The following is a 57671-nucleotide window of genomic DNA, read 5'->3' as shown; positions in this document are numbered from 1 at the left end:
CTCAGCAAAACGGTAGGTTTTCATCCACCCTAATCGTTGCCACCGTTTTTTTTTCTCACCAGTTACAAATGCTCGTTGGTCTTGCCATTCGCTAAATGCTGCGATAAACAGTAAGATTGCCACGAAAATTAACAGAATACTCGAAAATTTTTGCAAGAACTTTCTCATTTTTATACGCTCTTCTTTCCAACCGTTGCTCTTCTCTCAAAAAAAATTGACTTCAGCTCATCCTCTCAATCAGTAGTAACCAATAGAACCCTACCTTAATATGCCAAGTATACCACCAAGTCACTTCTGTGCGCTTTTATAATATGTGTCTTCGACTGAAAAAGAAAGGCAAATGGTTTTAGAAAAATTTTTAAAGGTAGCAAAGTATTTATTGGTTGAGAAGAGTATTTTTGAAATAAAACACTCGCGCAACCAATAGTAGCACGTATATGTTTGGTTAAAGTGGTATAAATATAACAATAGAAAGCGTGGTGAATATAATGAAGTTGGGTAGTAGGTTACGAGCTTTAAGGAATGAAAAAGGATGGACTCAAAAAGAACTTGGAGAAAAGTTACACCTTTCAAGGCAATCAATATCCAAATGGGAAAACAATAATTCATTACCGGATATTTATACCTTAATTTTATTGGCCGATGCCTATGATATGAGTGTAGTTGATATTCTTGATGAAGAGAACCAGACATTACTAACCTCTGAAATTTTGCTTGATGAGTTAGAGAAGGAAAAAGTTCTATCATTCAATGATCAAAGGAGGAAAGAGGAAATGGTGGAAAAACACACTAAGAAATTTTTAGCTTTTTGTCTTTTATTGTCAATCGTAGTAACTGTTCTTATTGGCGGGAAAACTTTCTATGATGATTATCAACGAAAAAAAGAAGATGAATCGTATAAAATAACTTTGTATGGTGTTTCAGATATTGTGTATGATAAAGAAAAAACTATTTTAGGTGTTGATATGGAATATATTAAAGAATTGCAATTAGACGATGGAACCGTTCTTGAATATCCGACATTTGAAAAGATGAATAAACATAACTTACTTAAGAAAAACGGTGAAGGTAAAAAGGTTTATCGAGGAACTATCATCCATTATTATGATGAAAGTAGTGACACTTATTAATTTGGCTAGTTAGGAAAAGGGATGACAGAACGACTTAGCTCCAAGAAGAAGAGGAACTTACGGCATTAATTTCTTAAATTGGTGAGAACTTCGACTTATTTTCTCGGAGTTGTTTTAAGTTTCCACTCTTTTTTAAAAGAAATAGTATTCATATTATTAATTTGGACAGGTTATAACAAAACTTTTCTTTATGCTCATTTTAGTTCACCCCCTAGCAAAAAAGAACGAGGATTTTTCGGTTTCCCCGTTCTTTCTTCTATGTATTGTAACTCCGTATGAATGGATCATTGTTTTTTAACTCATTAACTGAAAAGCATTTACGATGATTGAGACAACACCTAATAGTACAGAAGCCGACCACCAGTTTTTATTTTTTTTCTTGAAATACAGACCAGCAACAATCAATAGAACTGAAAAGATAAGACTTAAAACTGTACCAATCATTTGTAATTCTGGGCTTAATCCTGAAATCATTTGTGTGTTCATTTGTAAATTCCTCCAATAGTTTTATTATTTTATTTGTTTTTTTATAGTATGATATCTTCTGATAACATTTTTTTTATTGTCAATCCTGCACAGCCTGCACCTAAAATACCTAAAGTTACTGAGACAGGAACCATAGTAATAAGACCTGAACCATCTTGTCCACCTGAACTCACCGTTAAAGCAACAATTAGGATGGAGCTGACGACTGTTGCAACCGTTGATTTATTAAACATCCCTACATACATAGGAAGCATGCCTAGAAAAATTGACGTCACTGTAGTTAACAAAATGGCGGCAATTTCTCCCAATGATAAATGATACTCAACGAAAGGAACCAGTTGACTCAAGGTGAAAAATAGACTGTTTTGAATAAGCTGTGAAACAATCATAGAAAGAAACACCACACCTGTGATAACGACAAGCTTACTTAGAATCACCTTTTTTCTCTCCACTGGATACGAAAATAATAATAAAATCGTTTTACTTCTGTACTCTTCAATCACCAAGTTAGCAATTAATACTGCTTCCCAGACTAAAAATGTCGCTTTCACCAATGAATCAATCACCGTTGTTGTTGCAATAGACGGCATCTCACCTACTGTCAGTTGTGACAAAACTGTCGTTAGAAAAACCAACAAAACAATCGCCACATTCGCAATTACTGCATATTTTACATAACTTTTTATGTTCATTTTTTGCATCTCAATTTGAATTAATTTTTTCATTTCCATTTTCTATTCTCCCTACTCTTCTTCATCTATGATAATCATTCCCTTTTAAGAGACTTTTCGTTTATGTAAAATTTCAATAAAATGAGCTTCCAAGTCAAATGAGGTTTGTTGAAATTCTGTCTTGTCTAACTCTTCTAATAGCTCTCCTTCACTGATAATTCCAACTGTATCAGCAATCTTTTCAATTTCATTGATAATATGACTGCTGATAATCATCGTTACATGTAGCTGTTGATTAATTGTCAGTAGTAGATTTCGAATATCTGCAATACCTTCTGGATCAATTCCGTTAATCGGCTCATCCAAAATTAGCAGCTCTGGTTGACACAATAAGGCTCTGCCAATCGCCAGACGTTGTTTCATACCTAAAGATAATTCTTTTATTTGATAGTCTTCAATCTCTTTTAGCCCTACTAATTCTAACGTCTCAGAAATAGCTGCTTTATATTTTTCACCGATATACTCACAGTGAATCTCCAAGTTTTGCTTAACCGTCATGTTAGGATAAAAGACTGGCGTCTCAATCAAACTTCCAACCTTAGCAAGATAACGCATGTCTGTGCCTTGGGTTTCACTTCCTAGTATCGTCAAATTGCCAGTAGTTGGTTTTAGAAGGTTTAACATCATCTTCATTAAAGTAGTTTTGCCAGCACCATTTGCACCGAGCAATCCATAAATCTGACCTTTTTCAATCGTCATATTGATATTTTTTAAAATTACTTTTCCTTTGAACTCTTTACTAATATTCTCTGCTTTTATAACAAATTCCATTTTGGACACCTCTTATTCAAATATTTTTTCTATTAATGTATCTAGGGTGAAATCAAAGACCTCTAAATAATCCCATGGGAGCTGTTGATTGGCATTCATTGGTCGGAAAATTAGAGCCAATGCAGATAAGCCTTTTTGCTCCTCTATCCGATAAGTTAGGCCCGACTCACGAATAATGTCTTGGATATCGTAACTACCGTGCTCTTCAAGTTCTTCTAACTTCTCTGGTGACAACCGGTTAATAAACATCACAAAATCTGGCGACTGCGTTTCTGTTAAAAATGGCACGCTGCTATATTCTCTAAATACTAACTTCAAGGTCTCTGCCAATTCATGTTTTGTAGGTGTTTTGGTCAATGTCCTTTTGGCAATAGCAATCAGTCGCTCTTGTACCTCAATCATCACCTGGCAGAACAAATCTTCTTTTGAATCAAAAAACAAATAAAAAGATCCTTTTGATATTCCTGCTTTCTGACATAACTCATCGACACTTGTTTTCTTATAACCAAAAGTCGACCAGCTTTCTTCACAATTTGCCAACAAACGTTCTCTAATGTTCTTTTTTTCTATTTCTGAAAAAGCCATGTTGCATTCTCCTTTTTATTTTTATGTTTATGACTAGAAATACTCTTTCGGTCAAATTTATAATAACTGATTCTCAAACTTAAGTCAACATGTATTTCAAAAGAAATTAAAAATAAGTAGAACCTGTGCCCCTCGTGGCTAAAATCTCCCATAATAACGCGGACTTCATGAGGAAACTGCTACTTACTCAAAAAGAAAAAAATTGCTCACATTCTGCACTTTCGTACAAAACCTAAGCAATTTCTTTTTGCGTATTTTTTTATCCGTGTTTCAAAACATCTAGAATTGTTCGTAATTCTCCTACAGGAACCTGACCTGGTGCAGAAGCTTGGCCTGCAGCACCGAATGTTGCAGCTGAGCCAAATGTTTCTCCAGAGACACGGCTGACCATTCCTAACGCACCCATAGACATCGTAATCAATGGTCGATCTGCATAGTCACGCTTCATTTCTTCTGTAGCCGCAAGAAGTGTTAACACGTCAGCAGGCGTTTGAGGCATGACGGCAATCTTACAAATATCTGCCCCTTTTTCTTGCATCATTCGTAAACGACTGACAATTTCCGTTTGTTCAGGAGTGGCATGAAAATCGTGATTACACATCACAATTTTAACTCCTTTGTTCTGTGCTTTTTTCATTAATTGAGCGGATTCTTCTGCAGGCATAAATAACTCAACATCAATCAAGTCAGCTTTTCCAGAAGCAACAACCTCTTCATAGATAGCAAAATATTGAGCATCTGGCAATTCCAGCTCTCCGCCTTCTTTTTTCGTACGGAAGGTAATCAATAATGGTTTATTTAAACAAGCACTCAACTTTTTAGAAAGCTCAGCAACTTTTTTTCCATCGGTCACTTCTTCAAAGAAATCAATTCGCCATTCAATAATGTCACAATCTAACTGAGCTAATTTTTCTGCTTCTTTTAAAATAGCCGTTTCTTGTCGTTCTACTAAAGGAACAATGATTTTCGGTAATCCTTCACCAATAACCACATCAGCAACTTTAACTGTTTTCATCTTGTTGTACGCCCTCTTTCTATCTAAAATTCTTCTATTATTGATTCTAACTATAACGATTCTTTAACGCAAATAACTGTTATATCACCGGTGAGACAATTTTTACGATTGACTTGTATCCACTGTTTGACGGTAACGAATGAAGACTACCACCGCTAAAACAAAACCGATTCCTGCGATAATTGTATCAAATAACATGATGTTACGAACACTACTTTTCGCAATTTGAGCTGCTGCTACAGGAATAACGAATGAAGCGATACTTCCAAAGGTATAGAAAATCCCTGTAATCGTCCCTTTACCAGCAGGGAACATTTCGCCCATAACGGTTAACCCTAATTGCATCACGCCACCCGCTGCAAAGAAGCCGACTAACGCTGCTCCAACAGTACAAACAAGAGGGGTTGGGAATAACCACATCACTAAAATAGTTGCAAATGAAACCAAAGTATATACTAACACTAGATAAATTGGACGAATTTTCGCTGCAACAATTGCTGTAAACGCCACGCACAATAATGAACCGATTGAATAATAAGAAACTAAGACGCCTGCATCGGCTGCTGCCATTCCTGCCGCCTTCTCACCGTATGTCCCAATAAATTGGCTAATCAAGTAGAAGGTTGCTTGTGAAATAAATCCATAAATGACAAAGGCGACCCCTTCAATTCCCATTTTCGGTTTTGATTTAAATTGTGTTGTTGGTGCTTGTTCTACACCACTTTCCTCTGATTCTTTTTCATCTTGATCAGGGAATGAACGTTTCCATAAATAAAGGCTGTTTAACACTAAAACAATAGAGGCAATAATAAATGACCAACCAAACCACAAGCCTGAAGAGACCAAGAATTTGATAATCAATGGTAAAGCGAATTGTCCGATTTGAACAAAGGCTTTAATTAAAACATTCGCTGTCCCGGCTGTTTTAGGAAATGACTCCATCAACGCAGGATACGTTCCTGAATCTAAAAATGAATTCGAAATCCCAGCAATTACAGCAAAAACCATCGCTAATCCTACGCTTGGGCTAAACAAAATCCCAAAGAAGTACGCGATATAGGTCACCATTCCTAAATAAATGAATGGTTTTCTACCAAACTTATCAGACAAACGTCCAGAAATCATAATCGCAATCAAACGCCCGATTCCAAGCATTGAGATTACCTTAGCAATCCCCATCAAATCTGTATCCCATTGATCCATCAGAGCATTCTGATTTTGAGAAATAATAATAACACCCATCCCATGAACAATATAATTAATGTACAGCCCTATCGCTGTTGGCATATATTTGTTTTTCATTTTCTATCCCCTTAGTCTTTAAATAGTAACTCTTTAATGTAGTCTACAGGCATATCTTCTCCTGTGAATAAGTTAAACGCTTCGGCTCCTTGATACAGCATCATGCCTAACCCATTAATTGTTTTCTTTGCGCCATTTTCTTTGGCAAATTTTAATAATTTTGTTTCTTTTGGAATATAGACCACATCGAAAACGACTAACTCATCATGAATCACTTCTGGATCATTAATCAAGCTTTCCTTTTCTAAAGGTTTCATACCAACGCCTGTTGCATCAATGTAAATGCTACTTTCAGCAATTGATTTTTTGAAAGCTTCTTGATCATTTAATGAAGTGACTGTCGCTTTACACTCTGTTTTTTCATTGATTTTTTTCATTGTTTCTTTCGCTGTTTCAAAAGCCGCATCTTCAATATTGAAAATTCGTAATTCCTTCACGCCATCTAGTGCAGCTTGAATCGCAATCGCCGTCCCAGCACCACCAGCTCCTGTCATTGTCACGATTTGACCCTTGACCTCTACGCCTTCTTCACGTAAAGAACGCATCGCACCTGTCCCATCTGTGATATGACCAACTAAATGTCCTTTTCCATCCTTATTGACAACTGTATTCACTGCCCCAGCTAATTCAGCTGCCGGAGACAACTCGTCCAAATGAGGAATCACCGCTTGTTTGTTTGGCATAGAAACATTTGAACCACGAATGCCTAACGCGCGAATTCCTTTGACTGCATCCTCTAACTCTTCATTTCCTACTTCAAAAGCTAAATAAGCGTAGTCCATTCCTAGTTTGGCAAATGCTTCGTTGTGCATTGTTGGTGATAAACTATGTCTGATTGGTGTTGCAATCAGCCCAATTAATAATGTATGTCCGTCTAATCTTTCTGTCATGCTCAGTTCCTCACTTTTAGATTTATTTTTATGGGACTGAGAAAATGGAAAAAATCTCTGACACTTATGAAGGATACAACACGTTCCTTCAGGTCTTGCGTATTTTTTAAATCCATCCACTGAGAAAGGGAGATTTCCCCTCTCTCAGGCTTCTCTGCAGTCCCGATTGCCTAACTTATGCTTCTTTTACTGTTGAAAAAGCTATTTTTTGTGTTCGCTCATAATCCACTTTTTCAATCGTTGTTAAAATATCACGTGCTTCTTTGGTTCCTTCGATGATTCGACGGGCTACTTTACTATCGCCAATATTTACTAGTGCCGCATCATTCATTCGTGCATAACTTCTCAATTCATCTAGAAGTGGCGCATCAGCCTTCATTCCAAGACAAACAAATCCTAAATCAAAAGGTAACTCTTTTGTTTCACCACTTGGCAATTCTACTTTGAAATAATCAGAATGAACTTCCATCAGTTTAGTCGACGTATAACTGTGAACGCCATATTCTTTAACGATTTCCATCATACTTAACTTCGTAATTAAGTCCAAATCCTTACCTAGCTCTGGCTGCATTTCGACAATGCTCACGGACTTAGCGCCACGTTCTGCATAATATTCAACCATATCTAAGCCCACTGCGCCACCGCCAATCACGACGACTTCTTTTCCTTCAAACTCATTAAATTTTTCCATATTCAACAAAACATCAAAAATGGAAAAGACTTTACGATCCTTTTCAGCTAACACATCATGTAGGCCACTAATTGGTGGTAATAAAGGCTTCGCACCACTCGCGTTAACGATGATATCTACTTTCTTACCCGCCAAATCAGCCATTGAAAATGAATGATTCAAATGGATCGTTAAATTATCCAGCTCCGCACAACGATTCTCCAAATACGTAATAAAATCATTAATTCTATTTTTATCAGGCAATCGAGAAATCTCTTGTCCCAACCCACCTAAATAGGATTTTTGTTCATATAAATCAACGGTTACGCCAACCTCAGCTGCAGTAGCGGCAGCTTCAAGCCCTGCCGTTCCGCCACCAATAACCACCATTTTTAGTGGTTGTTTGACTGGCGTCTTTTTATACTCTTCCTCATAATAAAGATCTGGATTCACTGTACAACGGATTGGTCGGGATTTGTTAATTCGATGATCCGCACAACCAATATTACAAGAGATACATTTTCTCAGCAAATGCTCTTGATTATTTTCTACCTTGTTTACCCAGTTTGGTTCGGCAATCAAACCACGTCCCATTGCCAATAAATCCGCATGACCATTCTCTAAAATCTCAGCAGCTTTTTTCGGGCTACGAATATTCCCAGAGGTCACAATCACTTTATCTGGATATTTTTCTTTGACTGCTTTTGCCATATAAGAACGCCAGCCATCTTCAAGGTTCATTTTATCAATTTGATATTGCAGGTTATCATTCAATGCTGCAGAAACATTTAAAATATCAACTTCCTCAGCAAAATACTTCAAAATGTCGATGGTATCTTCTAATGTATTCCCACCAGCCAATAATTCATCTGCACTAAATCGTAATGAAATAGGGAAAAATGGGCCGACTGCCTTACGAACAGCCTCTACTACAAGCGTCGTGAAGCGTGCTCGATTTTCTGCAGAACCCCCAAACTGATCAGTTCTGTTATTGTATAAAGGAGATAAAAATTGACACAATAAGTAGGAATGCCCTGCATGAATCTCAACACAGTCAAAACCTGCACGTTGCGCACGAGCAGCTGCTTCTCCATAACGAGCTACGATTCCAAAAATTTCCTCTTCGGTCAAAGGTCTTGGCGCTGGATTCCCCGTTTTACTAGGAATATCTGACGCTGAAACAGCCTGTGCACCGTTTAAACGTAGCCCATAAGCTGAAGCCCCTGCATGGTTAATTTGAACAGAAGTTGCCGCTCCATATGAGTGCATCACTTCGTTAAATTTCCATAAGCCCGGAATATATTGATCATTATCGATTCTAAGCTGAGACGTGCCGTTTGTTCCCATTGGATAATCAAAACAGACATTTTCCAAGGTGATTAGGCCCGTCCCCCCCTTTGCTCTTTGTTCATAATAAGAGAGATGCTCTTTATTGAAGGTGCCATCCATATTGGCAAAATTTGTTCCCATTGGTGGCATAATCACTCTATTTTTTAAGGTCATACGTCTAATCGTCAATGGTTCAAAAATCGCTTGATAATTATTCATGATTCTCCTTCTTTCTTCAAATTAATGATTTCACAATCTATTTACCTATAGTGTAAGCTATCATTTTGATAAAAACTATTACTTTTTTATCGAATAAAACATAAATATAATTTATCAATCAGAATATCCACTCTGAAAATAACTACTCATCCTTTCAAGAAACCTAAATAAAAAAAGAAACGTCCTGTCATTCTAAATGCGCTAAACAAAAAATGGTATACATGATATTTTCTTTTATTTTCTTATATTTTATTGACTTTTCACGAAAATGGTATATATTATAAATATAGAGATAATTATTTATTTCTACTGAAGGAGGAGAGAATCATGAGAAAATTCGTCGTAGCTTTAAGTACAGTTGTTTTAGGAGTTGCCTTAGTCACACCGGTCACCGTGTTTGCAGCAGAACAAGAAACGACACCTGTCGTGCCAACTGAAATGGTTGTTCAAGCCATTCCAGAAGGCGTCAAAAATATCACAGCAATCAGCTTCGAACGTGGCTTCTTCTCTCCTGATGTTTACCTAAGCAATCGGTTAATGAACGCCATCACTTGGGCAGGAGGCGGCGCAGTTGCTGTCTTAGTCGCAGCGATTCCAGGGCTGGGCACACAAATGGCTACCACAGTCATCCAAGCAGTTAAAGAATACACCGGTACGGTCACTGACGGCATTGTGGTTCACATCACCAATGGCTTAGTGGAATACGTAGAAGCACAATAAGGTTCTAGTGAACAGTCGACTAGAATCTATCAAATAAGAGTAAAGAGAGCCTAGAACATAACTTTTTGAAGTTATGTTCTAGGCTCTCTTTATCCGAATAAACGGTGGATACAGAAGCAACTCCTTCGGAAATAAGCTGAAATTCACAAAAATTTGAAGAGCAATTTCCGTGAATTCCTTCTTATTTCTCGGAGTTAAACACTTCTGTCCCAACCTCTTTTTATCCGAATAAACGGTGGGTACAGAGGCGACAACTTCTGTCTCCCCCTTTCTTTTGTCACACGGATGCACTTAGTCCATTAAAAAAGGAACAGAAGCATTTCGCCTTCCTCGGAAAACGCCTCTATCCCTTTTTATCAAAACTCTTTATCAATTAGTTTAAATACAGCTCGTTCTCACAACAAGCTTAGGCTTCATTCTTGATTCCAATGAGGCTTACTCATCCACACGTATCCCGCTTGGCTCCGCAACCATTGCTTTATAACGAACCGCAATCACAAGGGTTGAAAGAAAACCAACAAGCGTCAAGAACACATTATAAACAAAGACCAAACGAATATCCGATTCAGCCATAATTCCAGTTATATAAGGCGTAATCATTACCGACACAGAAGTCGCTAAAGAATACAGACTTGTAATTCGGCCTTTTCTTTGTGGGAAAAATTCTAAAATTAAGGCTAATCCCAATTGCCAGATTCCGCCTGCTGCAAAGATCCCCACACATAATGAAGCAATCACAAGACCTACAAAAGTCGGTTGCAAAATCATATAGATTAACGATAATGCGGTGACTCCTGTACAAACAACCATCAATCCTGTTACGCTGACGCCTTTTTTGACAATCATAGAAGTCAAAAACACAGAGACAAATGAGCCGACACTAAAAACACTAACAAAAATTAGACTATCTTGTTGGCTAACAATGTTCATCTGCTCTCCAAACTTTGGAATCCACAAAATAAAAATATTGAACATAGACACAGAAACAAAAGAAAAGATTAATAACGCAATCCCATCAATCTTAAATTTGACTCCTTTTGGTCCGGCCTCTTCAGTGATTACTTCTTCATGGACGGGAACCGTTGTTAGCGGTGGAAACGCCTGTTTTCGCAAGAAGAGTAAATTAGCAAATAGACAGACAATACATAAGATAAAAGGCCATCCGTAATACAGGTTCTCTGTCATAATAATTCTAGTTAAAAACGGTAAAATAAATTGACCTAATGAGATAAAGGCTTTATTTAAGACACTTAGCGAGCTATTATCCTTCTCGCTTGGATAAGCTTCCACTAAAGTCGGATATGTACTCGTATCTAAAAAGGCATTACTAAACCCACCAAACATCGCCAAAATAGCGGCAATTTGATAATTTGGGCTCAAGAGAATTCCTGCAAAAAAAACAAAATAAGAAGCAATCGCGATCATGACCGTCTTCTTACGACCGAACTTATCAGAAAAGTATCCTGAAAAATACAGGCTGATAATCCGCCCAAACCCAATCGCACTCATAACCAAAGTTACCTGAGTCGTTGATGCTTGCCATTGTTCCTTTAAAGCATCCATATTTTGAGATAAAATAATGGCTGCCATCCCTTGAAAAATAAAATTAAAATACAGACTACTAAGTAAAGGAAAATAACGATTCCTTTGCTCGCTACTTTTTGAACTTGTGATATTTTTCACTTTAATACCTACTTTCAAACAATCTAGCTTTTTTACTAAGGATACCCGATTCGATTCAGAAATTCCAATGCTTTTTTCATTTCAATATGATAAAATTCATTTATCATTTTGAAGGAGACGATAAATATGAATTTTCGACACCTTGAATATTTCTTAAAATTAGCAGAAAATGAGCATATGCGACTCACTGCTGAACAATTAAATACCTCCCAACCAAACTTAAGCCACGCCATCTCAGTTTTAGAAAAAGAACTCGGCGTTGCGCTTTTTGAAAAAAAAGGACGAAACATTTATCTAACAAGATATGGGAAAATCTTTTATGATTATGTATCACCCGGACTCAACCAGCTTTACTCTGGCAAACAAATGCTCCAAGAAATTGCGAGTCCAGAGACGGGGCAAATTCAACTAGGGTTCATTTATACCATGGGTTCTTCGTTAACTCCGAATTTGGCCAAACAATTTTTAGCCGAAAAAAATAATGAAGCCATTCAATTTCGTTTTTCCCAAGGTAACTCTAGCGACATTTTGCAACAGCTGAAGTCCGACAACATCGACATCGCCATCTGCTCAAAAATTGATGACGATGCTGAAATTCATTTTGATGTTTTAACCGAACAAAAAATTGTTGTCATTGTCCCCAACAAACATCCATTAACCAAAAACTCACAAAATACCGTCTCATTGAACGAGTTAGCCGGGTATCCCTTTGTCTATTACAACAACCAAAGTGGCTTGCGACCTTATATCGATGAAATTTTAAACAACCACTCGATTCAACCACAAATTACCTGTGAAGTTGAAGAAGACCACAGCATGCTAGGATTTGTTGGCTACGATTATGGGGTAGCCATCATGCCAGATATCCCATCAATCTCGGCCTATCCTGTCACAAAACTAACAATTACTGATGAGATTCCTTCTCGTTACATCTACCTTGCTACAAAAAAAAATAAACGAAAAACACCCGTCGTTCAAAAATTTTATGACTACTGTCTAGAAAAAAAGATGACGTTGTAAGAAATAAATAAAAAAACGAGCGTGAGGGTGACATGACCTTATAAGTTATGTCCACCCTCAACCTCTTCAGATACAGGTAGGTTCATTCGCATCAATGTCTACGATTTTAATGACTAATTTTTTTCCAGCTTTTGAAGCAATTTCATCCATCAATTCAGCGGAAGGATTCATCTGTCCTTTTTCTATTTTATCTATTGTTGCCCGTGATTTCCCAACAAGGGTAGCGAATTGTGTTTTATTCAATCCTGTACTTTCCCTGAGATTAGTCATTATCACGGACATCTTTAATTTATTGCACTCTTCTTCATACCCTTTTTTCCATTCTGGATCTTCCAAAGATTTATTTTTGATATATTCATCAACTTTACTCATATTAGTCACCCTTCCTATCTTTATATTTATTTCTTATACTTTTCCCTCTGGCTATTTCCTTTTGTGGCGTCTTATTCTTTTTTTTCTTGAAACCATGAGTTATCCAATAATTATTGTTCATTACTTGAAAGTATATGCCACGTAGAAAAACACCCTTATTTTGCACTCGAATTTCATATAAATCATTGGCTAATTTACTCACCCATCTTTTCTTGATGGCTTCTTGAAGTCCATGATATTCAATTGACTTTATTGTAGAAATCATCTTTTCATTTTCTTCTTTATTGAGCGATTCGAGATACTCACTAAATTCATCTCCCCAATCAAATTCCGGTAATTCCATCTTTTCTCCAATCAAATTGTAGCCTATAAGCTACATTTTTTCAATCTTTTGCTTCTTAAGAATGCCTCATCAGACCGAAGTCTTTTGGTCTTTCGTCTACAGTTGATTCCCCTCACTGATTTTGTATTCGACCCCACCTTTCAATAATATATACGCTCTTTATCACCAAAAACGTTGTACTATCCGCCAAACTGGCAGTTAGCACAACGTTTTTAATCAATTTACATTTTATACAGAGAGCCTAGTTCATGTCGTTGCATCTCTGCAAGTGTTCTATTTCTGAATAAGAAAGAAACATTCTTTAGGTTCCTAACCTGAACCTCATACGATTCACCTACTGGCTTAACTGTTACTTCACCTATCGTATCCCCTTTTGTATCAAAGACCGTCACTGTCTTTTCTTCAGTCAGCTCAAATACATGAACCGTTAGTTTGTTACTGTAATCATAGGCCGCCGTATCCTCTTTAGCCCCTTCGACAATCAAACTATTGGGACGAGCAAGTAATGGTAACGAGAAGTAATCATGTTTCTCTTGGTACCATTTGCCGCCCTCGTAAACTGTATTCGTCAGATAATTAGTCCATTTGCCTTTAGGAAGATAGAAGGAAACCTGTCCCTCCTCATTAAAAATTGGAGCAACGAGCAAATCTTCGCCAAACATATATTGTTTATCTAGCGTATGAACTGTATAATCCTCTTCAAACTCAATCACTAATGGACGCATCATTGGAATACCCGTTCTTGCGGTTAGGACTGCCTCTTTATAAATATAAGGCATCAATTTGTTCTTTAATCTAGAGAATTTTTGAGTAACTAATGCAGACTCTTCTCCAAAATTCCATGGCACACGATATTCAATATTTCCATGGTAACGGCTATGTGTAGACAGCAAGCCAAATTGTGTCCAACGTTTATAAAGATCCTCTGTTGTATTTTCTTCAAAGCCACCAATATCATGACTCCAAAAACCAAACCCAGAAAGGACAAAAGATAATCCCCCACGTAATGATTCAGCCATTGACGGGTATTGTGAAAGATTATCTCCCCCCCAATGAACAGGGAACTTTTGAGAACCCACAGAAGCTGAACGAGCAAAGACCACTGCATTGCCTTCCCCTTTAATTTCTTCTAAGAGTTCAAAAACAACTTCATTATATAAATACGCATAGTAATTATGCATTCTCTTTGGATCAGATCCATCGTAATACACCGCATCTGTTGGGATTCGTTCCCCAAAATCTGTTTTGAATGAATCCACACCCATATCTAACAAAATTCGTAATTGATTCTTATACCATTCTCTAGCTTCCGGATTCGTAAAGTCAATAATCCCTTGTCCTGCTTGCCATAAGTCCCATTGCCAAACATGACCATTTTCTCTCTTAATGAAATAACCTTTCTCCTGACATTCTTTAAAGACTTTAGCCTTCTGACCGATGTACGGATTAATCCACATACAAACCTTCAAACCTTTTTCATGAATTCGATCAAGTAACCCTTGTGGATCTGGAAACATTTGCTGGTCCCATTCAAACCCACACCATTCGAATTCCTTCATCCAAAAACAGTCGAAATGAAAAACATCAAATGGAATCTGTCTCGCTTTCATCTCATCAATAAACTGCATGACTGTCTTTTCACTGTAGTCTGTAGTAAAAGAAGTCGACAACCACAAGCCAAATGACCATGCTGGTGGTAAGGCTGGTTTCCCTGTTAAATCTGTATACTTTTGTAGTACTTCTTTCATTGTTGGCCCATAGATAATAAAATACTCTAATATTTCGCCTTCCACACTAAACTGTGTTCTTGAAACATTTTCGGAAGCCACTTCAAATGAAACCTTTTCAGGATGGTTCACAAATACGCCATATCCTTTGTTTGTTATGTAGAAAGGAATATTTTTGTATGATTTTTCACTGCCTGTTCCGCCATCTTCGTTCCAAATATCAACACTTTGACCATTTTTTGTAAATGGAGTAAACCGCTCACCCATTCCATACACTAACTCATAAGGATCTAACGTCAGCTGTTCACGCATATAATGTTTCCCATCATCTGCAGTGACTTCAGCTTGTGCACGTGGCTTAGATGATGTAATTAACTGTTCATTTCCAAAAAATTCTACTGTAAACGGCCCTTCTTTAGGCACTCGTGCTTCCAGAGCGCCTGATTTAAACCGATATTCTTTATCTGTGGAAATCTCAACTTCAGCAGAACTTAACGTAGTTGAGTAATGCGGCATGCCTTGATCAACATCATGGTGAGTCAAACGTACCTTAATGATATCATTTTGCGGCGACTCCAATCTAAGTGTCGTCATGCCCAAATTTAACGTATCCCCACGTCGTTTAATCACTTTGTAAGGTAAAAATAATTCTAAGGCCTTATCCTCAACTCTATAATCACGGCATTCTACAGGATGATTTAAGGTAAATCCATCCTTTGTTAGCCAGTATCCTTCTGTAAATCTCATAAGCTCCTCCTATTTGACTGCCCCATCTGAAATTCCTTTCACAACGTGTTTTTGCAGTATAATAAATAAAATAATGATTGGCAAAATAACTATTACTAAAGCAGCTAACGCCAAATGCCATTGTTTGTTAAATTCACCAAAGAAATAGAACATCTTAAGGGGTATCGTGAACATTCCCTGCTTGTTTACACTCAACGAAGGGAGTAAATAATCATTCCAGAACCATAATGAATTTAAGACAATGATTGTGACCGTCGTAGGTTTTAACAACGGAAAAATAATCTTCCAATAAATTTGAAATGTGTTCGCTCCATCAATAATTGCTGCTTCATCCAGCGACTTAGGAATCCCACGTAACGCGCCATAATACATAAAAGTAGCCATGCTTGTTGCCAGTCCTAAATACATAATCATCAGGCCTGGACGGTTCAGCATGCTAACTTTACCGAAAAGTGAGATTAAAGGAATCATGATTCCTTGAAATGGAATCAGTAAACCAATCGCTATAATAAAATAGATGATCCCACTCAATTTACTTGTGTTTCTCGAAAGTGCATAGGCTGCCATAGACGAAACAAAGATGATTAAGACTAACGAACCAACTGTAATTAATAAAGAATTTGCCGCACTTCGGACAAAGTCTAGCTTATCTAATGCCATCGTATAATTTTCTAAACCAAGACCTTTAGGTAAACTCAATGTATTTTGAAAAATTTCGGCTTTTGTTTTAAATGAGTTAATAACAATTAAGAAAAATGGATAGAACCAAAGAGCTGAAAAAACAACGCCCACTGCGATCAATGCTATTTTCTTATTTTTTCTTTTTGTTTTCATTAAGCACTTATCTCCTTTTTACGAGTGATTGAGATTTGGATAACTGAAATCACCACAATAATGAGTAGAAAAATAATCGCTTTAGATTGCGCAAAGCCCATTTTTCTCATAGCAAATGCTTCGTTGTAAATATTCATTGCTGTCATTTGAGTCGAATTATACGGCCCACCTTGTGTCAAAGCTAAATTTTGATCATAAATTTTAAACGCATTAGAAAGTGTTAAAAACAGTGTTACTGTAAATGCGGGCATCAACATCGGTAATTTTATTTTCAAAAAGGTTTGCATTGGAGAGGCACCATCCATGTCTGCGGCTTCCAATATTTCTTCAGGAATGTTGTTTAAAAATGAAACGTAAATCAACATCATATAACCACTCATCTGCCATACAAACAAGATCACTAGTCCCCAAAAACCCGTTTCTGGTGTGCTCAACCACCCTTTAAAAAATCCTATACCACTTAAATCACCAATTGTTTCAAAAGCCTTATTAAAAATAAATTGCCAGATAAATCCTAGAATAATTCCTCCAATTAAGTTTGGCATAAAAAAGATTGTTCTAAAAAAGGTTGTCCATCGACCCAGTTTTTGAGTAACTAAAGTCGCTAACATTAACGCAATCACATTGATTAATACAACACTAACGACAGAAAATTTAGCTGTAAAAATTAAACTATCCATAAACCCTTGATCTTTAAACGCTCGAATATAATTATCCAGTCCAACAAACTCTCCAATCGTATTTCCATTCCAGTCTGTTAAAGAATAATACGAGCCCATTAATAACGGAATAAATAAAACGAGCGTTAATCCTAACAATGCAGGAAGTAGTAAAAGCCAAAAAGATTTTGATTTGTTTGTTAACATACCTTTCCCCTCCTCAATAAAACATAAGGTTTTGGGACATAGCTTCTTGAGTTATGTCCCAAACTCCTTTTATTCGAATAAACGGTGGCACAGAAGCAACTCATGCGGTAATAAGCTAAAATTCACAAAAAATTGAAGAACAACTTTTGTGAATTCCTTCTCATTTCTCGGAGTTAAACACTTCTTCCCAACCTCTTACAAAACGAATTACTTACGTTCTTCACTCCAAGTAGTTGTTACTGTATCAACAAACTCACTCCAAGGAATTTTCCCTGCTGTATACGCTTGAACTTGAACTCCAATAACATTCTGACCAAACCCATCAGGATAAGAATTGTGCACCCAAGGAACTGTTTTCCCGTCAGCTAAATACGTATAAATTTTATTAGACAATGGATCCGTGATGTCATCACTAGAAAAGTTCGTATAGGCTGGGATAAAGTCAAAATCATTGATAATTGCGTCCATCGCCTCTTTATCTGTATACATCCAGGTTAAGAAATCAATAGAAGCGTCGATTACTTTTTGATCCTTATCTTTATTCACACCCCAATACCATGCAGGCCCCGCGACAATTTTTCCTTCCGTTTCATTGTCTACAAACATAGGTACAATCGCTAATTTTTCTTTAGCAAATGATTCGTCTAAGCTATTTAGTGTCGGAACAATCCAGTTCCCTTGATGAACAATCGCTGTTTTGCCACCCGCAAATAATTCTTCAACAGACGTACTATAATCCATTGACTCAAGTGGCCCTGCGTTATACTTCGCGGCTAAATCTAAATAACTTTGCATTTGTTTGTTATATTTAAACGCCAATTCTTTAGCTCCATAAGTTTTTACCAAACTATCAGAGAACTCTGGTGCAATAAAGTTTGAGCTGAACTGACTTGTTACCCAAGTTTCTCCACCACTAAAAGCAAAGACTCCTTCTAACCCTAACTCGTCTTTTTTAGAATCGATTTTTTTGACCGCGCTTTCAAACTCAGCAAACGACTGAATACTTTCTACATCAATCCCAGATTTCTCAAAAATTTCTTTATTAACTAACCAACCATATCCTTCAATATTCATTGGAACGCCTAGAACTTTATCATTTAATGTCGCTCCTTCTAGCGTGCCTTCGATGGCATTTTTGGCTAAGTCAGTATCTGTTAAATCAAACAGTTTATGCTCCCAAGTCTGTGCATCTGATAGACCGCCTAGCATGAAAATATCTGGCTCATCACCGGAAGAAAATTTTGACTGCATCGCCGCTGTTGCATCCGTCCCGCCACCAACCGTTGTCATATTGATTTTCACGTCCGGATGACTCTTCTCATACTTTTCAACTAACGCATCCATCTGCTCTGCGGTTTCTGTTTTAATATTGAATACTTCTAATGTCGTTTTCCCTTTATCAGATGAATCCTCTGAGCTACCACAAGCGGTTAAACTTAACATTCCCAAGACAGCCGCTGATACTAATAAAAATTTTTTCATCTTTCGTCCTCCTAGTTGTTCTTCTTTGATACAGTTTCATTATAGGGACATCTATGATAGAATGTAATCGCTATCTTAATTTAAATACACGAAAATATTGATATTTTTGAAAAAAAGGAGGAAAAATGGATAAATTTATATTTACACCTAACCCTAGTGAAAACGATATTGATAACTCTTTAAAGGAGATTACGGAACATGGGAATAGTCTCTTTCCTTTTGCCGTTCATTTTACAAACCATGATCAATCTCACCCAATTATGATTCATACCCATTGGCATAGAGAGATGGAAGTTCTTTATATTACAAGTGGCAAAATGGAAGTCATTGTTGAAGGAAATCATTTTGTCGCTACAGAAGGAGATATCTTGTTTATTCCACCTAACTTGTTGCATGGAGCCGTGAACTATCAACAATCTGCTTGTTCATTTTTTGCTATCGTATTTGACTCGTTTTTCATTAGTAGTCATTCATCTGATACCATTCAACAATCCTATTTTGATCCAATACTAAACTACACGACGCAACACATTGTCCATGCTACCAATGAGCTAGAAAATATTGAACAAATTCAACAGCATGCAGCCGAATTAATTGAATCCTTCGCCATAAAAAAACCTTATTTCGAGTTAACTTTAAAAGCACATCTTCTTTTATTTTTTCAACAACTCTATGTAGCAAAAGAAATGCTCTTTCATTTTGAACAAAACATTGAACAAAAAAATGATCTAACTTCCTATAAATGTAAAAAGATCTTAGTCTATCTAGAAGAGAACTATAAAAATCCTATTTCGTTAGATGATATCAGCACGCATATTGGCTTCAGTCGAGAACATTTTTGTCGCTTTTTCAAAAAAAATTTTCGTTTATCCTTTTTTACTTATTTGAACGGCATGCGCATTAAAAAAGCTGAGTATTTGCTTTTAAATACTCAACTAAAAATTATTGATATTGCATTAGAAAGTGGCTTTGAAGACTCTAACTACTTTACGTCCGTCTTCAAAAAAGAAACGGGTCTTACACCCACAGCTTATCGGAAAAATCCAAATAATGTGACACTTTTATAAGTCTGTCCATTCGACACTCTATTACAACCAGAATCAGAAAGTAAGACTTGTACTTAGCTCCCAAAAGAAAACGAGCTATCTTGAAAAATACAGCATTTTCAGACAGCTCAGTTTTTTATTTTTATCGACCTCTACTCGAGTACTTTTATCAACAGGCGTCCACTAAAAAGCACTCATTTGGCAGGTAGTAAATCTCCAATTATTTATTTCTTCAGCAGACCTTTACCCGAAAATCCCTTCGTGCGCTCTTTCAAAGTCATCTAATCGTTCACGGACTTCATTGGTTGATTTTGTATTCATTAAGCTTGCTCGCAGATCACCAGCTCCTGGAAATCCTTTAACATAGATTTTGAAGAAACGATGTAACCCAACAATGGTGCGTGGGACTTCTTTCGCATATTCATCTTGAAGATCAAGCTGTAAACGCAGCAAACCTACCAGTTCCTTAGCTGAATGTTCTTTGGCTTCTTTCTCAAAGGCATAAGGATTTTTAAAAATTCCTCGACCAATCATCAGCCCATCTACCCCATATTTTTCAGCAAGCTCTAAACCCATCCGGCGATCCATGATATCACCATTAATGGTAATCAGTGTTGCTGGGGCAATTTCATCACGCCAAGCCATAATCTGGGGAATAACTTCCCAATGTGCGGAAACTTTACTCATTTCCTTTCGCGTACGCAAGTGGATAGACAGATTCGCGATATCCTGTTTCAACAAATGGCGAATCCACTGCGCCATTTCAGCGATTTCTGTGTAACCAATCCGTGTTTTCACACTCACCGGAAGGCCACCAGCTTTGGCGGCTTCGATTAATTCAGCAGCAACCTCTGGACGTAAAATCAGCCCACTACCTTTTCCACGACCAGCTACATTAGGAACAGGACAGCCCATGTTCAAATCAATTCCTTTAAAGCCCATCTCTGCCAAACTAAAGCTCATTTTTCGAAAATAATCCGGATTATCACCCCAAATATGAGCGACCATTGGCTGTTCATCCTCTGTAAATGTTAGACGACCTCGAACACTTTCAATTCCATCTGGATGACAAAAACTATCTGAATTTGTAAATTCAGTAAAAAAGACATCTGGTGCCCCTGCGGACTTGACCACATGTCGAAAAACAACATCCGTCACGTCTTCCATTGGTGCTAACACAAAAAAGGGCTTAGGTAACTCTGCCCAAAAATTATTCGACATTCTTAACTCTTCCTTCCACACATGCGATTTGCTCGCTCGCAGTCACTTTTCAAAGCATAGTTATTATACTAAGAACGAGAAAAAGAAGCAAAGAGTGCGTCTATAAAGTATAGAGTTCAGATAAGTCATTCATCTACTAGACCAGACTCAACAGATGGACCCCATTATAAATATTGATAAATAATACCACTAAAATGACAATCAAAAAGATACTCGTCACTTTTTTTGCGCTTAAAAGTTGAGATAAAGCAGCACCAATCAAACCACCCAAAATAGCCGCTGGAATAATATAGAGTAAAACTGATAAATCATACCTAGCCAATCCACTACCAAATAGAATGGTCAATAACTTAGCAAGCTGAGAAAAGAAGATCGTTGCAATCGAATAAACCGTCGCCTCTTTAATCGGTAAACTGAACATCAACATCAATAAAGAAACATTGATGGGGCCGCCACCGATTCCTAGTAAACTTGCTAAAAATCCTAAAATCACCCCACAAGAAAGATACCCTGAGTAAGTCATCAATTGAAAACTTCGCCATGGATAACGAGTATATAAGAAGGCAAAAAGAAGAGAACCCACTGTAATAATAATCTGAATGAGTTGAACATCTTTTTCATTATCAAACAAAAGCAAAAGTTGTTCAAACACAGAATTTCCTAGTACACCACCCACTAATGCGCCCAAAGAAATCCACAATACGATTGAAAAATTAATAGACTGTCCCCTTGCTAGCTGACGCAAGGTCGAAGAAATCGACATTGTAAAGACAGCAACGGTCGAATAAAAGGAGATAGCCGCCACTGAATGGTAATCAATCAAATCAAAGATTGGTTTAATAATTACACCTCCGCCCATCCCAGAGATAGCACCAATTGTGTTGGCAATAATAATCACTACAAAATAAAGAATACCTATCATAACTACAGATCCTTTCGTACAAAAAAGGACTGGGACGTGAGTCGAAACGACTGGTGTCCTAGTCTGCCAATTTGAAATGAACGATTCTCAGCAGTAGACTGCCGTAGCGCTCACGCCCTGTCCTCAGTTGTTATTCCTCATATTCCTCTTCGTCGTAAATTTCCTCGGTTAAAGTCAAACTTTCTACAGCACTTTTCCCAATTGTCTCTAAGTAGCTACTTAATTCAGCCGCTGTCGTTAGTGGTGAAAAAATCCCTTCAATCAACATCGCCAAATTAAGTCCTGATACCACTCTCAAATTAGGACGTTCACTCATTTTCATCATGGCTACATTACAAGGCGTTCCACCTTTCAAGTCAGCCAAAATAACGATTTCAGTCTCAGGTGTAAATGACCGTAAAATTTGATCCAGCTTTTCTGTCGTCCCAGATAATCCGTCATCTTCTTTCATTGCAATCGCAAAGACATTCTCCGGTTCACCTACAATCATTTTAGCGGAATTACGTGTTTCTACAGCCATATTACCATGGCTCATTACGATTAAAATTGGTCTCATGCATCATTCTCCTTAAAAAATTCTTGGTACAATTTGAAACGTTCTGTGATAAATTTAGGCGTCTCACGTGTCGGGTGAACTCGATTACTCAATAGAATAAACGCCTTATGTTTCTGGATATCCAGTCCAATCGAAGTCCCCGCAAACCCAGTATGGTAGAGGACATTAGGTCCAAAAGGCTTCTCCCAGCCCCACGTTCGACCCTGCTCACTTTTTAGAAGGATTTGATAAATCTTCGGCTCAAACCAGTCAGCCTCACCTAGTCGATTGTTCATCAATGCTTCTGTAAATATAATAAGATCATTTAAAGTTGAAAACAGCCCTGCACTTCCTATCGGCCGACCAAAACGGTATGCTTTTGAATCATGGACAACGCCGTGGATTAAGCCACGCTCCGAACTTATTTCAGTAGGCATAATTCGTGAAAGATCTTTCGGAAAAAAAGTTGTATCTTTCATTCCTAACGGTTGAAATAGATGTTTTTGAAAAGAAGTCTCCAAATCTGTCCCCTCGATTTCCTCAATGACAAAACCTAAGAGCAAGTAGCCAATATCAGAATAAACGATAGGATAATCTGTCATAGAAGGAGTGAAATTCTTTAGAAAATCAATCGCCAAATCCTCTGAAAAATGTTTTTTATCCGAGAAATCTGCTGGCAAACCACTTCGGTGAAAGAGTAGCTCTTCAATAGTCATCGATAGGTTTGGAAATTGAGGAAGTAAGGTACTCACGACTGTATCATACGACAATTGTTTTTCTTGAATCATCTGAATTATTCGTGTTGTCGTTCCAACTACTTTGGTTAAAGAAGCTAAATCATAGAGCGATTCATCAGAAACTTCTTGATCCGAATAAGGCTGGCTTTTTCCCATCTTACCTATCAAAAACTTTTCTGTTTTTTGATTTAAGACGGCTGCAGAAAGTCCTGAAACTTCTGTTTGCTGTAAAAAATCTGTCAATTGTTGAATCATTTTCATGATCGAGAAATCCGATTATTATTGACTTGTAAATAACTTTCAGCAGCTTCACGATCAATTTTTTGCTCATGCATCACAATTGCTACATTAACTCGCTGTCCAGCTGCCTCAAATAATGCGCTCGCTTTCGTGCGATCCATAGTTAATGCTTGGGCAATAATATTAATCGAACGTTCAACTAACTTTTCATTTGTTGCCTGCACATTCACCATCAAGTTCTGATAAACTTTACCTGTTTTAATCATAATCCCTGTTGAGAGCATGTTTAAAATCATCTTTTGAGCAGTTCCCGCCTTCATTCGTGTCGAGCCCGTGATGACCTCAGCTCCAACCATTGCGGCAATCCCCACGTTTGCTTCCTGTGTCATCCTATTGTTTTTTGTACAAGTGACAGAAATAGTTAACGCGCCCACTTTATTGCCATATTCTAAAGCAGATAAAGCATAGGGGGTTCGGCCACTAGCAGCAATCGCAATCACGATGTCTTTTTCAGTCAAATTAGCGTTCTTCAAATCCGTCACAGCGAGTTCCTTAGAGTCTTCTGCCCCTTCTACAGCCGCAAACATGGCTTCCTTACCACCAGCCAAAATACCAAAAGCTCGTTCTGGTGGCACGCTGTAGGTTGGTGTTAATTCTATCGCATCTAAAGCACCCATTCGTCCAGAAGTGCCGGCACCGATATATATCATGCGGCCCCCTTCATTGAAACGAATCGCAGCTTGGTCAACGGCTTCAGCTACTTGAGGCAACACCTTTTCAACTGCCTGGGCAACTCCTTGATCTTCTTTATTAATTATTTTGATCATCTCCAATGTAGGAAGTCGATCAATATTCATACTATTATTATTGCGTTGCTCTGTCGCTAAATTTGAAATTTCCATATACTACTCTTCTTTCAACGGATTAATCCAGTTTTTTGTAATAATCATATTTTCTGTGATATCCTCTTCAATATTTTCTTGGATAACACCTAAATATAGCGCGGTTCCGACAATCATCGAAGAATACATCGATGAGATTGCCCCTACGCGTAACAAATGTTCATTGCTTGGAACAACCAGAACTTCATTCGCTAAATTTTTAATTTTAGGCCCCTGATTTCGAGTAATGACAATCAAATGAGCGCCTTTCTTTTTCGCATACTCACAGGCCAGTAAAATCTCTTTTGTATGACCACTATAAGTAACAGCAATGACTACATCGTCCGCCGTTGCATAGTTTAGCATCTCTATCCCAATGTGAATATCAAAAATGAAGGATGAGCGAATTCCTGCACGACTGAATTTATGAAACAAGTCGTAGGCAATAAGAGAACTTGCACCAATCCCAAACAAGAAAACATTTTGTGCTTTTTTGATGTGGTTAATCGCTTTTGCCAAGACATCACGATCCACGGTGTTAAACACGTCTGTCGCAGTATCTTTAATCAGCGTCTCCACTTTCCCACATAAAACATCCAAGCTATCATTTTCAGATACGATTGGATCAATTTGGCGCTCGTTGGCTAGAATCGCTTGATCCGTAGAAAGTTGAACCTTCATTTCATCCAAGCCAACATAACCGATTTTTTTCACGAAACGAACCACTGAAGCAGGAGAGACATTAGAAGCTTCCCCAATTTCAGATGCAGTTTGTTTAATCACCTCTTCTGGAAAATGTAACATATAGTCTGCAATTTTTTTATTTGCCTTAGATAGTGATGAGTAAACCTTTCTGATTTGCGGTAATACTTCCATAATGCTCCCCCTTATGTTTACAAGAATGTATTAATCAACTCATTTGATTCTGATGGGATCATTTGCGCAGTAATTTTAACGCCTTGATCTGTCAAACGTTGAATCGTTGTAATATCATCTTGTGTGACTGCTACTGATTTTTTGATTGCTTTACTGCCTTCCTTGACAGAAATATTTCCTACATTAAATTCCTTCAAAGGCACCTCTGCATCAATCAGTCTAGCCATATCCTCAATTGTCTTTGTAATTAAGAATACCTTTTCATCATCATATTTTCCACTACGAATATTTTCAGCCGCTTTTCTAACTGATAGAATTGATAACTTGACGCCTACTGGTTTCGCCATTTTTAAAGCCCCGATTTGAATCTGATCTTTAACAACCTGATCGTTGACGACCATAATCCGTTGCGCTCCTAAAGAATTAGTCCAGACAGTCGCTACTTGCCCATGAATTAATCGTTCATCTACACGTGCATGAATAATGCCCATAATTATTTCCTCCTTGAGTTTCTCTCTTATTTGTATTGCCTTAATTATTACTTACAATGAGATCGGGCTTAAATTCGTCTTTTTCCCTATCTCTAATCACTCATTTGGGTTAGAATAAACCGCCAATCCAAGCTAAGACGGGCTGCAGGTTCCCTAAAATCATTCCTAAAAGAATTAAAACAAAAATCAAACGCGTTGAATTCATTTTTTTCTTACCTAATAACCAATAAGATAAGAAAACAATTGCTAAAGGAACTAACCCTGGTAAAATTTTATCCAACATTTCTTGTGTAGATAATGTGACTTCACCCATCTTATAGGTTAAGTCTAACTTATAGGTAATCACGGAAGGAATCAACCCACCTACAACCGTTAATCCTAAAATCGCTGCTGCTTCAGTAAATAGTTTCATTTTATCGGCAAACTCGGTCGCAATTTTTTTCCCTTGACTGTAACCAATGTGGATAAATTTATAACGAACCCACATAACCACAGCACCCATGATTAAGGGAATCAATAAGCCAACAATTTGACCCGCTTGAGCCATGTATGCTGCAATCGAGAAAACAATCGCGCGATAAATTGCAATAAAGACGGTATCCCCGACTCCTGCAAAGGGTCCCATCAACCCTGTTTTCAAACCTGTGATAGCCTCAGGATCTTCCATGCCAAACTCTTCTTCAAGTCCTGCATCTGCCCCAATAATCAAGCTCGACATAGCTGGTGTCGTATTAAAAAAACCTAAATGTGCTTTCAACGCTTTTTTCATCGCTTCATCATCATCAGAGTAAAGTCTCTTAAGAACTGGCATGATAGAATACGCATAACCTAGACCCTGCATTTTTTCATAGTTCCAACCCCATTGAAAGCCAAATAAATTGCGCACATACATTTTATTGATATCTTGTTTTGTCAATTTTTTAGTCATCAATCTCAATCTCCTCATCATCTTCATAGACTACGTTCCCTGTGTTAGAAGCAGCCGCTGGAGTATTTTGGTTCATTACATACATTGCCGCTAATGCTAAGCCTACTAAAGCGACACCTAATACAGAGAAGAACTCTGCGCCAAAAGCGAGTAAAACAAACCCAATCAAGAAATAAGGCCAATACTTTTTAATCGGTAAGTAGCGCATTAAGATGGCAATTCCCATTGCAGGTAAGATAGCCCCTGATGCTTTTAAACCTGTCATAATCCAAGCAGGAATCATGTCGTTAATAATACTTACCACTTGTTCTCCAAAGAATAAGCCAATAAATACAGGAATAATACGAGAGATTGTCCACGGGAAAATCCCTAAAATGTTACAGCGCTCTACTGCTTTGTAATCACCCAACTCAGCATAGTGATCGGCTTTATGTTGAAAGAATGTATTTGCCATCCGACCTAAAATATCCAACTGTGTCAGTAAAAGCCCGATTGGTACAGCTATCCCAATTCCGTACTCAACTCCTTTTCCTGAAAGGATCGCATAAGCCGTTCCCATGATGGCTCCAGATAAGAAATCTGGTACGGTAGCGCCTCCATAAGTGGCCACCCCTAAAGTCATCAATTGTAATGTTGCTCCAATCATAAGACCCGTTTGAAGATCTCCCATAACAAGACCCGTAAACGTTGCTGCAAATAATGGTGTGTAAGGACCTACTTGAACTGAAATTTGATCCAGAACACCCACAACTGTATACGCACATAATACTAAAATAATACCTAATGATAGATGCATTTTTTCTCCTCCTTAACATATGATTGCGCTATCAATTTCACAACTCAATCATAAACGAAAAGAAATGATATTTCAATACTTTTTACATATTTATTTTTTATGAAACGGAATTTCTTAATTATGCTTGTCCGAAACCTAGAAATTATCTGCTCAGGAATGGATACTGAAGGCGGCATTGTAAATTGACCACCTCTGCGAAGAAATTGACCACCTTCGGCGAAAGAATGAACCACTTTGTGCGCAGTAATTTGCCACTCAAAGAAAATTAAATGAATATCAACAGTTTATACCATATGAAAAATACATAAATACCCCTAAAAGCGTCGTTAGGCTTGTAAAGGTATTTATTAAGGGCTAGTTTAGACTAAAGTGGCCCTTAGTGGTTTAAATGGTCATATTTCTTAATTAATTTAATCCCAAGGGCAACGAGCTCATCGTCTGTAAGGGATTCTTGTGAGTCCCAGATGGCTTGTAGAAGTGATTCATCTACCAAATTTATCAGATCCTCAGGAGCTGTTAAGCGGTAATGGAAGTCCTTAATTCGTATATAAACATTGTCCGGAATCATCATGGCTTTATGACCAAACCATGCCGTTCACGCATAGATACTTTTCCATCAATTAAAATAGGATAGGCATCATGAATAATTCTATCAAGTATGGCATCGGCAATTTGTGGATTACCAAGTTTTTCATGCCAACCTTCAGGGGAAAATTGTGAACAGAAGATCGTTGACGTCACTTGAAGCCTGCTTTCTACCAACTCAAGAATATAAGTGGATTGCTCAAGCGTTAAAGGGGTCAATAACCATTCATCTAAAATAAGTAAGTCCACTTTTTTATAACGATTTAATACTTTCCTGAAGCTTCCATCGGCTTCATTTTTGGCAATTGTTAGTTCATCTAATAGTTCAGGTAGCCGGATATAACGTACTTTATAACCTTGACGGCATGCTTCAATACCAAAGGCATTAGAAAGCCAGGTCTTCCCATTCCCTGAAGCACCCATGAGTATGATATTATGATGCTCTGCTAAATATGTCCCCATTCTAAGTTTTAGAATTAATTCTTTGTCTAATTGACGATCTGGATAATATTCAATGTCTTCAATTGCCGCCTGTCGGTTATGAAAATTTGCACTTTTAATCAAACGATCAAGCCGAGCTGATTTCTGACGAGCATATTCAGCATCGACAATTAAATTGAGCCGGTCATTAAATGGCATATCGTTGTAACTTTTATTATCTAATTGCTGTGATTCTATTGCTTCTACCATGCCGTTGAGGCGCATTTCATGTAGCTTGCGTTTCGTATCTTCATTCATCATTTAGTTTCCCTCCAAAATAACTCGCTCCTCGAGTAAACCCATAGTCTTTCGTTGTTTCCTCTGGTATGTCTCCATTCAATTTCATTTTTGCGTTTTTCTTCTTATTACTTGCTAATAGTGTTTCAACTGTACGAACAGTTGGAGTTGATGCTAACTTAAGAACTGCCTCACAAGCTGTTTCAAGCTCTTCTTTCGAGTATTTCTTTCCTTGATTTTTCAAGCGCATGGTAGCTTTTAACGCTTGTCTTTCAGCTTGCGCATAGTCAAAAATAAACGTGACCACTTTAGTGGTCGCTTCACCAATTGTATTCGCCCAGTCAATGACTGATTCTTTCGTGTGATCTATATAGAGTTTATGATTATCTGGCATATGGTCGCGATTAGTCGAAAATTGTCCGAATTTACCGTATAATCGCTTATGTGTGGCAATACGGCTGTCTTTATAAAAAACTTCTACTAAGTCTTTTGTAAGGCGAATATCAACTTTATTTTGGATGTACTCATAAGGGACTGAGTAAAACATGCTTTCAATCGAAACCATGTAATCTAATTGAACGGTTGCTGTTTTCCATGTTGCTAATCTAAATGGTGTAAGAGGAAGAGGTTTAAGCGCGAACTTTTCTTCTTCCTCAAATGCCGTTGTTCTATTTCCCAACTTATATTTTTTTGTAAAGGGCCGGTCATTGAATTCATCTAACTTCTTTTTTATATCTGCATTTAATTCATCAAGTGTAAAATACACCGAATTTCTTAAACTAGCGATTACCCATGTTGACAGGTTTCCAACATTTCCTTCAACACTCGCTTTATCTTTAGGTGTTCTAATACGAGCCGGAAGAATCACAGTCCCATAATGATCAGCCAATTCGCGATAAACTTCATTCAAAATAGCTGCACCATATTCAGTTTTGCTCACACCCGTTTTAAGATTATCCGGTACTAATAGTTCTGTTACACCGCCAAAATAATTATATGCGCGAATATGAACATTAATCCAATCGTCTTGTTTCATCGATAGTGTTGCTTCACAATAGGTATATTGTGTACACGGAAGTGTGGCAACGAAAAGATACGCTTTAACTTGGTTACCAGTATCTCTATCGACTAATTTAAGTGTTGCACCCGCCCAATCGACTTCCATGATTTCTCCTGGCTTACGTTTTATACGCATAGTGGCTTTGTATTTTCTTGCATACTCAGTGTAATACTGACAATAGGTTCGATAGGCATATGGAATTTTATCACTATTTCTGCACTCAAGCTCATATTCATGGTGAAGCAACGATAATGTAACGTTTGGTTTTGCGAGTTCTTTATAAATATATTCGAAGTCAGGTAACTCCCTTCCTTTAGATTCACGCATTTTTTCAGGAAACAGTAGACCCTCAAACCAGGAATCAGTCATTTCTTCAGTGAACGGTTCTTTAATTCCTTTTTCCATTGCTTTCTTAATGATTTCAGAGACCTTGGGTCGCGAATTACCTGTGTTTGCGGCAATACTACGCATACTAAACCCTTGTTCATTCAATTCCAAAATTTTTCGATATTGAAGCATAAAAAAACCTCCTGTATTTATTCTTCATGCACTTGCATGAAAGACTATTATACAGGAGGTTTTATATGCTAATTTAGATATTGGTCATGTTCTTCGCCGAGAGTGGTTAACTTCTTCGCACTGACTGGTCAATTCTTTCGCAGAGGTGGTCAATTTACAATGCCGCCTTCAGGATACCCTGACTGCTATTATTCCTTCTAAAGACAAGCGTCTATTAAGATCTTTATAGAGAATGCCAAAAGAGTCTGGGACCATAACTTAAAAAGTTATGATCTCAGACTCCTCTTCCTCGAATAGACGGTGGGCACAGAAACAAGTCGCTACTCAACAGACATAGACGGTGCTAAAAGTGCTTTAGTTATTCCTTCCTCGCATGATACCCTGGAAAACAAACGGCTGGCAATTCATAACCGATACTAATACCCAAAGAAATCGCAATGGCGATTTTTAAGGCGGTCATGCCATACTCACTGAATTTCCCCATGTTACTGGTCACAAAACTATAGGCAAAATTATAGATACCTACGCCAGGTACCAAACAGAAAATACCACATATCAGGAAAATTGTTACTGGCGCTCTCAAACGAAAAGAAACTTCTCGCGACAAATAGATTAAAATCAGAGACGCGGTAAATGTAGCGATTGCAGTTGATGGGTACAATGAATAACTCCATAAATAGATAAGCCACCCTGTAGCCCCGATACAGCCGCAATAAATATAGTATTTTTTTGGCGCATCAAATAAAATTGCAAAGGAAATAGTGCCTAGAAAACTGGCTATTAATTGTAAACAAGTCTCTCCCATCACAGCGCTCCTATCATCATATGAAACATTTGCAGCCCCGCACCGACACCTACTGAAAGATACAAAGCTGTCATTAAAGCCGTCATAAGCTGCGCCCAACCTGACGTATAATCTTCATCAAATAAATAACGAATGCCATTTGCCAAAGGAACGCCTGGCACAAGAGAGATGACCCCTCCAATAATCAGGCTATTTACATTCAAATTAGAAAAGACAAGTGTCAGCAAGATAGCCGTCCCCGTCATGAAAAAACTGCTTCCTATTTGGCTGACAATTGTAGATAACTTCAATCGCGGAATCAGCAATAATTGGCAAACCGCTATTAATCCACCCAAAAAAAGAGCTCCGATAGAATCAAGGAATGTGCCACCAAATATATAACAAAAACTAGCGCTACCAAAACAGTAGGCAAAAAACTTTAGCGCTGGACTGGAATTGTTTTCGGTCTTTATCCGTTGTAATTCGTTTTTGGCCGTCTCACTCGTAATTTCCCCTTGACATACCTGACGCGACAGCGTGTTAATTCGGTCAATTCGCCCAAGATTAATCGCTCCGACAGAAATATCTTTAACCTTGGAAGATAACAATCCCTCTTCTGTCTCTGCTGTCAGAAAAAGACCGTTAATCATCACAAAGCTGTTAAAATTTTGTAGCTGAAAATAGTCTCCCAACAAGCTCACCATCAACTCAACTCGTTTAATTTCTCCCCCATTAATCAGTAGCGTCTCCCCAAAATCAAACACCAAATTAAACAATTCTTTTTCATTCAAGTCTGACAACTCCTTTTTGTAAACTATCAAGTCCGCTCTTTAAAAAAGAACAACTCTCACAAGCTGTGATTTTTAACTATCCGTTTAAGCTACACGTACAGACTTCGGGTCTAAAAAATTTCCAACCCAAATTTTCGAAAAACGAGCGTGGAACATAACTCTAATAGTTACATCCCACCCTCGTAGTGAACGCTTCTGTTTCAACCCAGTTCTTAACGGTGAGCCCAAAAGCAGCTCCTTCAACCTGGTTTATAATTCAATCAAATCGTGCGGGATGCTAATCATGTTTTCAATTCCGTCTTTTGTTACTAAGACTTGATCCTCGATTCGAATGCCACCCCATCCTGGAATGTAAATTCCTGGCTCAACCGTAATCACGTTGCCTTCTTCTAGGTTGCCATCATAACGTGTCGTTAATTGCGGGAACTCATGCACAAACATTCCGATACCATGACCGACGTTTGAATAAGTATACTTTTCATACTCCGTTCCTGCCACTGCTTTTAATGACGCTTTGTACACATCGCCACCCGCAACGCCTGCTTTCATCGCTGCCTCTGCATCTTCTAGCATTCGTTTTTCTAGTTCATAAACTTCTCTTTGTTTAGCCGTCGCTTTTCCAACCACCACTGTCCGAGTCATATCAGACAAGTAGCCGTTAAATTGACAACCAAAGTCCATCAACAACAAATCGCCATACTCGATAGGTTTAGATGAAGGAATGCCATGCAACAAGGAAGTTTTGGTTCCTGAGATTAAAATGTTTCCATAAGGTTTGGTGTCCGCCCCTTCTTGAACCATATATAAAGCCAGTTTTGCAGCCAGCTCTTTTTCTGTCACACCCACTTTGATATCTTTGAATAAACGATTCAACGCGCGACAAGAAATTTCACAGGCATTTTGTAAATACTGAATTTCTTGAGCCGTTTTAATCTGACGGAATTCCTCAATAACTCCTGCAGCAGGAACTAATTCTGCGTTGATTGCTTGAGAAAAATCTGCATATTCTGCATAAACCACTTGATCATCTTCAAAAGCCAGACTCTTTAGTCCCTCTTTTTCGACGACGCTCTGAACAGCCAAACCATGTCCTGAAGCACGCCAATCAATAATCGTATAGTCAGGAACCTCAATAGCCGCCTGCTCTGTGTAGCGTGGGTCCGTCAAAATATATTGATTCTTCAAAGTAATTAAAATCGCTGAATCCTCGCCTTCAAAGCCACTAATATAACGAATATTGGGAAGCTTTTGGATAAAATAAGCATCCAAGTTATTTTTTTCTAAATACGCTCTTAACTTATCAATATTTTTCATGTTTTTTTACTCCTCATGTACTTTTTTTCCGCCTAGTAAGACAAACTGAACATCTCTTAGCGCTTCAATATCTTGACTGACATCTCCTTTAACAACAAGGACATCTGCCTGTAAGCCAGCCGTCAATGAACCTGTCACATCAGCCAAATCAAACACCTCAGCCGGATTCGTTGTTGCTGTTTGAATCGCTTCAATCGGTTTTAGCCCGTAACGAACCATCAATTCTAGCTCCTCTACGATTGGAACTGCAGGGGCTTCCAACATAACCATATCCGTTCCAGCTAAAATTTTCACGCCTGAATCATAGATCTTTTTGAAATTTTCTTTATACGAACCCACCGAAGAGGCAAAAAAATCTAAATGATGACTGTAGGTTTCAGTCGATTTATTTGAGTTATCAATCGCTGTTTCTTGAACCTTTTGATTAAAGGCTTCAAGAAAGTGGTAGGCAAACATTGTCGGCGTCCATGCTTGACCATTTTCAGCCATCTGTCTGCCCTGTTCAGCTGTTAAGAAATTGCCATGCTCAATCGTATCAAAGCCCGCATCAATACACATTTGAATTCCTGGTGAAGTGCCCGCATGTACAACACATTTTAAGCCCAACCGATGAGCCTCCAGCACACCTCCCGTCAATTCTTCTTGTGTAAATTCACAAATATCATCACGATTAGTGGTCAACATCTTAATCCAGTCTGCCCCATCACGTTTTTGTCGGCGAATCGTGTGTACGATGTTATCTACACCATCCACTTCCTCAATGCCATCCTCATGTCCATGTCCGCCAGTGATACAAATCCCACGATCAGTATGCAAAATTCGTGGCGCTTTAACATAGCCCTTTTCAGCCGCTAAACGTAATGTTTGAAGTAAAAATTGAGGCCCGCAACAATCACGAATCGTTGTCACACCTTTTTCCAAACAAATTTGCGCCTGTTTTTGTGCATAGTAGGCAATCATAAAGTCATTATAATTGTACAGATCCGGTTGCGTCCAATAGTAGCCCAAATGAATATGCGCATCAATTAAGCCTGGTAAAATCGTCGCCTCACCAAAATCGGTCACGTCTTCATTAGGGTAGCGTTTAGCCATCTCGTCAAAGGTCCCGACTTCTATTATCTTCTCGTCTTCAATCAAAATAGCGCCATGAGTCAGAACGGTTTTGCCATCTCCAATAATCATTGTTTTTGCCGTTAGTAACATGTTCTGCCGCCTTTCTTTTTTTATTTTCCGTGTTGCATTTTAGACGCAATGTTTTTATTCAGAAGCCACACAAGTAACCCAATTCCAGCCGTAATCCCACCAATCACTAAGAAATACGTTGATTCATGCCCTTGTTTATAAAAGTTGACGGCGATTGCACTCAAGCCGGCCCCTGTCGATTGACTCAATTGCCAAACTGTGACCATTTGTGCCGTAAATGCTGCTGGCGCAACCATCGTAGCACTGGCCATACCGATTGGTGACGTTAAGCCTTCGCCCAAAATGATAATCGCATAAAAAACAATTAACCACAGCGGACTAACCTTCACATCACTTGAATACAGCATGAACGGAATTACCATAAAAATTGGTCCCAATCCCCATAAAAAGGTTCCTAAACCAAACTTTTTCGCTGTATTGGGTTGTTTAGCCCCCATTTTTGTCCATAAAGCACCCAAAATCGAACCAAATACCACCGCAAACACGGCCGGAACCGTTTGAAAAGCAGCTGGTGTCCATTCCATCCCTAAAAAGTTCAAATTGACTTGTTCTGCCGCATAAATAGCTAAAATACTCGTTGATTGAGACCAAATCATCATATTGAAACAATTACATACAAAAATAAAGATAAAATAACGAACCTTGACTGCTTCTTCCGGTGACGTCTTTTTGCTCGTGATAATAATCACTAAATACACCAACGGAATAAAGATAGAAATTGTACTAATAATATTACTGAAGCTCTTCGGTGTTAAAACGCCTGTTACAAATAATAGAATCAGCGTAGCAATCACTGCCACCGCTCCTATCAACATATAAGCAATCATCTTTTTACGTCTTGTTGCGGGAAATGGATCATCTGGTTTCATCCCAATATCTCCATACACAGATTTAGCCGTCATAACATACAAGATAAAACCGGCCCCTTGAATCACTGCGGCAAACAAGAAACCCGCATGATAATTCAGCGCTAAAGCAATTGACCCTGTAATTACTGGCGCAATCGCTCCCACATTATTCATGATATACATCACTGAAAATCCGGCATCCCGACGCGAATCTTCCTTCTTGTATAATTTTCCAGCCATCGCATACAAACTAGTTCCCATTGAGGCTGCTGAGAATAATAACACCAATTGGCTAACCAAATATAGAGGCACACCTCCACCAGGAATAGCCAGTAAAGCGTATCCAACTGTTTTCATCAAGTAACCTACAACCATCGCTTTTCTAACACCGATAAAACGGTCCGCAACATATGCGCCAATAATTCCAGCCATAAACATTAACGAATTATACACATTAACTAGCTGCGCAGAAACATCTTGAGTGAATCCTAGCCCACCACTAGCTGTACTTTTATACAAATAATAAATTAAAATTGCTGACATGCCATAGTTCCCAAACGCTTGGGCTAAGGCCATAAATGAGCTCACCGTTAAACCTACTGGGTGACCAAACAATTGTCGTTGCGGCTTACTAACTTTTTCCATACTTTCCTTCTCCATAACAATCTCCTCTTCATTTTTTTACAAAAAAGGCTCTGCAGAAATTTGCAGAGCCTTCAGTTGTTAACTTAATTGCGCATTACGTTTCGCAGCTGCTTGGACCGCATTCATCACGGCCGAACGGAAGCCATGATCCTCCAAGGTTTTTACCGCTTCAATCGTTGTGCCACCAGGAGATGTCACCATATCTTTTAGTGCTCCTGGATGTTGATTGGTTTCTAAAACCATTTTGGCTGAACCAAGAACGGTTTGAGCAGCAAATTCATAAGCTTGCGGGCGTGGCATTCCTTCAAGTACCGCACCATCCGCCAAAGCCTCGATGAACATGTACACATACGCTGGTGCAGAACCACTCACACCAACAACTGCATCTATTAAGTTTTCAGTGACCGCTTGTGCTTTACCGAAGCTTCCAAATATTTCCAGAACCGCTTGTTGTTCTTCTGCTGACACATTCGGATTATAAGCTACGGCCGACATCCCTTCACCCACGAGAGCTGGCGTATTAGGCATGACTCTAACAATCTTATGCTCTGTTGATAACACGTCTTCCATTGTAGCAATATTCACACCTGCTGCAACGGAAATTAAGATTTGTTCTTTCGTTAAATTCGGTGCCAATTCTTTCAATAAATCAGGCAAAACATACGGTTTCACAGCAAAAATAATGGTGTCACTATTTTTAGCCAAAGTATCTGAATCCGCTGTAGGAGTTACCCCGAGTTCTGTCGCTAATTTATCGACAAGCGGTTGGTACACATCATATATCCAGATATCTTTTGGTTCATATAATTTGGACTGTATTAGTCCTTGGATCATTGCCCGACCCATATTTCCGGTTCCATAAAAGCCAATTGTTTTTGCCATTTTTTCTTTCCTCTCTTGTTAAAAAAGTAACATATAAGCGTAGTTAGCCACTAATCCTGCGACAAGTCCCCCGATAAAATGGGTCAGCATCGCATACGTCACAATCGAACGCGTCTTCATCGAATCAGCCATTGACGCATGTGTTGATAAAAATCCTGCCCAGCAATAAGCAATCGCAAAATAAACAGCCATATCATGTCCATTTAATAAGCCTTGGTCAGCCAAAGCTTTTGCTCCTGCAATAGAAGCACCACATGCACCCAATGAAGTCAAAGGTAACCCTAATACTTCAGGATTTGCAAAACCAAATAGCGGCGTTAAAATGAATGAAATTTTTTCACCTAAGAAAGGCAGTAATCCCGTTCCCTCATACGCAACCCCTTGATAAATCGCTTGACCATCAACTATGCTTGGTCCATTCGTCAACATCATTACTAATGTTGTAAAAATTAAGATTCCTGGAATAATACTTAACCCAAGCTCTACACCCGTTTTTCCTCCATCAAATGTAGCATTTAAACCGCGTTGGAACAAGCTTCCTTCGCGAACTTTTCGATAGCCAGCTGGTGTTGCTTCCGTTTTAGCATCTAAATACTCATCAGTCACAATCGCTTCGGTTCCATAAATCTTTTTCGTTTTCATCATCAACAAACGGTTACTAACAATCCCACCAATAATTGCACAAACAATTCCGACGCCGACACTTGTTGCATATTTTCCCGACTGAATACCCAAAATTCCGCCTGTAATGATAATTCCCATACCAAAAGTCGTTCCGAAGTTAATCATCGTTGCCCACTGGTATTTTTTGAAATATTTCGCATAACCAGGATCTTTCGCAATTAAGACAATCGCTGGATTATCAGAAAAATAACAAGTTACCGCACCCAATGCAGACGCACCTGGTAACCCAAATAGAGGTTTCATGATTGGTGAGATGAGTTTATTTAACAACGCTGTCACACCAAACTCTGAAAATACCGAAGAAACGGCACCTGCTAACACAGCCACACCCATTATATAGAGACAAGTATTTAACAATAAATCATGTGCCGTTTTCATGATCACGCTAAACATCACGCCGACACCCATCACACTTCCGAAATACACAGCCACCGCGACAACAAACCCGATACAGATAAACGTACCAATACTTACATCTTTACGCAGCAACGAATCACCCTTACTGGCGCCCATCGCTACATTCTTTTGTTCTAATTCCATCTTTTATCTCCTTATTTAAAAAGATTTTTGTTAGAAAAGCTTTTTGGTCCTTCGTCTTTTTTTAGAGGAGGCAATGACAGAAACCCTATCAGCTCCTGTCATACACCCGTCTAGTAAGATTTAAGCAAATGCTTGTTCTGTTCGGTTGATAATCTCATCTTGCAAAGCACGGTCTAAGTTATTGAAGTAATCAGAGTAGCCTGCCACACGAACAATGAGGTTTTCATAATCTTTCGGATTTTCTTGCGCTTTAATCAAGGTTGCCCGATCAATGACGTTAAACTGCATGTGATGACCATCCATCGCAAAGTATGAACGAATCAAACTTGACATATGCGTAATTCCGTCTTCGCCTGCCACAACAGATGGTGTGAATTTTTGGTTCAACAATGCACCGCCCGTCTTCAATTGATCCAGTTTCGCTGCTGATTTAATCACCGCAGTTGGCCCATTACGATCGGCGCCTTTTTCTGGTGAAATCCCATCTGGTAATGGAATATGTGCATGACGACCATTCGGACTTGCCTCCATAACCTGTCCAAAGTACACGTGACAAGTTGTTGGTAGGAATTCAACCACGGTTGTTGCTCCTTTTGGTGTCGTTCTGCCTGCAATTGTCGCTTGTAATGAATCAGCAACATCAACCATCAAATGATCGGCATAATCATCATCATTTCCGTATTTCGGCGTTTTATTATGAACGAGATCGAAAATTTCATCATATCCTTCAAAGTCCGCTTTACAAGCAGCCAATAACTCATCAATCGTCATTGTTTTGTCTTCAAAAACGTTCTTTTTGATAGCCGCTAATGAGTCGGTAATCGTCGCTACCCCTACGCATTGGATGTAACTTGTGTTGTAACGTGCGCCTCCAGCATTGTAATCCACGCCGGCACTAATACAGTCATCAGTAATCACTGATAAAAGTGGCACAGGCATTGATTCCATATACATACGCTCAATAATGTTATTTCCAGCAACCTTAACATCAACCACATATGTTAATTGTTTAAAGAACGCCTCATACCATTCTTCATAAGAGGTGAAGCTACGTGGATCACCTAAATCCAATCCAACTTGTTCGTTGCTATAGGTATCAAATCCTCTATTTTGCACCAACTCTAAGACTTTAGGAACGTTCAAGTAACCCGTTAACACATAGGCTTCTTTTCCAGCAACCCCTGTCTCAACACATCCGCTGGCAATTCCACTCTCACGAATATCATCCATTTCTTTTCCTAAGAATAATAACTCTTGAACAATCGCTTCTGAGTTGTAAAAAGCAGGCTGGCCCCACCCTTTACGAGAAACTTTTAAGGCCTCTCTTAAGAAGTTTTCCGGACTCTTCTTAGAAATTTGAACATTTGAGCTTGGTTGTAATAATTTCATTTCATCCATCACTTCTAAGATTAAATAACTCACATCACTGACACCCGACGTACCATCTGGACGCAATGCCCCTGTGTTGATGTTACAGAAGTCCGTATAGGTTGCGCTCTCTTTAAGCGTAATTCCCACTTTTGGAGGAGCTGGTTGGTTATTAAACTGAATCCATAAGTTTTCTAAAATTTCACGTGCTTCATCACGCGTCAATTCTCCTGACTCAATCTCGCGGTTATAAAAGGGTTCCAGATGTTGATCCAACTTCCCTGGAGAATAGGCATCCCAGTTATTCATCTCAACGGTTACCCCAATATGTGTAAACCAATACATTTGAACCGCCTGACGGAATGTTTTTGGCGCATGTTTTGGCACAACATCACAAACTTCAGCTAATTCTAGTAACTCTTTTTTCCATTGTGCATCTGTTTCAACAGCTGCTAAGTCGCGCGCTTGTTTGGCATAACGTTCGCCAAAGAGAATCATCGCTTCACAGACAAGCTTCATTCCTTCAAGCTCTTCCTTTTTGTTCAACGCTTCTAAGTCATTGTTGTAGTCAAGGCTTGCAATCATCGCTTCAATATCTTTGATAAAATCACTGTAGCCTTTTTGATAAATCTTTCCGTCAGCAACCGTATGCCCTGGACCCCGTTGCATCAAGAACTCTGTATAAAGACCTGCGTTAAACAGTTTGTGCCATTCATCTGGTAATAGACGTTCCATACGTGTCATCATAGCTCGGTCTTTCCAATAAGGAATAATCACTTCTTCTTGGATTTTACGATCTTCTTCAGATACACGGAAGAAAACTTTTTCACGATTGTTCATGTTATCCATGTCTTCTAATGAATGACAGCAAAGCTCTGGAAAGGTTGGCGCAGCCCACGGTTTATGTCCTTTTTCACCGACAACTAAACCACCTCGCTCAATATAAAGTGTTCTGTTTTCCATGATATGTTTGAACGCTAATCCACGCAAAACAGGTGTTGAAACTTTTCCTTCATATTTTTTATAAGCTTCTGTTAAGAGCACGGCCCGCTCCATTGACACGCAAGGTTCACACTGATTATCACTAATTTCTCGTAAATGTTGAATACGCTCAGTTGAGCCTCTTCTTGTTTTTTCTAATGTTAAATGTGACATTTTGGTTCCTCCTTATTTTTCTTTACATGCTTCATCTTTTTATTTTTCCTTTATTTATCCGCCAATTTTGACGTTATAGCCTTCTTTTTCTAAATACTCTTCCACAATATGTAGTTGTGCATCGTCCGGTTTTTCAAAGTTTTGGGTACACTCTCTTCCTAAGCGGTCATACTTATCTTTACCGAAATCGTGGTAAGGAAGTAAATTGATCTCTGAAACAATTAGTTTATTCTCCTTCAACCAAGAGACCGTTTCTTCAATTGTTTCTAACTGATCATTAATTCCTTTCAATAAAATTAAGCGTAGGTAAATCTTCCCTCCTTTATCAGAAATAAATTTTAAGTTCTCTTTGACTTGCACGTTATCTCTCAGCGTATACCTTTCATGCAATTGTGAATCAATGAACTTTAGATCATATAAAAAACCATCCACGTAGGGCAGAATTTTCTCATAGTTCTCTTGTGGCGCGACTCCACAAGTGTCCACCATTATAGAAATCCCCAGGCGTTTTATTCGCCTTGCTAACTCAACAATATACTCGCTTGAGTGAGTCATCACTTCTCCACCAGAAAAAGTCACACCCCCACCCGATTGATCATAAAAAATCTGATCAGATTGAACTTTTTTCACAATTTTATCTATCGTATACTGTTGTCCGACGACTTCTTCTACTCCATCCTTGTTCAACATGACCTCTTGCGTATATTTTTGACTTTCAGGGTTATGACACCACAGACAACGAATCGGACATCCCTTAAAAAAAATAGTCGTTCGAATCCCAGGACCATCATGTACTGAAAACTTTTGGATATTAAAAATATAGGGCGTTTTCAATTTCATTCACCTCACTTTGTGTCTTCCCTCACATTATATTCACTTTCATGAAATAAATCAACAATTATTTAAATTTAATTTCACACAAATGAACAAACAGAAAGGGTGAAAAGCGCTAAAAAACCGCTTACATCAAGCTTTTGCGCCTTTATTATTTATTTGATGCGCGTATAAGGTATAATGAATACGCAATAATTTTTTTTAGGAGGCCCTCATGGAATTAGGCGAAAAAGTAAAACAATTACGAAACAAGAAAAAAATGACCATCAAAGAAATGTCGAAATTGACTGGTCTCTCAACTGGCTTTATTTCTCAGTTTGAACGCGGAATTACCACAATAGACGTAAAACACTTAGATACCATCGCAGAAATTTTAGATACGGATATTACAACCTTTTTCTCTAAAGAGACACAAAAGAATACATCACTCGAACAAGACATCATCGTTAGACGTTATAATCGTCCTTATGTACAGCAAGTCAACAGGGTCGTTCATTTTGACCTGGGCCATTTCAGTGATCAGTTAACAATGTCCCCTGAGTACATCGAGATCATGCCCAATGAAACCAAAGAAATTCCCGCTTCCTATACACATGAAGGCGAAGAGTTCATCTTTGTGCTAGAAGGTGTGCTGACTTTCTCTTGGGATGATGAAGATATCCGACTTTATCCAGGCGATTCAGCTCACTTTCCTTCTGACCATCCACATAACTGGGATAATATGTCTGATACCATCGCAAAAGTCATTATTGTTCACGCACCTAGAATCAACTAGTTCACTTTTTCTCAAATAATTATCCATCCTCTTGCAAAAATTCACGAGAATGAATATAATGAAGCTACTAATTTTGAAAAGAGGAATATTATGTCTAAAAAATTTAAAAATGCGACTATTATTGAAAAAGCCAATGTCTACTTTGATGGTAAAGTAAATAGCCGTACTGTCCAAACCACAGAAGGCAAGATGATTACTCTCGGTTTTATGCAACCAGGCGAGTACACCTTTACTACAGATGCCGCTGAATTGATGGAAGTCATTAATGGCAGCATGAAAATTAAACAAGCCAGCTCAGATATCTGGGAAGACTTCCCTTCCGGCACAGCCTTCAACGTTCCCAAAAATAGCAGTTTCCAAGTTCAAGTAAACACTTTTGCAGACTACTGCTGTTCTTATTTAGAAGACTAATCAATAAAAGGGTTCGCTTTGAGAAATAAATCACATGATTTTTTATGTACCGTAACTTTCTTCAGATAGATGATGACTCTTCATTCTGTTGAATAAATAACAATAGACCTAGACGAAAAGCCGGCTTTTCGTTTAGGTCTATTTGTTATTTTATAAACATATTGCATAAAAGAGAGACCATTGAAGACTATTACAACACCTTCTTAACTCCTAACTACATGACTCACGCGCCCTCAGTTACAGTGCTAAATTGATTTTCATTATTTAAATACTGATGAGGCTAGACGAGTTGCATAAATTTTTCCTTTTCCTCTAAGTGTGGAAAATGCGCTGAATTAGAAAAAATAACTAATTCCTTCTTCGGTGAGGTGATTCGATTAAAAAAATCAATGACCACCTCTTTTGATACTTGCAAATCCTTCTCTCCATGAACAAAATAGAGATGAAGTTGCTATAGGTGGTTTTGGTAATCTAATCGCTCTACCTTTACAAGGGGAACGAGTAAAAAAAGGCTATCGTCGTTTTATCGATAGGCACTTTAAACTAATTGAAGATATATGGGGCATATTGGAACAGACCCCTAAAATATCATACACTACAGTGGATAACATTATTAATAAAATTGGTCAGAAACTTCCGGTCCAGTACTTTAAACCTCAAGCAAATAAACAAAATGAGATTTTATTATTAGATGACTCCGAAGTTACATCTCAAAGTTTTGACAATTCAATAGAAGTCATTTCAAAGAATGAGCTTGTTATCAAACGTTCTGAAATTTCCAAGAAAGCATTAATCCAGTTAAAATTTTTAGCAACATTCCATAATCAAAATTTTTATATTGCGCAAAGAAAACGATTATCCACATATGGTATCCCTAGACTAATTAGTTTAGCTGAAATAAATGATCATGAAATTTGCTTGCCACGTGGGTTAAAAAATAAGGTTACCGAGCTATTTCCTAATGCATATTTTAGCGACAAACTCAGCCAAGGAACTACTCTAAAAGCTGATTTCAATGGTAGATTGTCCGGAGAACAGAATCTAGCTCTAGAGGCGTTAGCAGCTCAAGATATGGGAATCCTTTCTGCTGGTACTGGATTTGGAAAGACCGTTATAGCAGCTAAACTAATTGCTGATAAAAAAGTAAACGCTTTAGTTTTGGTAAACAATAAAAACTTAGCACTTCAGTGGAAAGCACAACTGGAAAAATTCCTAACAATTGAAGGAGAACCGATTGAAGAACGTACAAAGACTGGACGTAAAAAGAAAAAAGCTCAGATTGGAAAAATTTATGGTGGTAAGATGGACAGAAGTGGGTTAGTCGACATTGCTTTGTTTCAAAGTTTAACTAAACTTGATAATCTAAAGGATATAATAAATCAATATGGAATGATTATAGTTGATGAAGCACATCATGTGGCCGCAAAAACCTTCGAAGATGTAATTAAAACAGCAAATTGTCGCTATTTATACGGTCTAACAGCAACCCCAAAGAGAGAAGATCACCTAGAGAATATTCTATATATGCGGTTGGGAAATATTGCCTATACTGCAACAAAAGAAATACCCATCTATATCGACCAAAAACTATTTATGCGTTTCACCTCATTAGGCGAACACGAGATAAATAATACCTTACTTACCATCCACGAAAATTACGAACTAATGTTAGAATCAGACGAACGAAATAGCCAAATTGTTTTTGATATATGTGAAAATCTAAAAGAAAAACGTCACGTGATAGTCTTAAGTAGATATGTTAAGCATCTAGATATTCTGAATCAACTATTAGAAGAAAAAGATTTAGATGCGCCAATCTATATATTGAATAGTAAATTGAAAAATAAAGTACTTCGAAAAGAATTGATGAACCTAAAACAAGAAGGACGTTCCTTTGTCTTATTAACAACAGGCAGTTATGCAGGAGAAGGCTTTGACTTGCCTGCATTGGATACCTTGTTGCTAACAATGCCCATCTCTGGTAAAAGTAATTTACAACAATATTTAGGACGATTGTTACGGAACCTAGATGAAAAAAGTGAACTGAGAGTTTATGATTATGTCGATTATGCAATCCCAATGATTTACAGAATGTATCAAAAAAGACTACGGACATATAAACAATTAGGCTATCACTTATATGAGGATGAGCACACAGAATCCTCTAAAAGTAGTATTATGCTTGAGCATTACCATAAAATTTTAGATAAAGACTTACTCCTTGCCCAAAAAGGCCTATTAGTTTTACCTTATCTAAACAAAAAAAATATTTCAACAGTTACTCTCAATAAATCAATCTCAAAGTTTCACTATACTGCTACCGCATATTTCTTCAAGTTCAGAAAAAAATAAAGTCCTCTATCAACAACAAATAGATCAACTTATAGATTCAGGTTATAAAATTGATTTTAAAAAGAAAATAATACAATACTTTATAATTTTAGATAGCAAAGTTGTGTGGATGCTTCCAAATAGTTCAAACGATGCGATTGCTTTACGCATTATATCTAAGGATATCGCTAAACGATTGCTAACTTATTTCAATGAATGAAGGGCAACTGTATAGAATTGAGAATATAAAGCTAGTAGACATCTCCTAAATGCTCTACTAGCTCTATGCTCTAAAAAAGACACTCTCTAGTTTGGAAAGTGTCTTAAAACTATTGATAAAGAGAAGAGGTCTATTTTGGGGGAATTATGAAGCTTCCAGTTTTTTTAGACCTTGTTCGATTGATTGAATTTTAATCATTTGAAATCACTAATAGCAACTTTTGGATAAGCGCAAATTATAAAAACAAGCTTGCGTTAAAGAGATAACTAGCAGAGTAATTACTTTTAATACAGAATATCCATGATCTCATTCTCTTCAAATGATTTTTGACAGGCAATGGCTACCTTTGTTGATTGCAGTCCATCATTTGCATTCACTTCAGGCTGTTCTCCCGCGAGAATACAACGAATAAACTCTTTCTCTTCGTTGATAAAAGCTTGCTTAAAACGTTCTGGAAAATTCTGAGAACAAGGACGGACAATCCCTTGTTCATTCATAATCGTCACTAAATTTTTCTCAGGGATTTGCGCAATCCGTAACATCCCCTTAGTCCCAATCAATTCAGTTTCTACATGATAACCATGATAACAATTGCGACCCGCTACTAAAATCCCTATTGTTTTATCGGTTAATTGCAACATAGCTGCACCTGTTTCTAGTTCTCCTAACGCATCAAGCTCTGGATAAGCTGTATTTTTCCCAATCGCCCAAACACGTTTGACCTCCTGATTGCTAAACCAACGAATCAAGTCGATATCATGAATAGACATATCTGCAAACAAACCACCACTGTTACTCGCACCAGCAAATTTCACAAAACTTTCAAGCCCTTCTTTGGGATCAATTCCGTAACTTCTAATAACCGTCAGCTCGCCAATCGCACCTTCTTCAAGCATTGTTTTGGCATATTGATACGATTCGTCATACCTTCTCATAAAACCTAACATAAAGACTTGCTTAGGATAAGAATAAATCACCGCGACTGTTCTCTCAATTTCTGTAATATCTAACCCAATTGGCTTCTCAGAAAACACATGCTTCCCATGCTCCATAGCAATTCGAATTTGTTCACAATGCAAACCTGATGGCGATACAATAAATATTGCTTGAATGTCCTTATCTTCGACCATCTCGGAGTACTCTGTGTAGACGTTTGTCACACCTAATTTTTCCTTAGCAAACTTCAATTCCTCTTCTACAGGACTACAAGCGGCATATAACTCACAATTCGGGATATTATAAGCTAAATTCTCCCCATGAACTTTTCCTAAACGTCCCAACCCTACAATTCCGACCTTGATTGTTTCCAAATGTAAAACCTCCTCTTAAGATTTCCAAGCCTTAGTCAATTTTTTTCTTATGTCCTTTTGAATTCTACATAACACAAACAAAAACTAGAAACTTCTGAACTTTTTACATTACACCAACCTCCATATCTACATCGTTTTTGGTAAGAATCTATAATCAATGAGCATCGATTTTTTCTGAGCTTTACATTCCCAATCGCCTCAATCAATTACGCGTTTTTTCAAGCTTCTTATAACCTATATAAAGTACATCTTAAGATATAATTTATTCATTATTAGTATTTTTCATAGCCAAAACAACCAAAAGACAACCATCATTTCATCACAAGGTTATCATTAGTTGGTAAACAAATCAATGAAATTATTTTTTTAATAGAAAAATAGAGCAAGCAGCTTGAGAAAGACACTTTTCAAATGAATAAAAAATACTTTAACAGTCTTGAATAGATGGCAGAAAAAAAGCACCAGCAAGATGCTGATGGTAAGTGCCTAATAAAATAGTACCTACACGCCAAATAGCCCAAGCCTTATACTAAGCTTAGGTTATTTGGTCTGTTTATAAGTAGTTCTACATAATGCTTGAACATCTGGTTTCCAGGGAAGTAAGGCGTCCAACCCTTCATCTGATTGAGTTTCCATATTTGGTACTCGATCAAATAGGAATTCTATATATCGAATCGGGTCGAGACCATTGGCTACTGCCGTTCGATAGATACTCAAAATAACGCCTGATGTTCGTGCGCCTTCCAAGCTACAGGAATGCATGTAATTTTTTCGCCCAATCACCAGCTCTTTTATATGACGCTCAGCCAAATTATTACTTAATTCCAATCGTCCATCCTCAAAGATTCGCTCAAATCCGCTTCGTATCTTCCGTACATACTCAACGGCATTCTCTAGCTTCGATTTTGGGACCGCAACGAACGTATCTAGCCATTCATAAAAGTTGTTCACCAATGGCTTCAGATAACCTTGACGCTTATCAAAACGTTCCTCAATGGTGACTTCCTTCCATTTGCGTTCTAGCTCGAACCAGATGTCAAGCATCTTCACGGCGACAACTGCTGGCGTTTGTTCGGCCTTACTATTTTTGGGGATGGCTTCAAAAAACTTTCGACGTGCGTGCGCAAGGCAATAGACGAGCTTCACATCCGTTACATAATTATACCCTGCATAGCCATCACAATGAAGATACCCCTTAAAGTCAGACAAAAACTCTTTCGGTACTGTCCCAGATTTAGACTCTGCATGATGGTAATAGGCAATAGGCTGTGCACTATGTTTCCCGGTTGAGAAGAGCCAGTAATAGGTTTTTGCTTTTTTACTCTGAATCACTTGATAGCTCGTCTCGTCTGCATGAAGAATCTCTTCTTGATTCAAATAATGTTTGAATCGTTCGGCAACCGGATCTAACGCATGATGACAAGCTTTGATATGCCAGTTTGTCATATTATCGCGTGAGATATCGAGTCCGAGTGTTTCTCGCCAATAAATTTCTTGGCGATTCGCTGGACTTTTTTGACCGAATTTTAGACGGATTGTTTCCGCAATAATACTGTTTGAGCCTAAACTATTTGGGACGACTGGTTTAGGAACAGGTGCCTTCTTATAGGAAGAAACATCTGCCTTTTCACATGCCTTACAACAATAAGTGTGTTGAATGTGAGCCAATCGATCCAACATTGCTTGATGGAATCGGACCTCTTCACGTAATTTTGTTGTACCGATATCAATCATTTGAGTACCACAATGTTCACAAGAACGTTCTTCTTGTGGAAGTTCATGGTGTATTTCAGTTAAAGGAAGGTGCGCGATTTTCTCAGCTTTTTGGCCACTCTTCCTTTTAGACTTTTTTTCAGGGGCCGGTTTTTCTTCTTTGGGTACGGTAAATATAGAGGCCTCTTCGAGTTCCTCTGTGAATAAATTTAATTGACCACTAACATCTGAGGAAATAGTTTCCTTTGAGCGCCCGAATTGGCGATTCATAAAGTAGTTGAGTTTTTCATTCAGTAGTTGAATTTCGGTGGTTAATGCTTGGTTGGTTTTCTTTAGAGAATCAATCGTTTCAGTCTGATTTTTTAAAAGTTCAAGTAAGACATTTACATCAATCTCAACGTTATTTGTTGAACTTACATCTGTCGATATATCCAAAAAAATCCACCACCATTCTATCTATTTTCCTTCCCTTTATTATACCATTTTTTAGAACAAAAAAACAGATAAAAACCGCATTAAATCAATGTTTATTACGGTTTTTATCTATTAGAATTGGCCTCTTTTCCCTGGCTTTATCGCCCTGGGTTGATCGATGTCCAACCCTTCAAATAACCAACGAATTTGTTGACTAGTTAGTTGTCGAACCTCTTCTTTTTTTCTAGGCCACTTGAGTCGGCCATCTTGAATCCTTTTATAACATAAGAGGAAGCCGTCACCATCCCAATACAAAATTTTGAAACGATCACATCGATTACCGCAAAAAAGGAAGAGGGCATCTGAATAAACATCTAGCTCGTACTCTTGTTGGATGAGACTCGCCAATCCGTCAATTCCACGACGAAGGTCTGTTTTCCCAGTGACGATATACAAGTTCTTTACTTTAGTGAAATCAAGAAGCACGTCATCTCAACTCCCTAAGCACTGCGGCAAGAATATAACTACTGATACCATTATATAGATGTATCTCAGAGCCATCTTTTCTTTTTATTCGTGCAGCTAGCTTCGCACTCGCTACTTTCTGATTTTGTTTCTGGTCTGGCTGCGTATGAAGCTGAATGGGTACAATTTCGTTTGTCTTGGTCAAACAAACACCTCCAATTTACTTGATAAGCCAAGTATACCCGGAGGTGTCGCTTGATTATAGGTACCTAGTTATTAGGCACTTACTGCTGATGCTTTAATTTTTTGGAATTCTTTTGTTTAAAAACGTGAAAAAGACACTCTCCAAAATCTGGAGAGTGTCTTGAAATCCTTGATATAATAAGGATTAACGTTTTGAGAACTGTGAAGCTTTACGAGCTTTTTTAAGACCTGGTTAGCCCAACCTTTTTTTCAGACAGCTTCATAATAATTTAATAGCAACGATTTAGAGAGATATAAAAGGAAAAAATTTATAGACTTTCAATTTATTTGAAAGCAATGGTGTCAATCTTCTGCGAGCCGATTCGATACTATTTAATAGATATACATAAAACATTTCAAAATTAACAAATATCATTAAATCGTCAATCAAATCAAAGAATAGTTTATCTCTCAAAAATATAATCTATTCAAATTATCTCACCCATCGCTGCGTTGATTGTTTTACCTTTACATTTGGTAAAGTATCAACAATAGTTGTTAACAATTGGCTAGCCTCTTCATCAAAAATCGGACTTGTTAGAATTTCTAATTCACTTAAGCACTCTTTCCTGAAGGGAATATCAAAGTAATCGTAAGGAATAGGAACCGTCCTTATAATTTTTAAGATTTGTTGTGGATCAGCCGTCAATTGAGGATTAGCAGCTATAGTGAATAATCCAAACGGAAAAGCAAATAATTTATATCGCCATTCAGATTGATAATTCCAATCAATATTTTTAAATTTCCCAATTAGTTTTGTTTCGAGTCTGGAACTATTTTCATCCTCGTTATAAACACTATATCTAAGTAATTTAGAATCTTTTGTATATGTTACGGGAAATAATTCTACAATCTGCGGCATAAACTTAACTAAATTTTCTCTTTCATAGCTAGCTAATCCCTTTGTGTAAGGAAAACCAGCAAAAGCTTGAATTTCTTCCTTTTTAGCACCCAATTGTATTAATTGTTCTCTAGTAAACCCTATATCTTGTACTTCTTCAAAAATATTTGTTGGCAACCGTATTCTTAATCCCTTTTTAGGAGAAGTATATTCCTTCCACATAGGTATTGATTCCTTCATTTCATCAGTCCAGCAACTAACATAGCAGAATCTCCCTAAATTTCCAAAATCTTCAGTCTCCATTTCTTCCAAATCATCTACATTTTGTAAAGAATTAAATCGAAATGTTCCATTCTTTATAATAAGGTTTAACGTATCCACATTAGTATAATGATATAAGTATTCCATAACCCACCATTCCTCTACATTAACCATTCAGCAACAATTACTAGTAGTACTCATTTTTGTTACCAACATTTTAAAATTTTCAATAAAATAAATCTTATTTTTATGATTTCATGGAGTGGAAATGAAATAATTCCTTACTAAGAAATTTCTAATAAGATTTAGTTGTTTAATAAGCCTCTATACAGAGTATATTAAAAATTTCGAACAAAATTCCATATTTGATAATTAGCTCCCGAACAAATGAAATCGTTGCTGTATTTCACGCTCTAATAGATATGCTTCTTGCTTATCCTGACATCCGAACAAATAAATTGCATGTTTATCATAATCAAAACCCTTATCATTTAAAAAGGCTCTCCCTGTAATTGAATAATTTTGTGTATCTTTGTTGGCATCTTTATTAAAATCAAAATCCACTGTACCATGTTTTCCAGTTTTAGTAACTCCACAAATAAGTGGCTTACTTCCATAATTCTTGATCTCATAACAGTTAATATATACAATATTTTTTTTGTCTTTTATTTCTTTTTCTAGTTTAGTTTTCCAATGTGTGCGAGGCTGAACATTTATTTCATATTTTTCTAATTTGATGTTATATATATTTTTTAAAAAATTTGTAATATCAGTAATGGTTACATCATTGCTAAGAAAATTATCTATATACGTTTCCCATATACTCTTACTCTTTATCATTATTATTCACCTCCGTACTATAAAGTAACTCAAAGATTACTTTACTTATTTTTTATTTCTCATCCTGAATTATTCATAAAATCATTAGAAAGTTTCAAGACTCTAAGAACCTCAAAGGGTTTGAGATTTCTTTCATTTCACCCAATAGGTGCACAAAAAGAGCACACTTTATGTTATTGTAAAGTTGACAAAAACCAACAAAAACAAGGAGTGTGCTCTTCATGTCTACATTACAACAACAATCCCTTTTATTCAATCCCAAACTGGAAATTTCTAACGATGGTGGTCGGCTTTCCTCAGATGGCGGCATTTTACTTGTGAAAGAATTTATGAAAAAAATCCAATTTGACCATTTTTTACAAGAAACAGTCGCTTTTCAAGACAATAGGAAATATTGTACTCATCAGCTAAAGAACCAATTTACGCAATTGGTCCTTCAACTGATTGCCGGATATCAGAAAGATGAAGCGGCTAACACATTAAAAGAGGATCCTGTTTTTCAACTTGCACTGGATAAGCTTTGTGCCTCTCAGCCAACGTTATCTCGTTTTATCAATGGGGTCAGTCAAGAAGAACTGCCTGGCGTACACCATTTAGCACAAACTCTCGGTGCGTTTTTAATCGAGCAAACGAATCAAAGACAAATGATTTTGGACATCGATTCTACGCACTGTGATACTTATGGAAAACAAGAAGAATCAACTTACAATGGCCATTATAAAACCACTGGCTATCATCCTCTATTAGCTTTTGACCTCATTTCTGGCGCATTATTAGGTGCTGAATTGCGTGCAGGGTGCGACTATACTTCAAAAGGTGCCGAAGATTTTCTAGCGCCTATCCTTCAGCGTTATCAGGAAAAGGAGTTAGAACTGATTGTTCGAGGAGACAGTGGATTTGCCAAACCTGAAGTCTATCAAGTTTGTGAAACACACCATGCCAAATTCATCATTCGACTAAAAGCCAATCGAAAACTGCAAAAAATCGCTGAACAACTTGTCTTATACAGTGATGAGACTGATTTCACCAAAGAAGAAGTCCAGTGGTTTACGTTAGAGAACTATTGCCCGAATACTTGGGTACATCCCTATCGCGTGGTGATCAAATCGACTCGAAACGCTGGAGAATTTCTGTTTTCTCATGCATTTCTCGTAACCAATCTAATAGAGTTATCTCCAAAACAAATTTTCCCCATGTATCAAAACCGTGGTGCCATGGAAAATTTAATCAAAGAAATCAAAAACGGTTTTTTCTTCGATAAAACGGACAGTACATCGTTTACAGCGAATGCATTTCGGATGCTTTTAAGCAGTGTTGCTTACAATTTAATGCAGTGTATGAAACAACTGGTCTTTCCTGAAACTCAAAAGAAGCTTAGCATCTGTACGATTCGTTTCCGTCTATTTCATATCGCAGCTCGTGTGGTCTCTCATGCAAGGCGAACGTTTATTCAACTTTCTAGCACGAATGTATTTGATGTGTTTTATTGGCAGGTTCTTGAAAAAATACAAGGCTTACAGCTTTATCCTACAAAAAACTGACATAGACCTTAAAAAAATTTTTTAGTGCTACCAAGGGGCTAGTGTGCCCTTTTTTAAGTGAAACCCAAGAAATGAAGGCAGAATTAAGTTTCGAATCCAATTTTTCTTCTGAATAGATTCAAAATTAGGTGCCAAGTTCTCTAAAATTTGGTTTTAAGGTTTTCTTCGTTATTTTTTTAAAAGTATGAATAATTCAGGCTCATTGCTATTTATAAATTTGATTGAATGAACTTGTAAGATCTTCAATTGAACTTACTACTTTTCAAGTTCCAAATATCCAATAAAGGTGTATTTTCGCTATTTGGAGCTTCTTCCTTTTTCAATTGATCAACCTGTATAATTATTGGAAGATCAAATAGCACACCTGTTAATATCACTTGTCCTGGGGCTAAATTGGGAATACTTTCTTTTGAGACACTATCTAGCGAGGACATTGTTCTATCTAGAAGTCGTAGATCATTATCGTTAACTAACCGATGAATAAAATAATTATGAACTTGAGAGACAATCGTTGCAGAAATATCAGCCGGTCGCTGACTAGAAACAGTTAAGTAATATCCAAATTTTCTACCTTCTTTGATTATTTCTTCAAATACTTCTAACCTATAATCTTTCCACTTCTCCGATTCTCTGCTAGATGTTTCTGAAAGAATGTTATGTGCTTCATCAATAATCAAGTTAAAAATTCTATCTCGATTGTTATTTTGTTCACGATTCATTTCATAAGTCATTTTAGCTATAACCATTGGTATTAACATCTTCATGTCCTGGTTAACATCTTTGAATGATACAACGTTGATGGTATCGCTAAATATTTCTTTGTCTCCACCTACTATTTTAAATACCTTGGAAAAATCATTTACACGAGATTCAATTCTATGAAGTAAAGGTGCTATATGATCAAACTGAACTGTATGCTGTCTTAACTCAAATATCATTTTTAAATATGAAGCAATTTGTAAATTTTTCATTGGATTATTGATATTAAAAGTTCGTTTATTTAGCTTTGATAAAACTTTTTGTTTTTCTTCACGCAACAAATCTTCATCTGGATTCCAATAAAAACACTTTCCAGAGAGTTTCCAACCGTCTAAATATTGTTTTGAATAAAAACTCTCATTTGTATTGTTATATAATGTATTGTTAATCCATTCCGAGACATCTTCATTTCTCAATTCTAACAATTTCAGAGTTTGCTTAAAGAGATCCAAGCTATTATTATTCGAGACAATATAAACATTAGAAAAAGCTTCAGCAATATATCGAGGTAAGCTATCTTGAAAGCTTCCTTCCTCTTCAAAATAATAGTTTAAAACCCTACTTAAAAAAGGCTGCTGAGTTTGTTCAGTTGCTCCAAAAAGAACAGATAACATATCCTTATCCCAAAATCTTTCTTCAGGAATATTTAAATAATCAGTTTCTTTATCTCCATTATTTTTGTTTCTATTAGTAGTCAAATTATATACTTTTTTACTATCGGTTATTGTTTTTTCACCTATATATTCGCCATTAAAATCCAATAGTACAAATTTTGATTCTCCAAAATCCAATAATTGATCTTCAAAATCTAATTTGAATAGTTCGTGATATAGTTTTGCTAAAGTGTTCGATTTCCCGCTTCCTGTATTTCCAAAAATAGCTAAATGACTGTTAAAAAGTCGATACCATTTCAAATTAAATCTAATTCCATCAGGCCATACTTTTCCTATACTTATTCGCGGAATCATCAAGTCCTTCGAATCAGTACAGCTTTCATATCCGCCAATAATTTTTCCTTTTTGACTATCTGACAATAAAATGACGTCATTAAATATCTGTGGAAAAGCGACCATACCTGATTTATATTCATTTCTCTTAAAACTACCAATTATTTTCACTTCAATTTCTCTAACAAACCGGTCTTTTCGAAACTCTTGTACAGTAGAATCTTTCATTTGATCATAAGCGTATTCCTTTTCCACTTTACCAACAATTGTGTATTGCCCACGAATAATTCCCAGATATGATCCTATGATTATGCCTGAATATTTTTCTCCATGAAAGAAATGCACTAATTGACTTGTATTTTCGAAGAGTCTTATCAGTACGGAAGTACCTCTAATCTCACGAACTGCACCAACCACAAAGTTTAGGGAAGAATTATCGTTTGACTCATTCATCCATTTCTACCACCTAACAAATTATTTAAAAAACTAAAGTCCCCATTTACACAACCACCATCTGCCTCCTCATTAAACTTTGGTATAAATTCAACTTGGGTTCCCTTTCCCAAAGCTTCTTCTATCAATTTTTTTGATTGTTTATTGTATGCAATAACATATATTTTTAAAAAAGGGTTTACCATAGATCTTCTAACTATTTCCAATATATGTTCATCTGCAAAAGAGAAACCAAAGACAATTAAAATACTATCTTTTTTTTCCAACTCAAAGCTTAACATCCTCAACATCTGATAGTAATGTTGTTCAAATACAGTTTCGGAAAATTTCTTCTTCGTTGGGCTTACTATGGGTAACGAGTCGTAACACTTCTTAAAGTCATTTAGTTCTTCTTCAACAATAGAGTAAATTTGATTAATATAATTTCTTAATGTCTCTTCTGTAAGATTAATATCAAAAATGGATTGTTCGATATTTTTATTATCAAAAAAATCAATGGCTTCATTTAAAACAGAAGATTCCCAAATTGGATAATCTTCTTCCTTCTTTCCCAAAATCAATTCATTGATTGTTTCAGTCCGTTCAACAAGCTCTTCAAAAATTTTATTTTCCAAGCTCATTTCAATCTTTTCATTATTTTTTTTCCAGGTTACCGATCCATGTAATTTGATTAAGTTAATAGTTGGAATACTCCTTTGGAAGCCATCACTAATACCTGAGTGTGAAGCAGTGATATAAAAATTTTCTGAAGAGACATATTTTTTTATAAATCCTCTACTACCATCGTTGAAAAATGTAAGTCTATTTTTTGAAGCCAACTTATCAAATGAAACCTCAAATAAAGAATCATAATTCGTAGTAAAAATATTTATTCTTTTTGGTTTGTCAAACCCTTCATGATTAGATATAGTAATTAAATTAGAAATAAAATTTTCATAATTTTCAAAAACTTCTTTAGGTTCACTTTGTATTTCCAAGATTTGCGTTTTTTTAATCCAAAGATTGAACCATATATAATAAAGCACTATTTTTTGATTATCATCATATTCTGTTGAAGTCAACAATTCTTCGAAAGACTTTGAGAATGAGTCAATCCACAACGTTGGGACTATCCCAGCCGATGCACCAGATCCAATCAAAAAACTAATATTTTTTCCATTAATCTCATCTAAAAAATTACTATATCTATCCTCCACGTTTTTCCCCCCATTTTTGATTTACTTCTTAAACAATCATAAAACCATAAAAATTTTCTTAGACTTTTTTGAATGAAGCCTTAGCAAAGTAAACATCTCTCTCGAAAAGTCTCAATCCAATCTTTTTTAGCGATTAGCAAAAAAAACTTTTTATTTATATTAAAAATAAGGCTGAAATGGACTCTCACTCAGTATCCTGTTTATGCATATTTCAGGTTTACTTCCATTGTCGAATTTTTTAAATATAGTTCTTTTTATTAGAAAAGGCATCTATATGTTAACGAATATCCTCTCTAAACCAATTCTCCATTTCATCCGTAGTAACTTTACTATAAATTCGGATTAGTGCCGGACGTAACGTTTCAAATGCTTCTATCAATTCTTCCCCACCAAATCTTCCGGAAAAAGATTTCTTCGTCAGTTCTTCGGACAATCTATTGATAAGTTCGACAGTTTTTTGTTGATCTGCCAAGATATTTATTAGTTTTCCTACTAAATACCGATCTTCAAAATTACTGTCTGCAAAAAAATCGTACTTATCGACTTCCTGCTTAACCAGTTTAATCATATCATCTTTATTTTCATAATTAAATTCGCCAGCTACATCCATGTATTCGATGATACCGATCGTAATAACGGTGACTGCCTCATCTTTCTTCTGTTTAGATAATTCATCGGCAATCGGTAAATTTTTTATCTGATCACATACCATTTTTTGAATTTCTTCTTTAATGACGTCTTGCTGCAGTTCATAAAAATAATCATCCATGAACCCCTCACATGGATAACCAACTTCATTTTCCCATGCCGGATTTTTAAACTCCCCAGTGTAAAACTCTTCTTTGATTGCTTTCACAACTTCTGGATGTTCTTGCACAATCCTGTTCTGCCCTTTTAACTGCAAGTAGTCCGCAATAAATTCTTCAATATCACCAAAGTAAAACCAGCCTACTGGTTTCCCACTAATACTCGATAATTGGTTAATAACACTTTCAGGGGCTAACGCATAGCCTTGAACATAGGAACTGATTGTTGGTTTCTTTATCCCCAAGCGATTTCCTAACTCTGTAAAGGACAGATTCATACTCTCTTTGATTTCTTTGATTCGTTGTCCTACCTTCACTTTATCAGGTTGTAATAAGCCAAACATAGATTACTTCCTCCTTGTCATTTTTCCCTATTATACCATTCGTATAAAATTTCGTATATATTTTTTTACTAAATCTCTTGACTTCGTATAAATAAACGTATAAAATACAAATCATAGATGGCCATCTATATTTTTTTAACCCAATCGTATAAATTATCGTATATCAAAAAAAGGAGGGCTATTATGCCAATTAAAATCAATGATCTCACTTTACCAAAAGAAAAACTCGAAAAAGAATATCAAGTTGTCAATGTTACTCGCTGGCAAAAAGACGGAG

General features: G+C 37.2%; 55 protein-coding genes (2 of these 55 cut by a window edge). 9 read left to right on the top strand and 46 right to left on the bottom strand.

Annotated elements, in window-relative coordinates; translation table 11 throughout:
• Window positions 1-168 carry the start of a hypothetical protein gene (locus tag IGI37_RS00945; RefSeq protein ID WP_438759539.1) on the bottom strand. The gene continues 216 nt to the left of window position 1, outside the view, so only the first 168 of its 384 coding nucleotides appear in the window; it begins with the start codon at window positions 166-168; the stop codon falls past the left edge of the window.
• 320 nt (window positions 169-488) lie between these two features.
• On the opposite strand from IGI37_RS00945, the gene IGI37_RS00940 reads away from it, so the two are divergent.
• The gene (locus tag IGI37_RS00940; RefSeq protein WP_438759538.1) at window positions 489-1130 is read left to right on the top strand and encodes a helix-turn-helix domain-containing protein; all 642 of its coding nucleotides are present in this window, start codon (window positions 489-491) and stop codon (window positions 1128-1130) included.
• 294 nt (window positions 1131-1424) lie between these two features.
• On the opposite strand, the gene IGI37_RS00935 is transcribed toward IGI37_RS00940, so the two are convergent.
• The 8 genes from IGI37_RS00935 to IGI37_RS00900 all read right to left on the bottom strand — a co-directional run bounded on the left by IGI37_RS00935 (window position 1425) and on the right by IGI37_RS00900 (window position 9128).
• Complete coding sequence (locus tag IGI37_RS00935) at window positions 1425-1616, bottom strand: hypothetical protein (RefSeq protein WP_438759537.1); 192 nt, start codon at window positions 1614-1616, stop codon at window positions 1425-1427.
• Between the two features lie 41 nt (window positions 1617-1657).
• Window positions 1658-2347 (bottom strand): ABC transporter permease, encoded by a 690-nt coding sequence (locus IGI37_RS00930; RefSeq protein ID WP_438759536.1) that lies wholly within the window; start codon window positions 2345-2347, stop codon window positions 1658-1660.
• A 45-nt stretch (window positions 2348-2392) separates the two neighbouring features.
• Window positions 2393-3118, bottom strand: a complete 726-nt coding sequence (locus tag IGI37_RS00925; protein ID WP_438759535.1) for an ABC transporter ATP-binding protein — start codon at window positions 3116-3118, stop codon at window positions 2393-2395.
• Between the two features lie 12 nt (window positions 3119-3130).
• On the bottom strand, window positions 3131-3703 hold the full coding sequence (locus IGI37_RS00920) for a TetR/AcrR family transcriptional regulator (protein ID WP_438759534.1): 573 nt from the start codon (window positions 3701-3703) through the stop codon (window positions 3131-3133).
• Window positions 3704-3962: 259 nt separating this feature from the next.
• Entirely contained in the window at window positions 3963-4718 is a 756-nt protein-coding gene (gene aroD / locus IGI37_RS00915; protein WP_438759533.1) for a type I 3-dehydroquinate dehydratase, read from the bottom strand.
• Window positions 4719-4820: 102 nt separating this feature from the next.
• Window positions 4821-6020 carry an MFS transporter gene (locus tag IGI37_RS00910; RefSeq protein WP_438759532.1) on the bottom strand — a complete coding sequence of 400 codons (1200 nt, stop codon included), beginning with the start codon at window positions 6018-6020 and terminating at the stop codon, window positions 4821-4823.
• Window positions 6021-6031: 11 nt separating this feature from the next.
• Complete coding sequence (locus IGI37_RS00905) at window positions 6032-6910, bottom strand: shikimate dehydrogenase (protein ID WP_438759531.1); 879 nt, start codon at window positions 6908-6910, stop codon at window positions 6032-6034.
• Window positions 6911-7085: 175 nt separating this feature from the next.
• Complete coding sequence (locus IGI37_RS00900; protein WP_438759530.1) at window positions 7086-9128, bottom strand: FAD-dependent oxidoreductase; 2043 nt, start codon at window positions 9126-9128, stop codon at window positions 7086-7088.
• A gap of 327 nt (window positions 9129-9455) precedes the next feature.
• On the opposite strand from IGI37_RS00900, the gene IGI37_RS00895 reads away from it, so the two are divergent.
• Window positions 9456-9848 carry a hypothetical protein gene (locus IGI37_RS00895; protein ID WP_438759529.1) on the top strand — a complete coding sequence of 131 codons (393 nt, stop codon included), beginning with the start codon at window positions 9456-9458 and terminating at the stop codon, window positions 9846-9848.
• A 435-nt stretch (window positions 9849-10283) separates the two neighbouring features.
• Here the strand turns inward: IGI37_RS00895 and IGI37_RS00890 are convergent, their stop codons facing one another.
• Window positions 10284-11531, bottom strand: coding sequence for an MFS transporter (locus tag IGI37_RS00890; protein WP_438759528.1), 1248 nt, complete (start codon window positions 11529-11531; stop codon window positions 10284-10286).
• Window positions 11532-11657: 126 nt separating this feature from the next.
• Between IGI37_RS00890 and IGI37_RS00885 the strand changes: the two genes are divergently transcribed.
• On the top strand, window positions 11658-12551 hold the full coding sequence (locus tag IGI37_RS00885; protein WP_438759527.1) for a LysR family transcriptional regulator: 894 nt from the start codon (window positions 11658-11660) through the stop codon (window positions 12549-12551).
• 66 nt (window positions 12552-12617) lie between these two features.
• Here IGI37_RS00885 and IGI37_RS00880 read toward each other — a convergent pair whose 3' ends face one another.
• From IGI37_RS00880 to IGI37_RS00855, 6 genes are all read right to left on the bottom strand, one after another.
• Window positions 12618-12923, bottom strand: coding sequence for a helix-turn-helix transcriptional regulator (locus tag IGI37_RS00880; protein WP_438759526.1), 306 nt, complete (start codon window positions 12921-12923; stop codon window positions 12618-12620).
• A 1-nt stretch (window position 12924) separates the two neighbouring features.
• Window positions 12925-13266: a type II toxin-antitoxin system RelE/ParE family toxin gene (locus tag IGI37_RS00875; protein WP_438759524.1), complete on the bottom strand. Its 342-nt coding sequence runs from the start codon at window positions 13264-13266 to the stop codon at window positions 12925-12927.
• Between the two features lie 221 nt (window positions 13267-13487).
• Entirely contained in the window at window positions 13488-15740 is a 2253-nt protein-coding gene (yicI, locus tag IGI37_RS00870) for an alpha-xylosidase (protein WP_438759523.1), read from the bottom strand.
• Window positions 15741-15749: 9 nt separating this feature from the next.
• Window positions 15750-16574 (bottom strand): carbohydrate ABC transporter permease, encoded by an 825-nt coding sequence (locus IGI37_RS00865; RefSeq protein ID WP_438759521.1) that lies wholly within the window; start codon window positions 16572-16574, stop codon window positions 15750-15752.
• Window positions 16574-17440: a carbohydrate ABC transporter permease gene (locus tag IGI37_RS00860; RefSeq protein ID WP_438759520.1), complete on the bottom strand. Its 867-nt coding sequence runs from the start codon at window positions 17438-17440 to the stop codon at window positions 16574-16576. Before IGI37_RS00860 ends, IGI37_RS00865 begins: the two co-directional genes overlap by 1 nt.
• 207 nt (window positions 17441-17647) lie before the next feature.
• The gene (locus IGI37_RS00855) at window positions 17648-18922 is read right to left on the bottom strand and encodes an ABC transporter substrate-binding protein (RefSeq protein WP_438759519.1); all 1275 of its coding nucleotides are present in this window, start codon (window positions 18920-18922) and stop codon (window positions 17648-17650) included.
• 125 nt (window positions 18923-19047) lie between these two features.
• Here IGI37_RS00855 and IGI37_RS00850 point away from each other — a divergent pair, with 125 nt between their 5' ends.
• On the top strand, window positions 19048-19989 hold the full coding sequence (locus IGI37_RS00850; protein WP_438759518.1) for an AraC family transcriptional regulator: 942 nt from the start codon (window positions 19048-19050) through the stop codon (window positions 19987-19989).
• Between the two features lie 222 nt (window positions 19990-20211).
• Here IGI37_RS00850 and IGI37_RS00845 read toward each other — a convergent pair whose 3' ends face one another.
• From IGI37_RS00845 to IGI37_RS00745, 21 genes are all read right to left on the bottom strand, one after another.
• Window positions 20212-21189: a tRNA dihydrouridine synthase gene (locus IGI37_RS00845; RefSeq protein ID WP_438759517.1), complete on the bottom strand. Its 978-nt coding sequence runs from the start codon at window positions 21187-21189 to the stop codon at window positions 20212-20214.
• Window positions 21190-21325: 136 nt separating this feature from the next.
• Window positions 21326-22111 (bottom strand): sulfite exporter TauE/SafE family protein, encoded by a 786-nt coding sequence (locus IGI37_RS00840; RefSeq protein ID WP_438759516.1) that lies wholly within the window; start codon window positions 22109-22111, stop codon window positions 21326-21328.
• 130 nt (window positions 22112-22241) lie between these two features.
• Entirely contained in the window at window positions 22242-22667 is a 426-nt protein-coding gene (locus tag IGI37_RS00835) for a PTS sugar transporter subunit IIA (protein ID WP_438759515.1), read from the bottom strand.
• On the bottom strand, window positions 22664-23644 hold the full coding sequence (locus IGI37_RS00830; protein WP_438759514.1) for a serine hydrolase domain-containing protein: 981 nt from the start codon (window positions 23642-23644) through the stop codon (window positions 22664-22666). Before IGI37_RS00830 ends, IGI37_RS00835 begins: the two co-directional genes overlap by 4 nt.
• Window positions 23641-24525: an N-acetylmuramic acid 6-phosphate etherase gene (gene murQ, locus IGI37_RS00825; protein ID WP_438759513.1), complete on the bottom strand. Its 885-nt coding sequence runs from the start codon at window positions 24523-24525 to the stop codon at window positions 23641-23643. The genes IGI37_RS00830 and murQ overlap by 4 nt, the downstream gene beginning before the upstream one ends.
• A 3-nt stretch (window positions 24526-24528) precedes the next feature.
• A complete protein-coding gene (locus IGI37_RS00820) occupies window positions 24529-25380 on the bottom strand; it encodes a MurR/RpiR family transcriptional regulator (protein ID WP_438759512.1) in 852 nt (283 codons plus the stop codon).
• Between the two features lie 17 nt (window positions 25381-25397).
• Window positions 25398-25871 carry a PTS sugar transporter subunit IIB gene (locus tag IGI37_RS00815; RefSeq protein WP_438759511.1) on the bottom strand — a complete coding sequence of 158 codons (474 nt, stop codon included), beginning with the start codon at window positions 25869-25871 and terminating at the stop codon, window positions 25398-25400.
• Between the two features lie 109 nt (window positions 25872-25980).
• Window positions 25981-26799 carry a PTS system mannose/fructose/sorbose family transporter subunit IID gene (locus IGI37_RS00810; RefSeq protein ID WP_438759509.1) on the bottom strand — a complete coding sequence of 273 codons (819 nt, stop codon included), beginning with the start codon at window positions 26797-26799 and terminating at the stop codon, window positions 25981-25983.
• Complete coding sequence (locus IGI37_RS00805; RefSeq protein WP_438759508.1) at window positions 26792-27595, bottom strand: PTS mannose/fructose/sorbose/N-acetylgalactosamine transporter subunit IIC; 804 nt, start codon at window positions 27593-27595, stop codon at window positions 26792-26794. Before IGI37_RS00805 ends, IGI37_RS00810 begins: the two co-directional genes overlap by 8 nt.
• Before the next feature lie 376 nt (window positions 27596-27971).
• Complete coding sequence (locus IGI37_RS00800; protein WP_438759507.1) at window positions 27972-28166, bottom strand: hypothetical protein; 195 nt, start codon at window positions 28164-28166, stop codon at window positions 27972-27974.
• The gene (gene istB / locus IGI37_RS00795; protein ID WP_438759506.1) at window positions 28163-28921 is read right to left on the bottom strand and encodes an IS21-like element helper ATPase IstB; all 759 of its coding nucleotides are present in this window, start codon (window positions 28919-28921) and stop codon (window positions 28163-28165) included. The genes IGI37_RS00800 and istB overlap by 4 nt, the downstream gene beginning before the upstream one ends.
• The gene (gene istA, locus IGI37_RS00790; RefSeq protein ID WP_438759505.1) at window positions 28911-30476 is read right to left on the bottom strand and encodes an IS21 family transposase; all 1566 of its coding nucleotides are present in this window, start codon (window positions 30474-30476) and stop codon (window positions 28911-28913) included. Before istA ends, istB begins: the two co-directional genes overlap by 11 nt.
• Before the next feature lie 358 nt (window positions 30477-30834).
• Window positions 30835-31281 (bottom strand): threonine/serine exporter family protein, encoded by a 447-nt coding sequence (locus tag IGI37_RS00785; RefSeq protein WP_438759504.1) that lies wholly within the window; start codon window positions 31279-31281, stop codon window positions 30835-30837.
• Window positions 31281-32051, bottom strand: a complete 771-nt coding sequence (locus IGI37_RS00780; protein WP_438759503.1) for a threonine/serine ThrE exporter family protein — start codon at window positions 32049-32051, stop codon at window positions 31281-31283. The genes IGI37_RS00785 and IGI37_RS00780 overlap by 1 nt, the downstream gene beginning before the upstream one ends.
• A gap of 249 nt (window positions 32052-32300) precedes the next feature.
• Window positions 32301-33365 (bottom strand): M24 family metallopeptidase, encoded by a 1065-nt coding sequence (locus IGI37_RS00775; RefSeq protein ID WP_438759502.1) that lies wholly within the window; start codon window positions 33363-33365, stop codon window positions 32301-32303.
• A 6-nt stretch (window positions 33366-33371) separates the two neighbouring features.
• Window positions 33372-34568: an amidohydrolase family protein gene (locus IGI37_RS00770; RefSeq protein WP_438759501.1), complete on the bottom strand. Its 1197-nt coding sequence runs from the start codon at window positions 34566-34568 to the stop codon at window positions 33372-33374.
• A gap of 20 nt (window positions 34569-34588) precedes the next feature.
• Window positions 34589-36061, bottom strand: coding sequence for a peptide MFS transporter (locus tag IGI37_RS00765; RefSeq protein WP_438759500.1), 1473 nt, complete (start codon window positions 36059-36061; stop codon window positions 34589-34591).
• A 78-nt stretch (window positions 36062-36139) separates the two neighbouring features.
• Complete coding sequence (gene proC, locus IGI37_RS00760) at window positions 36140-36943, bottom strand: pyrroline-5-carboxylate reductase (protein WP_438759499.1); 804 nt, start codon at window positions 36941-36943, stop codon at window positions 36140-36142.
• Between the two features lie 18 nt (window positions 36944-36961).
• Complete coding sequence (locus IGI37_RS00755; RefSeq protein WP_438759498.1) at window positions 36962-38167, bottom strand: CD0519/CD1768 family membrane protein; 1206 nt, start codon at window positions 38165-38167, stop codon at window positions 36962-36964.
• Between the two features lie 120 nt (window positions 38168-38287).
• Window positions 38288-40690 (bottom strand): trans-4-hydroxy-L-proline dehydratase, encoded by a 2403-nt coding sequence (hypD, locus tag IGI37_RS00750; RefSeq protein ID WP_438759497.1) that lies wholly within the window; start codon window positions 40688-40690, stop codon window positions 38288-38290.
• Between the two features lie 54 nt (window positions 40691-40744).
• On the bottom strand, window positions 40745-41530 hold the full coding sequence (locus tag IGI37_RS00745) for a radical SAM protein (protein WP_438759496.1): 786 nt from the start codon (window positions 41528-41530) through the stop codon (window positions 40745-40747).
• A 208-nt stretch (window positions 41531-41738) separates the two neighbouring features.
• On the opposite strand from IGI37_RS00745, the gene IGI37_RS00740 reads away from it, so the two are divergent.
• The 3 genes from IGI37_RS00740 to IGI37_RS00730 all read left to right on the top strand — a co-directional run bounded on the left by IGI37_RS00740 (window position 41739) and on the right by IGI37_RS00730 (window position 45062).
• Window positions 41739-42299 (top strand): helix-turn-helix domain-containing protein, encoded by a 561-nt coding sequence (locus IGI37_RS00740; protein WP_438759495.1) that lies wholly within the window; start codon window positions 41739-41741, stop codon window positions 42297-42299.
• Window positions 42300-42389: 90 nt separating this feature from the next.
• Window positions 42390-42710, top strand: coding sequence for a pyrimidine/purine nucleoside phosphorylase (locus IGI37_RS00735; protein ID WP_438759494.1), 321 nt, complete (start codon window positions 42390-42392; stop codon window positions 42708-42710).
• A 402-nt stretch (window positions 42711-43112) separates the two neighbouring features.
• Window positions 43113-45062, top strand: a complete 1950-nt coding sequence (locus IGI37_RS00730) for a DEAD/DEAH box helicase family protein (protein WP_438759493.1) — start codon at window positions 43113-43115, stop codon at window positions 45060-45062.
• Between the two features lie 483 nt (window positions 45063-45545).
• Here the strand turns inward: IGI37_RS00730 and iolG are convergent, their stop codons facing one another.
• From iolG to IGI37_RS00700, 6 genes are all read right to left on the bottom strand, one after another.
• On the bottom strand, window positions 45546-46571 hold the full coding sequence (gene iolG / locus IGI37_RS00725; RefSeq protein ID WP_438759492.1) for an inositol 2-dehydrogenase: 1026 nt from the start codon (window positions 46569-46571) through the stop codon (window positions 45546-45548).
• A 540-nt stretch (window positions 46572-47111) separates the two neighbouring features.
• Window positions 47112-48713 (bottom strand): IS66 family transposase, encoded by a 1602-nt coding sequence (gene tnpC, locus IGI37_RS00720; RefSeq protein WP_438763557.1) that lies wholly within the window; start codon window positions 48711-48713, stop codon window positions 47112-47114.
• A 117-nt stretch (window positions 48714-48830) separates the two neighbouring features.
• Window positions 48831-49184, bottom strand: coding sequence for an IS66 family insertion sequence element accessory protein TnpB (gene tnpB / locus IGI37_RS00715; RefSeq protein WP_438759491.1), 354 nt, complete (start codon window positions 49182-49184; stop codon window positions 48831-48833).
• 1 nt (window position 49185) lies between these two features.
• A complete protein-coding gene (locus tag IGI37_RS00710; protein ID WP_438759490.1) occupies window positions 49186-49368 on the bottom strand; it encodes a hypothetical protein in 183 nt (60 codons plus the stop codon).
• A gap of 471 nt (window positions 49369-49839) precedes the next feature.
• Window positions 49840-50655 carry a DUF2971 domain-containing protein gene (locus IGI37_RS00705; protein WP_438759489.1) on the bottom strand — a complete coding sequence of 272 codons (816 nt, stop codon included), beginning with the start codon at window positions 50653-50655 and terminating at the stop codon, window positions 49840-49842.
• A 225-nt stretch (window positions 50656-50880) separates the two neighbouring features.
• Complete coding sequence (locus IGI37_RS00700) at window positions 50881-51348, bottom strand: hypothetical protein (protein ID WP_438759487.1); 468 nt, start codon at window positions 51346-51348, stop codon at window positions 50881-50883.
• Between the two features lie 221 nt (window positions 51349-51569).
• On the opposite strand from IGI37_RS00700, the gene IGI37_RS00695 reads away from it, so the two are divergent.
• Window positions 51570-52889 carry an IS1380 family transposase gene (locus IGI37_RS00695; protein ID WP_438759486.1) on the top strand — a complete coding sequence of 440 codons (1320 nt, stop codon included), beginning with the start codon at window positions 51570-51572 and terminating at the stop codon, window positions 52887-52889.
• A gap of 242 nt (window positions 52890-53131) precedes the next feature.
• On the opposite strand, the gene IGI37_RS00690 is transcribed toward IGI37_RS00695, so the two are convergent.
• The 3 genes from IGI37_RS00690 to IGI37_RS00680 all read right to left on the bottom strand — a co-directional run bounded on the left by IGI37_RS00690 (window position 53132) and on the right by IGI37_RS00680 (window position 57394).
• On the bottom strand, window positions 53132-55048 hold the full coding sequence (locus tag IGI37_RS00690) for an ATP-binding protein (RefSeq protein ID WP_438759485.1): 1917 nt from the start codon (window positions 55046-55048) through the stop codon (window positions 53132-53134).
• Entirely contained in the window at window positions 55045-56244 is a 1200-nt protein-coding gene (locus IGI37_RS00685; protein WP_438759484.1) for an SIR2 family protein, read from the bottom strand. Before IGI37_RS00685 ends, IGI37_RS00690 begins: the two co-directional genes overlap by 4 nt.
• A 277-nt stretch (window positions 56245-56521) precedes the next feature.
• On the bottom strand, window positions 56522-57394 hold the full coding sequence (locus IGI37_RS00680; RefSeq protein ID WP_438759483.1) for a helix-turn-helix domain-containing protein: 873 nt from the start codon (window positions 57392-57394) through the stop codon (window positions 56522-56524).
• Between the two features lie 183 nt (window positions 57395-57577).
• Here IGI37_RS00680 and IGI37_RS00675 point away from each other — a divergent pair, with 183 nt between their 5' ends.
• Window positions 57578-57671: the start of a hypothetical protein gene (locus tag IGI37_RS00675; RefSeq protein ID WP_424684367.1), read on the top strand. Its footprint extends 257 nt past the window's final position; 94 of the gene's 351 nt are visible here — the first part of the coding sequence; it begins with the start codon at window positions 57578-57580; the stop codon falls past the right edge of the window.

Source organism: Enterococcus sp. AZ194, assembly GCF_051713825.1.
GTDB lineage: Bacteria > Bacillota > Bacilli > Lactobacillales > Enterococcaceae > Enterococcus_K.
This window is presented reverse-complemented; position numbering and strand designations above follow the sequence as displayed.

Bases quoted from the DNA above. Each gene is read 5' to 3' on its own strand.
- IGI37_RS00865 (WP_438759521.1), bottom strand. From the start codon at position 16,574: ATGAAAACAAAAAGAAAAAATAAGAAAATAGCATTGATCGCAGTGGGC.
- IGI37_RS00855 (WP_438759519.1), bottom strand. From the start codon at position 18,922: ATGAAAAAATTTTTATTAGTATCAGCGGCTGTCTTGGGAATGTTAAGT.
- IGI37_RS00810 (WP_438759509.1), bottom strand. From the start codon at position 26,799: ATGACTAAAAAATTGACAAAACAAGATATCAATAAAATGTATGTGCGC.
- IGI37_RS00840 (WP_438759516.1), bottom strand. From the start codon at position 22,111: ATGATAGGTATTCTTTATTTTGTAGTGATTATTATTGCCAACACAATT.
- IGI37_RS00680 (WP_438759483.1), bottom strand. From the start codon at position 57,394: ATGTTTGGCTTATTACAACCTGATAAAGTGAAGGTAGGACAACGAATC.
- IGI37_RS00765 (WP_438759500.1), bottom strand. From the start codon at position 36,061: ATGGAAAAAGTTAGTAAGCCGCAACGACAATTGTTTGGTCACCCAGTA.
- IGI37_RS00925 (WP_438759535.1), bottom strand. From the start codon at position 3,118: ATGGAATTTGTTATAAAAGCAGAGAATATTAGTAAAGAGTTCAAAGGA.
- murQ (WP_438759513.1), bottom strand. From the start codon at position 24,525: ATGGAAATTTCAAATTTAGCGACAGAGCAACGCAATAATAATAGTATG.
- IGI37_RS00745 (WP_438759496.1), bottom strand. From the start codon at position 41,530: ATGAAATTGAAAACGCCCTATATTTTTAATATCCAAAAGTTTTCAGTA.
- IGI37_RS00695 (WP_438759486.1), top strand. From the start codon at position 51,570: ATGTCTACATTACAACAACAATCCCTTTTATTCAATCCCAAACTGGAA.
- IGI37_RS00850 (WP_438759518.1), top strand. From the start codon at position 19,048: ATGGATAAATTTATATTTACACCTAACCCTAGTGAAAACGATATTGAT.
- IGI37_RS00910 (WP_438759532.1), bottom strand. From the start codon at position 6,020: ATGAAAAACAAATATATGCCAACAGCGATAGGGCTGTACATTAATTAT.
- IGI37_RS00740 (WP_438759495.1), top strand. From the start codon at position 41,739: ATGGAATTAGGCGAAAAAGTAAAACAATTACGAAACAAGAAAAAAATG.
- IGI37_RS00800 (WP_438759507.1), bottom strand. From the start codon at position 28,166: ATGATGATTCCGGACAATGTTTATATACGAATTAAGGACTTCCATTAC.
- IGI37_RS00880 (WP_438759526.1), bottom strand. From the start codon at position 12,923: ATGAGTAAAGTTGATGAATATATCAAAAATAAATCTTTGGAAGATCCA.
- aroD (WP_438759533.1), bottom strand. From the start codon at position 4,718: ATGAAAACAGTTAAAGTTGCTGATGTGGTTATTGGTGAAGGATTACCG.
- yicI (WP_438759523.1), bottom strand. From the start codon at position 15,740: ATGAGATTTACAGAAGGATACTGGCTAACAAAGGATGGATTTACCTTA.
- IGI37_RS00805 (WP_438759508.1), bottom strand. From the start codon at position 27,595: ATGCATCTATCATTAGGTATTATTTTAGTATTATGTGCGTATACAGTT.
- IGI37_RS00875 (WP_438759524.1), bottom strand. From the start codon at position 13,266: ATGGAATTACCGGAATTTGATTGGGGAGATGAATTTAGTGAGTATCTC.
- IGI37_RS00835 (WP_438759515.1), bottom strand. From the start codon at position 22,667: ATGAGACCAATTTTAATCGTAATGAGCCATGGTAATATGGCTGTAGAA.
- IGI37_RS00905 (WP_438759531.1), bottom strand. From the start codon at position 6,910: ATGACAGAAAGATTAGACGGACATACATTATTAATTGGGCTGATTGCA.
- hypD (WP_438759497.1), bottom strand. From the start codon at position 40,690: ATGTCACATTTAACATTAGAAAAAACAAGAAGAGGCTCAACTGAGCGT.
- IGI37_RS00700 (WP_438759487.1), bottom strand. From the start codon at position 51,348: ATGATAAAGAGTAAGAGTATATGGGAAACGTATATAGATAATTTTCTT.
- IGI37_RS00830 (WP_438759514.1), bottom strand. From the start codon at position 23,644: ATGAAAATGATTCAACAATTGACAGATTTTTTACAGCAAACAGAAGTT.
- IGI37_RS00940 (WP_438759538.1), top strand. From the start codon at position 489: ATGAAGTTGGGTAGTAGGTTACGAGCTTTAAGGAATGAAAAAGGATGG.
- IGI37_RS00920 (WP_438759534.1), bottom strand. From the start codon at position 3,703: ATGGCTTTTTCAGAAATAGAAAAAAAGAACATTAGAGAACGTTTGTTG.
- IGI37_RS00690 (WP_438759485.1), bottom strand. From the start codon at position 55,048: ATGAATGAGTCAAACGATAATTCTTCCCTAAACTTTGTGGTTGGTGCA.
- istA (WP_438759505.1), bottom strand. From the start codon at position 30,476: ATGCTTCAATATCGAAAAATTTTGGAATTGAATGAACAAGGGTTTAGT.
- proC (WP_438759499.1), bottom strand. From the start codon at position 36,943: ATGGCAAAAACAATTGGCTTTTATGGAACCGGAAATATGGGTCGGGCA.
- IGI37_RS00860 (WP_438759520.1), bottom strand. From the start codon at position 17,440: ATGTTAACAAACAAATCAAAATCTTTTTGGCTTTTACTACTTCCTGCA.
- IGI37_RS00885 (WP_438759527.1), top strand. From the start codon at position 11,658: ATGAATTTTCGACACCTTGAATATTTCTTAAAATTAGCAGAAAATGAG.
- IGI37_RS00895 (WP_438759529.1), top strand. From the start codon at position 9,456: ATGAGAAAATTCGTCGTAGCTTTAAGTACAGTTGTTTTAGGAGTTGCC.
- IGI37_RS00785 (WP_438759504.1), bottom strand. From the start codon at position 31,281: ATGGGAGAGACTTGTTTACAATTAATAGCCAGTTTTCTAGGCACTATT.
- IGI37_RS00770 (WP_438759501.1), bottom strand. From the start codon at position 34,568: ATGTTACTAACGGCAAAAACAATGATTATTGGAGATGGCAAAACCGTT.
- IGI37_RS00930 (WP_438759536.1), bottom strand. From the start codon at position 2,347: ATGGAAATGAAAAAATTAATTCAAATTGAGATGCAAAAAATGAACATA.
- IGI37_RS00735 (WP_438759494.1), top strand. From the start codon at position 42,390: ATGTCTAAAAAATTTAAAAATGCGACTATTATTGAAAAAGCCAATGTC.
- IGI37_RS00845 (WP_438759517.1), bottom strand. From the start codon at position 21,189: ATGTCGAATAATTTTTGGGCAGAGTTACCTAAGCCCTTTTTTGTGTTA.
- IGI37_RS00755 (WP_438759498.1), bottom strand. From the start codon at position 38,167: ATGGAATTAGAACAAAAGAATGTAGCGATGGGCGCCAGTAAGGGTGAT.
- IGI37_RS00820 (WP_438759512.1), bottom strand. From the start codon at position 25,380: ATGGAAGTATTACCGCAAATCAGAAAGGTTTACTCATCACTATCTAAG.
- IGI37_RS00815 (WP_438759511.1), bottom strand. From the start codon at position 25,871: ATGGGCATTATTCATGCACGTGTAGATGAACGATTAATTCATGGGCAA.
- istB (WP_438759506.1), bottom strand. From the start codon at position 28,921: ATGATGAATGAAGATACGAAACGCAAGCTACATGAAATGCGCCTCAAC.
- IGI37_RS00775 (WP_438759502.1), bottom strand. From the start codon at position 33,365: ATGAAAAATATTGATAAGTTAAGAGCGTATTTAGAAAAAAATAACTTG.
- IGI37_RS00705 (WP_438759489.1), bottom strand. From the start codon at position 50,655: ATGGAATACTTATATCATTATACTAATGTGGATACGTTAAACCTTATT.
- IGI37_RS00935 (WP_438759537.1), bottom strand. From the start codon at position 1,616: ATGAACACACAAATGATTTCAGGATTAAGCCCAGAATTACAAATGATT.
- IGI37_RS00900 (WP_438759530.1), bottom strand. From the start codon at position 9,128: ATGAATAATTATCAAGCGATTTTTGAACCATTGACGATTAGACGTATG.